This is a genomic window from Thioclava kandeliae, assembly GCF_040297545.1.
GTDB classification, from domain to species: domain Bacteria; phylum Pseudomonadota; class Alphaproteobacteria; order Rhodobacterales; family Rhodobacteraceae; genus Thioclava; species Thioclava kandeliae.
Genome location: NZ_JAYWLC010000011.1, coordinates 1 through 56516, shown reverse-complemented (window position 1 = coordinate 56516; position 56516 = coordinate 1). Strand labels below are relative to the sequence as shown.

The following is a 56516-nucleotide window of genomic DNA, read 5'->3' as shown; positions in this document are numbered from 1 at the left end:
CGCTCTCGCTTTATGGCTACACCACCAAACGCGACCTGTCGCCGATGGGCTCGTTCCTGATGATGGGTCTGATCGGCCTGATCGTGGCGTCGATCGTCAATATCTTCATCGCGAGCTCGGCTCTGGCCTTCGCCGTGTCCGTTCTTGGTGTGCTGATCTTCGCGGGTCTGACCGCCTATGACACGCAGAAGATCAAGACTACCTATCTCGAGATGGCACATTCGGGCGAGGACTTCCTTGGCAAGGCTGCCATCATGGGCGCGCTGAGCCTCTATCTGGACTTCCTCAACCTGTTCATGCTGCTCCTGAACTTCATGGGGAACCGCGAATAATCGCCTCTCTCCTATACTACGCAAACAGCCGCCGGTTTCCGGCGGCTGTTTCATGTCAGCCCCTTCCCTTTCCTCTCCGAGCCGCTAGTTTCCGATCATGGATATCGTCATTATTGTCGCGATTATCGCGTCACTCTTTTTCGTGATCGGCGTGGCCGAGCCTCTCGCCGCCCGCCTGCGGCTACCCTATTCGGTGATCATCGCCGCATTGGGCATGTTGATCGGCTCGGCGGCGATCTTCTTTTTACAGACCACGCTGACCGATGCGCTCAATCCCGTGGCCGAGGCGATCCTCGGCCTGCCGATCCGTGCCAATGTCTTCCTCTATATCTTCCTGCCACTCCTGCTGTTCCAGGTAACATTGGGCATGAACCTGCGCCGGATGATGGATGACTGGGTGCCGATCCTCGTGATGGCGGTTGTGGCCGTCGTGGTGGCCACTCTTTCGGTGGGATACGCGCTTTCCTATATCTCCTCGCTGCCGCTCGCTGCCTGTCTACTGGTCGGCGCGATTGTCTCCACGACCGATCCTTCGGCCGTGGTCAGCATCTTCCGCTCGCTCTCGGCCCCGCAGCGGCTGGCGCGGATCATCGAGGGCGAAAGCCTTCTGAACGACGCCGCCGCCATCGCGCTCTTCGGCCTCTTCATCGGTTATGTGATGCTGGGCGTGCCGGACCCCGAACTGGGCGAGGCCTTGGGCCGCTTCCCGATGCTGATCGCGGGCGGCGCCGCCACCGGCTGGGTGCTGTCGCAGATCGGCCTGCGCATCATGGGGCTCTTTCCCCGTTACGAGCTGGCGCAGATGTCGGTTTCGGTCGCCCTCCCCTATCTGTCCTATATTATCGCCGAACAGCTGATCGGGGCCTCCGGTGTGATCGCCGTGGTGGCCGCAGGTCTGACGCTCAACCTCGCGGGGCCCGGCCGGATCGAGCCGCAGACATGGACCAACATGCGCGAGACCTGGGATCTGGTGGCCCATTGGGCCGGCGCATTGATCTTTATTCTGGCCGCGCTCCTGATCCCGCGGCTTCTCGAAGGCACTACTGTCACCGACTTCCTGTTGATCGGTGTGGTCGTCGTGGCGGCCATCGCCGCGCGCGCGGTGATCCTCTGGGGACTGCTGCCGGTGCTAACGCTTCTGCGCCTCTCGCCGCCGGTCGAGCGGCCCTATCGCGTGGCCATTCTCTGGGGCGGGTTGCGCGGCGCAGTAACGCTGGCGCTCGCACTGGCCGTGACCGAGAACGCTCTGGTGCCCGTCGAGATCAAGCGCGTTGTCGGCATCCTTGCCACGGGCTTCACCCTGTTCACCCTGATCGTGCAGGGGACGACCCTGCGCAGCGTGATCGGCAAGCTGGGCCTCGACAAGCTCTCGCCGCTCGATCAGGCGCTAGCCAATCAGGTCATCGCCGTCTCGCTACAGACCGTGCGCGAGGATGTCGCCAAATCCAGCGAGAACTACAACCTCAACCACGAGATCATCCGCGCCGAGGCGAAGCGCTTCGGCGAGAGGCTGGATTCTGTCGTGCGGGCCGCCGAAGCCGGTGCCAATATTCTGGATCGCGACCGGATCACATTGGGTCTGATCGCGCTGGCAGGGTTCGAGCGCGAACAGGTGCTAAGCCGCCTGCGCGACCGCTCGATCTCGTCGCGTATCGGCGAGGCCGCACTCAGCCAGACCGACCATCTGATCGAAGGCGCACGCGCTCAAGGCCGGACCGGTTACCAGCGCGCGGCCCGCAGCGCCATTGATTACGGGCGCGCCTTCCGGATCGCCAATTTCCTGCACAACCGCTTGCGCTTCTCGATGCCGCTTGCCCTGCTGACCGCCGACCGGTTCGAAAGGCTCCTGTCACAGCGCATGATCCTGCGCGATCTGGATGCGTTCATCGATGCCCGCATCCGCCGCATCCATGGCCGCCGCGTGGCCGACCTGCTCCACGAGCTGCTCGCGCGCCGTGTGGAGGCGCTGGAAACCGCGCTCTACGGTCTGCGCCTGCAATATCCGGGCTATGCCGAAGAGCTCGAGCGCCGCCTGATCCGCCGCACAGCCCTGCGGATGGAAGAGCGCGAATACAACACGATGCACGAGGACGGACTGATCTCCGAGGAGGTCTTCACCTCGCTCATGCAGGATATCTCTGCACGCCGCCTGAAGGCCGAGGAACGCCCGATGCTGGACCTGCAGGTGCAGCGGGCCGACATCCTGCGCCGGATGCGGCTGTTCGAGGATTTGGACGAACGTATCCGCAAACCTCTGGGCCGCAGCCTGCGCACGCGCTATTTCGATCCGGGTGACAAGATCATGCGCAAGGAAAGCCATGCCCGCTCGGTCTTTTTCATCGCCTCGGGAGCGGTCGAGCTGGAAACGGCAGGGCAGATCTCGCGTCTCGGGCGGGGCGATATGTTCGGCGAACTGGCCTTGCTGACCGGCAAGCCGCGGCGCACCGATGTGCGTGCCATCGCGCCCTCGACGATTCTGGAGCTGGATGAAAAACGGTTCCGCAAGCTCTTGCGCCGTAGCCCCGCCATCCGCGAGGCCGCCCGCGAGGCCGCCGAAAAGCGTGGTATCTCGATCGACGATCTTCTGGAGGAGACCGCGCCGGAGACTGCGAAATAATGGAAGTGGCGGCCCCTGAAGGATTCGAACCCTCGGCCGTCCGCTTAGAAGGCGGATGCTCTATCCAGCTGAGCTAAGGGGCCATTGTCGCCTTGATAACGCGACAATCGCGAAGCTGCAATCCGCTCCGTGCATCTTGGCCCGCCAATTTCGAGGTGCGGCAAGCGGTTAGGTTTTCACCGCGACCGGCAGGCTCAGCGCCATATAGACGCTCATCGGATCAAGGGTATAGTCGGCGAAAGGTGCACATCGCGTGAAGCCTTCCGTCTCGTAGAGGCTGCGCGCAACCTGGAAGCTGGCCTGCGCACCGGTTTCCAGCCGCACCTCGCGGATCCCTGCCTCCGCCACATCGGCCAGAAGGTGGCGCAGCATCATCCGCGCCAGCCCGCGGCCGCGCTCCTCATAAAGCACATGCATGGATTTCAGCTCGGCCAGATCGGGTCCATGGCGGTTCCACGCCCCCATGCCGATGGCACGGCCTTCCTCGCGCATCACGAAAAACCGGATCTGCGGCGCGGCCAGCGCATCGGGCGGCAGCATATGGATGGAGCCGGGCGGCGTGTCGGCATGCATCGCATCGAAATGGCGCTTGTGCAGAAGCGCCAGATTTTCCTGAACAGGATGTTCGCGCAGAATGGTAATCATGAAAGACCTCCCCTGATGCCGACAGCTTAGCCCAAAGCCCAAAACGCGAAAAGGCGCACCCTCGGGCACGCCTCTTGATTTGAAAACCGGTGAACTTAACGGCGCAGTTGGCGCTGGAGCTTCGTCGGTGCATCGGCACGGACGCGCACCGGTTGCAACTGCAGATCCTGCGCGCGCATCCCGTGACCGGACCGGCCATCATGCCGGAATAACCCAGTCAGGCCCGAAACGAGCTCTGTTGCAGAAGAAACGAGGGTGTTGAGCAGAACAAGCATGGGCGCGTCCTCTAGTTGTTACATTCAATGTAACGCATCGTTTCCAAAAACCAAGAGGCGATTCTCAAATTGCTTATTATTCGGACAACACTTCCCGCATGCAGGCATGAAAAAAGGGGCCGCAGCCCCTTCTTGCAGCCCGTCCTGCAACGGCTCAGGCCATATCGTCGCGCAGCTGGCGGGCCATATTGTCGATGACGGCATTCACGAATTTCGGTTCGCGGCCATCGGGGAAGAAGGCGCGAGCCACTTCCACGAATTCGTTGATCACTACTTTCGGCGGAGTCGCCGGATTGACCAGCTCGGCCCCTGCCGCACGGAAGAGCGCACGCAAAACCGAATCAATCCGGTTCAGCGGCCAGCTCTCCAGCAGCGCCTTATCGGTGGCCTTGTCGATCTTGCCCTGCCACATTACCGCGTCATCCAAGATCCGGCGGAACAGATCCACATTTCCTTCCGACATCTCGACATCGTCGATCACCGCCCCAAAGCGGAAATTCTCGAACTCTGCCCGCACCTTATCCGCAGACTGACCGCCTGCTTCCATCTGGAACAGGGCCTGCACGGCATAGAGCCGTGCTGCGGATTTCATCCGGCGCTTTTCCTCGAGCGAGGGTTTGCGCGGTTTTTCGGCGGGCATATCTTCGGTCATGCGGTCTTGGTTCCTTCGGCTTCACCGGCAATGCGGACCGACTCGCCCTGCGGGCGGAAGCCAATCCCTTTTGTCCGGTTCGCCCATTTGCGCGATAGAGCGAGCAAATGCAAGGCCGCAGCAGCAGCTCCGCCACCTTTGTTCGCCTTGGCGGTATTGGCGCGCACCTCGGCCTGATCGTAATTCTCGACCGTCAGGATGCCGTTGCCGATCAAGATACCCTCGAGCCCCATCAGCTGGATCGCGCGCGAGCTGTCATTGCAGACCGTGTCATAATGCGTGGTCTCGCCGCGGATCACGCAACCCAGAGCGGTGAAACAGTCGTAATCGGCCATACGCGCGGCCAGTTTGATCGCGGTCGGGATCTCCAGCGCACCGGGCACCTCGACGATATCGACCACCGCGCCACAGCTTTCCGCCATCTCGCGCGCACCCTTCACCATGTGATCCGCGATCTCCTTGTAATAGGGCGCCACCACGATCAGCATCCGCACGGGCTTGTCGAAGCTCGGCGCCGGAAGGGTGTAATGGGTCTCAGATTCGGCCATCGTCTTGTCCTATCAGTATTTACGCGTCGCGCAGATTTCGAGCCCGTAGCCATCGATCCCGACGACTTTGGGAAGAGGGGAATTGGTCAGCAGCTCGACCTTCGACAGGCCCAGTGCCGCGAGGATCTGCGCACCCAGACCGTATTGGCGCAGCGTGTTGGGGCTGCCCTCATCGACCAGCGGCAGCTTCATGCCCGGATCGCGCAGCGCCACGAACACGCCACGACCCTCGGCGGCAATCGCATCGAGCGCACGCCCGATATCGCCCTCGCGGCCCGGCACGAGACCCAGCGCATCGCCCAGCGGATCGAGCGCATGCATACGCACCAGAACCGGCGCCTCGCCCGTCAGATCGCCCTTCGACAGCACGATATGTTCGGCGCCCTCCAGATCGTCGGTGAACACGCGCATCGCCCAATCGCCGCCATGGACCGAGGTCACGGGCTTCTGGGCGGTTTCGGTCACGAGGTTGTCGTAGCGGCGGCGATAGGCGATCAGATCGGAGATCGTGCCGATCTTGATACCGTATTTCTGGCCGAAGGCGATCAGGTCGGGGAGACGCGCCATGGTGCCGTCTTCCTTCATGACCTCGCAGATCACACCGGCAGGGTTCATGCCCGCCAGACGCGAGACATCGACCACGGCTTCGGTATGGCCGGCCCGCACCAGCACACCGCCATCGCGGGCACGCAGCGGGAAGACATGGCCCGGCGAAGCGAGATCATCGCCCGTCTTCATCGGGTCGATGGCCACCGATACGGTGCGCGCGCGGTCATGTGCCGAGATACCGGTCGAAATCCCCTCACGGGCCTCGATCGAGACGGTAAAGGCGGTTTCCTGACGCGAACTGTTGGAGGCCGCCATGGACGGCAGCCCCAGCGCATCAACGCGGTCCGAGGTCAGCGCAAGGCAGACAAGCCCGCGCCCATGGGTCGCCATGAAATTGATCGCATCGGGGGTCGCCATCTGGGCGGGGATGCACAGATCGCCCTCGTTCTCGCGGTCCTCGTGGTCGACAAGGATATACATCCGACCGTTACGGGCATCCTCGATGATTTCCTCGATGGAGGAGATCGCATCGCGATAGCTTTCCTCGACGGGGCCCGGAACATCATGGGTGCCGGATTTGTCCACGGGTTTAATCTCGCTCATGCGTTCCACTCCTGCAGGCGCGCGACGTAACGCGCCATCGTATCGATCTCGATATTGATCGGGTCGCCGGCTTTGGCCGTGCCCCATGTTGTCACTTCTTTGGTATGCGGAATGATATTCACACCGAATTCCGCCCCCGACACTTCGTTCACGGTAAGCGACGTGCCATTAAGCGTCACCGAGCCTTTGGGCGCGATGAACTTGGCCAGATCATCGGGTGCGCGGAAGGTGAAACGCGAGCTGTCGCCCTCGTCACGGATCGACACGATCTCGGCCACGCCATCGACATGGCCCGCCACGATATGGCCGCCGAGTTCGTCGCCCACCTTGAGCGCGCGCTCGAGGTTCAGGCGGCGGCCCACATGCCATGAATTCCGTCCGATATTGGTCTTGGCGACGCTTTCCGCCGAGATCTGCACATCGAACCAGTCCTGCGGGTCCTTACCCTTGGAAATCACGGTCAGGCAGACCCCGTCGCAGGCGATGGAGGCCCCGATATCCACCGTATCCACATCGTAAGAGGTGCCGATCCGCGCCCAGAGGTCACCCTGCTGTTCCAGCGCAAGAACTTCGCCCATATCGGTAATGATCCCGGTGAACATCCGTCTCTCCTTTTCAGTCCCCCTTCCCCTAGCCCGAGGGGCAGAGCGGTGCAAGAACTGGGGTCGCTACATATACGCACATATTCTCAGCATCCCCGTGGCCCTATATGATTTGTCTAAATATTGATCTATTCTTGGCCAGAATTGTGACACAAATTCACCTTACCCAAGGGAATTCGTGCGATTCCTCGTCGCACCACTTCGTCATCAGTCCCGGATCACTCCGCCTATGCCCCTGTTCGACAATCGCCATTTCCTGCTGCTGCAAGGCCCTCACGGGCCCTTCTTCCGTCAGCTGGCCCAGATGCTGGGCCGTGCGGGGGCCAAGGTGTGGCGTGTGGGGTTCAATGGCGGGGATGCGGCCTTCTGGCATGACCCCGAGACCTTTATCCCATGGCAGGGCACACCCGAGGCATGGCTCGAGGCCGTGACCGATCTCTTCCTCGAGAAACAGATCACCGATATCGTGCTCTATGGCGACACCCGCGCGATCCATGCACAAGCCATCATCGCCGCGCGGGCCGCAGGTATCCGCGTGCATGTCTTCGAGGAGGGCTATCTGCGCCCCTACTGGATCACCTATGAACGCGGCGGCTCCAACGGGCATTCGCGGCTGATGGAGATGAGCGTGGAGCAGATGCGCGCGGCGCTCGACCAATCCGATATCGACTTCCCCGATGCGCCGCCGCGCTGGGGCGATATGCGCCATCATGTCTTCTACGGCGCGCTCTACCATTTCCGCGTCATGCGCGGGGCCAGTCGCTGGCCCAATTTCCGCTCGCATCGCGGGGTCACGGTGATGGAGGAGTTCCGCTTCTATCTGCGCCGTATGCTACGGATGCCCCTTCATATGCTCCAACGCTGGCTCGCGACCTCGCGCGTGAAATATGGCGGTTTTCCCTATCATCTTGTGCTGATGCAGCTTGAACATGACAGTAGCTTCGTCATGCACTCCCCCTTTGCCAGCCAGACCGACTTCCTCGATCTGGTGATGAAGGACTTTGCCGCAGGCGCGCCCAGCCATCACCATCTGGTGCTGAAAGCCCATCCGCTTGAAGATGGCCGTGCGCCCATTGAAGCGGCGATCCGCAACGGTGTGGCCCGCTACGGGCTCAAGGGGCGGGTCCATTTCGTGCGCGGCGGCAAACTGGCCGGTCTGCTGGCACAGGCCCGCTCCGCCGTTACGGTCAACTCCACCGCCGCCCAACAGGTGCTCTGGCGCGGGCTACCAATCAAGGCTTTCGGCGCGGCGGTCTATGACAAGCCCGAATTCGTCTCGCAGCAGTCGCTGCCCGATTTCTTCACTGCGCCTGCGCGCCCGGACACCCGCGCCTATCGCGATTACCGCCATTATCTGCTGGAAACCAGCCAGGTCCCTGGCGGTTTCTACTCGGCCAAGGGTCGGCGAACGCTTCTGCGGCAGGTCGTCGACATGATGCTCTCGACCGAAGATCCCTATGATGCGCTGACCTCCGGAACAGCGGCACCTCGGCAACAGTTGCGCGTAATAAAGTGACGTAACTGGATTTTACTTAGGCTTTCTGCGACGCTGCCCCACAAAATGCATATCGCATATCTATTGAGAAGCATCCCGAAAGAGGAGCTCGAGCAGTGAATACGACTATCTCCAGAGCCACGCGCGTGCTGGTCCTTTCGACGCTGGTCTTCAGCGTGGCCGCCTGCGCGCTCCCGCGCTCCGGCCCCAACAAGCGCGAGATCTTCGCAGGCTCCGTCATGCGTCAGGGCGATGCCTTTGTCGTCTCGGTCAATGACCATGTGGCCCGCGCCACCGCCGTGCAGCCCGCGTTCGGCTTCTCGTCAAGCTTCCGCAATGCCGGAGTGCTCGGGTCCGATACCATCAATCCCGGCGATACGCTGGCGCTGACCGTGTGGGAAAACGTCGATGACGGTCTCCTCGTGCAGCAGGGTACCAGCGCGACCCAGCTCACCGATGTGCAGGTGGACGGACAGGGCTATATCTTCGTGCCCTATGCAGGCCGCATCAAGGCTGCGGGCAATACCCCCGAAGGGCTGCGCCGCCTGATCACCGACAAGCTCGACGCCCAGACGCCCGATCCGCAGGTCGCCGTCTCGCGCGTGGCGGGCGACGGCTCCACCGTCTCGCTGACCGGCACGATCGGCGGTCAGGGCGTCTACGCGATCGAACGTCCGACCCGCACCCTCTCGGCGATGATCGCCCGTGCAGGTGGCGTCTCCATCGATCCCGCGATTGCACGGGTCACGGTGACCCGCAAGACCGGCCAGACCGGCACCGTCTGGCTCTCGGATCTCTATTCCAATCCGCAGATGGATATCGCCCTGCGCAATGGCGACAAAATCCTGATCGAGAAAGATACCCGCGCCTTCACCGCCCTCGGCGCGACCGGCACGCAGGCGCGTGTGCCCTTCGAGACGAAGACCCTCTCGGCCCTCGAGGCCATCGCCACCGTGGGCGGCTTGCAGACCAGCACCGCCGATCCGACCGGCGTCTTCGTCTTCCGCAACGAGCCGCAGGAGATCGCCCGCGCCGTCCTTGGCCGCGACGATCTCGTGGGCGACCAGCGCATGGTCTATGTCCTCAACCTGACCGAGCCCAACGGGATGTTCATGGCCCGCGACTTCGCCATCCGCGATGGTGATACGGTTTATGTGACCGAAGCACCCTATGTCCAATGGTCGAAGACGCTCTCGGCGCTGACCGGCTCGCTGGGCACGGTCAATACGCTGAACAATCTGGCCAATTAATGCCTCTGGCCGAAGATGACGATATGGCCGCCGGGGTTCCCCGGCGGCTTTTCTTCTATAATGGCGGTTTTTTGCGCCAGCCCCGTTTGCGCCGGATCCTCAAGGCCGCAGGCCATAGCCTGCATCTGGGCCTCCCGTCAACGGGGGATGGCGTGGCCGTCTGGGGCCGCTCGCCCTATGCAAAGCGCGGTGAGGCCATCGCGGCCCGCACAGGTGCGACGCTGGTCCGGCTGGAGGATGCCTTTCTCCGATCGGTGCGGACAGGGCGCGAGGGGGACCCGCCGCTTGGGCTGATGATTGACCCGCTGGGGGTGCATTTCGATGGCACCCGCCCCTCGCGGATCGAGATGCTGCTGGCAAAGGCCCCGTTGGATGATGCGGCCCTCCTAACCCGCGCACGCCAAGGGATCGACCGCCTCAAGGCGCTTGATCTTTCCAAATACAACGCCTTCGATCCCTCCCTGCAGCCCCCCGCTCCAGGTTATGTGCTGGTCATCGACCAGATTCAGGGCGATGCCTCTATCACCTATGGCGCGGCGTCCGCGCGGACCTTCCGCGAGATGCTGGCCGTGGCGCGGATCGAGAACCCTAAGGCGCGCATCCTGATCAAGACCCATCCCGAGACCCGTGCGGGGTTGCGCGCAGGCCATTACGGCCCCGAGAATTGCGATGCGCTGACCGAGCTGGTCAGCGCGCCCCATTCGCCATGGGCGCTTCTGGAGGGAGCGATCGCGGTCTATACCGTCTCCTCGCTGATGGGCTACGAGGCAATCCTTGCGGGACACAAACCACGGGTCTTCGGCCAGCCTTTCTATGCCGGATGGGGGTTAAGCCTTGACGAGAACGCCCCCCCGCGTCGCGCGCGCCGCCTGACCCGCGCACAGATCTTCGCCGTCTCGCACCTCATGGCACCGACTTGGTTCGACCCGTGCCACAACCGGATCTGCAGCTTCGAGGAAGCCACCAACCAGCTCGCCGCCCAGACCCGCGCCTACCGCGAGGACCAGCACGGCTATAGAATGACCGGCATGAGCCGCTGGAAGCACAAACATCTGCGGCAGGTCTATGGCGACTACGGGAAGGTCGGCTTCGGGCAAGCCACGGGGGCGGGCCAGCCCGTCCATTGGGCATCCAAACCCGGCAGGCCCGCGGGCGCGTGGCGGATGGAGGACGGCTTCCTGCGCTCCCGTGGCCTCGGCGCAAAACTGACGCCGCCCCTGTCGCTGGTGACCGACCGGCAGGGGATCTATTACGACCCGTCCGCCCCCTCGGATCTGGAAAAGCTGATCGCCCGTCCGATTTCGGAGCCCGAGCGTCGGCGCATCGAGGCGCTGCTGGACCGGATCGTGAAGGCGGGTCTGTCGAAATACAACCTCACCGGCGCACGGCCTACCCTGCCCGAGGGCCATCGGATCCTCGTGCCCGGACAGGTGGAGGATGACGCCTCGATCCTGAAGGGTAGCCCGAGCACGCAGAGCAATCTGGCGCTTCTCGAGCGGGTGCGCAGCGAGAACCCGCAAGCGGTGGTGATCTACAAGCCCCATCCCGATGTCGAGGCAGGGCTGCGTAAAGGCGCGGTCGCGCCACAGGATCTGGCGCGTCTGGCCAATCAGGTCTGCGCGGATGCCGACGGGGTTGCGCTGATCGAGGCCTGTGACGAGGTCTGGACGATGACTTCGCTCATGGGGTTCGAGGCGCTGATCCGCGGCAAGCCGGTGACGTGCCTCGGCACACCTTTCTATGCCGGCTGGGGGCTGACGCGCGATCTGCAGCCATCGCCCGCGCGCCGATTGGCGCGGCCCGATCTGTGGCAGCTGGCCCATGCCACGCTGATCGCCTATCCGCGCTATCGCGATCCGGTCAGCGGGCTGCCCTGCCCGCCCGAAGTGGCCGTGGACAGGCTGGCGGCATCGCTCCCCGCGCCTATCGGGCTTCGGATCTTATCGAAACTTCAGGATCTACTGAAACCGCCCAGAGGTTAGGTCCGCCGCCAGCGGTGGAGCACATCGCCACCGATCTCGCGCTGGCTGACAAGCTGGTAGTGCGGGGCCTGATCCAGCGCCTCCAGCCCCATCGGGCCAAGAGCCGCGCGGCCATCTCCGCCCAGAACCTTGCCTGCGGTAAAGCCGATCAGCTCATCGACCAGCCCCGCCTGCATCAGGGCCGCCGCAAACCGCCCGCCGCCCTCGCAGAAGACCCGCGTGAGCCCAGCCGCCCCAAGCGCCGCCATCAGCGCCTTTGGGTCGAGCCCGCCCGCGCCAAGTGGCACCTGCGTAAGATCCGCCCCCTGCCCGTGCCAATAGGCCCGCGCCTCCGCCGGCGCATCGGGGCCATGGACCAGCCAGAGCGGCGCATCGGAAACAGAGCCCGCCAAGCGGGCGCGCGGCAGATCGAGCCGTGAGGCCGCCACCACCCGCACCGGCTGCCGGATCGGGGTAAAATTACGCACTGTCAGCAGAGGATCATCGGCGCGCGCCGTCTCCCCGCCCACCATGACCGCATCGAACTCGGCGCGCAGTGCATGCACATGCGCGCGGGCTTGCGCGGAGGTGATCCATTGACTCTGGCCGTTGGAGAGGGCGATCCGGCCATCGAAAGAAGTGGCGAGTTTCAGCGCCAGCCAGGGACGCCCATGTTCGATCCGTGACAGAAAACCGGCCTGAAGCGCGCGTGCCTCGGCCTCGAGCGTGCCTTCCGTGACAGTGATCCCCGCCTCGCGCAGCATGGCATGACCGCGCCCGGCTACCCGCGGATCGGGGTCGGTCTGCGCCGAGACCACCCGCGCGACCCCGGCCTCGATCAGCCCCAGCGAACAGGGCGGCGTATGACCATAATGCGAACAGGGTTCGAGCGTGACATAGGCCGTAGCACCGTGCGCGGCCTCGCCCGCCTGCGCCAGCGCATGGCGTTCGGCATGGGGACGCCCGCCCGGCTGGGTCCAGCCGCGCCCCACGATCACGCCATCCTTCACCAGCACGCAGCCCACCGCAGGGTTGGGCCATGTATTGCCAAGACCCCGCCGCGCAAGCGACAGGGCCAACCGCATGAACCGTTCGTCCGCCTGCATCAGTCAGGCGTGCCCGGACGCAGCTCGGAGACGAATTTGTCGAAATCGTCCGCTTCTTGGAAGTTTTTGTAAACGCTGGCAAAGCGCACATACCCGACCGTATCGATACGGGCCAGCGCCTCCATGACGATCTCGCCGATCGTCTTCGAGGGGATATCCGTGTCGCCCATGCTTTCCAGCCGCCGCACGATGCCGGAGATCATCTGGTCGATGCGCTCGGGGTCTACGGGACGCTTCTGCATGGCGATCCGGATAGACCGCTCCAGCTTGGTGCGCTCGAAATCCTCACGCTTGCCATTGGTTTTCACCACGACAAGATCGCGCAACTGGACCCGCTCATAGGTCGTGAACCGTCCACCACAGGCGGGGCAAAAACGCCTGCGCCGGATCGCGACATGATCTTCGGCCGGACGCGAGTCCTTTACCTGCGTATCAACATTTCCGCAAAACGGGCAGCGCATCGCGTCCCCCTTTTCCTGTAAAAACCGCCTCTATGGGGTCTGATGCCCCACTTATCCACAAGACTATAGGGGAGACGCGAATCATTGGGTAGCCATAAAGTGACGCTACCAAATCATGTAGATACGGACCTGTGGCCGATCAGACTCAGCGCAGCATTGCGGTGATATGACGGCTATGGGGATTATCGCGATGCTCGAAGAGATAGACCCCCTGCCATGTGCCCAGAGCCATGCGCCCGTCGAGAACCGGGATCTGCAGCGAGACCGGCAGAAGTGCCGCCTTCACATGGGCGGGCATATCGTCGGGGCCCTCATAGGTATGCACCATCCACGACTGGCTCGGGTCCGTCGTGGGTGGCACAAGCCGGTGGAAAAAACCCTTCAGATCTGTCTGCACATCGGGGTCGGCATTTTCCTGAATGAGGAGACTGGCCGAGGTATGGCGGATAAACAGCGTCAGCAGTGCCTCGGAAGGGGCCACCTCCGCCACCCATGCGGCCAGCTCGCGTGTGACCTCGTAAAGCCCTTGCCCGCGGGTCTGCACCCGAAAGTCCCGATGCGCCATGGAGGTTACTCCGAAACGGGGCGCGGATCGCTACGGTCGCTGGCGAGGATCGCCAAGCATTCGGGATTAACATCCATGATACGCCGTTCCTTGGCCCATGCCGCGTCAAGCGCCGCCGCATCCAGATCGCGTTTGCGCGTGGCCCAGGGGCGCATCGTGCCGTTACCGATCCCGCTTACAAGATTATAAGTGCCGTCCTTCGGGTCTTCGACATAGAGGAAGCAGGTCCCCGGCTGATCCATCGACGGACCGCTATTATGCATCATGAAGGCCGGACGGCCATTGGCATCCAGCGTGCAGCCCGCCAGAAGCGGCAGGCACAACAGGGACAGGAATCTACGCGTCATTTTCACCTCTGGGCTGCAACTTGTTAAGGCATAGCAAGCAAGAGGCAAGTTGAAAAGATTAGCTGGCAAATGCCGTTCGGGCATCTGCGATCTGTGGCCCATTCGCCTTGGCCCAGTCGATGAGCCCGATCAGCGGCGGCAGAAGCGAATGCCCCATCGCGGTCAGGCTGTATTCGACGCTGGGGGGCTTGGTGGCAAAGACCGCGCGCGAGATCAGCCCGTCGCGCTCCAGATCACGCAGGCTCTGGGTCAGCATCCGCTTGGAAATATCGGGCAGCGCTTTCGAGAGTTGCGAGAACCGGCGCGGCCCTTCGGCCAGCTCCAGCACGATCAGCGTCGTCCATTTGGCGGCCAAATGGTCGAGCACATGGCGCACCGGACAATCGGCCAGATCGCGCCCTCTGGCATCCAGCAATATCTCTGCCTGCGTCATGATGGTTCCCTCTGTGTTACCTTGTTCACGAAACCTGCCTCCTTCACACGGGGGCCTTTGGTCTCTAAACGAGACCTATACTAGATTCGTAACCGAAGGAACAGACAATGCGTTACATGGTCACCGGAGCGTCCGGTCAGCTCGGCTCTGCCGTTCTCGAACAGCTTTCCACCCGCGTCGCGAAATCCGACATCACCGCACTCGTGCGCCGTGAAGCGGCCGCAACTGCTCTGGCCGCCCAGAGCTATGGCACGGCTGTAGCCTCCTATGACGATGTCGAGGCGCTGACTGCCGCCTTCAAGGGCGTCGACCGCCTTCTGTTGATCTCGGGCTCCGAGGTCGGCCAGCGCGCGCGCCAGCATGGCAATGTGGTGGCTGCGGCCAAGGCGGCGGGCGTGGGTTTTATCGCCTATACCTCGCTCCTGCAGGCAACCGTGTCCCCGATGATCCTTGCGGTCGAGCATAAAGCCACCGAAGAGGCGCTGGCCGCCTCGGGCATCCCCTATGCGCTGCTGCGCAATGGCTGGTATTCGGAAAACATGCTGGGAGGGCTCGATTATGCCGTGGAGCATGGCGCGATGATCGGTGCTTCGGGCGAGGGCCGTTATGCCTCGGCCCCGCGTGCAGATTATGCCGAAGCCGCAGCGATCGTGCTGGCGGGGGGCGATCACGCGGGCAAGGTCTACGAACTGGCGGGCGATGCGGGCTATACGGGCGCCGAGCTGGCGGCGATGGTCGCCATAGCCTCGGGCAAGCCGGTGGCCTATGCCGATCTGCCGCCTGCCGAGTACAAGGCCGCGCTCGTTGGCGCAGGCATCCCCGACGGCTTTGCCGATGTTCTGGTCGACAGCTCGGTGCGCGCGGGCGAAGGCTGGCTGGATGACCAATCGAAGACCCTCTCGGGCCTTCTGGGCCGCCCGACCGAGCCGATGGCAGAAACGGTCCGAAAGGCACTCTGATCCACGCATATCGGGGCCGGTCATCCGGTCCCGATATCTCCAGAATCAAAGATACATTTCAATCACACGTTGAATTCATCACCCTCCTCATCAATAGTCGGATTACGCGTTTTGATGACGTTCCATTTCGGGCCGCCTCTCGTGGCGGATGTGGAGGTGCGATTGTGAAACCAGCCCTGACTGCCGAGAAAGCTGCTGCCCTCATCCCCGACGGAGCCACTGTGATGATCGGTGGATTTATGGGCGTGGGCTCGCCCCACCGCCTGATCGATGCGCTGGTGGCCGCGGGTGTGAGAGACCTCACCGTAATCGCCAATGATACATGCCGCCCCAATGAGGGGATCGGCAAGCTGGTTGCCGCGCGGGCCGTCCGCCATGTCATCGCCTCGCATATCGGGCTCAACCCCGAGACACAGGCCCAGATGATTGCGGGCGAGATCGAGGTCGAGCTGGTTGCGCAGGGCACGCTGGCCGAGCGGATCCGCGCCGCCGGCATGGGCCTTGGCGGTGTGCTGACGCCCACCGGCGTGGGCACACGGATCGCCGAGGGCAAGGAGGTGCTGACGATTGATGGCAAGGCGTTCCTGCTTGAAAAGCCGCTCCGCGCCGATTTCGCCCTGATTGCCGCGCATGAGGCCGATTATGTTGGCAATCTCACCTATTCGATGACCGCCCATAACTTCAATCCGGTGATGGCGCTGGCCGCAACCACTGTCATCGCCGAACCCGGCCTGATCGTGCCGGTGGGGGCGATCCCGCCGGACGGCGTAAAGACCCCCGGTGTGCTGGTCGATCACCTGCTGGAAAGGGCACATTGATGGAGCCGAAAGAACTCATCGCTCGACGTGTTGCGCAAGAGATCCAGCCGGCAACACTGGTCAATCTGGGGATCGGCCTGCCCTCGCTGGTGGCGGCCTATGTCCCGCCCGAGAGGAATGTCTTCTTTCAGGCCGAAAACGGCGTGATCGGGCTGGGCACGCGCCCGCCGGACGGGATGGAAGACCCCGATCTGACCGATGCGGGCGGCACGTTTGTGACTGCCGTGCCGGGAGCGGCGTCCATTGATAGCGCGATGAGCTTCGGGCTGATCCGTGGCGGGCATCTGGATGTGACGGTGCTGGGCGGGTTGCAGGTGGATGCGCGCGGCTATCTGGCCAACTGGATGGTGCCCGGCAAGCGCATCCCCGGAATGGGCGGCGCGATGGATCTGGTGGCGGGGGCCAAACGGGTTATCGTGGCGATGCAGCATGCTGCCAATGGCGCGCCGAAAATCGTCACGCGATGCACCCTGCCGCTCACGGCCGAGCGCCGCGTGAGCCTGATCGTCACTGATCTGGCCGTGATCGAGCCGCGCGAGAACGGGCTGCATCTGATCGAGCGGGCGCCGGAAGTGAGCGTAGCCGAAATCGAGGCACTAACCGAAGCCCCTCTGATCCATGTAGGAGATGTGCCCGAAATGCGGTTCGGCTAGCCCCTATCCGGTAATGTTGAAACCGCCGTCGATGTAATGCAGTCCGCCGGTGATATTGGCAGCCTCGGCGCTCGCCAGAAAGGCCGCATAGGCCCCGCAATCCTCGATCGTGGCAAGCTGATGGGTGGGCGCACGGGCGCTGGCGGCATCCATCATCTCGTCGAAATGCGCAATTCCGCTGGCGGCACGCGTCTTGAGCGGACCGGGCGAGAGCGCGTGTACGCGAATACCCTTGGGCCCGAGTTCCGCCGCCATATAGCGCGAGACCGATTCCAGCGCGGCCTTGACCGGCCCCATGATATTGTAATCCTTCACGACCTTCTCGGCGCCGTAGAAGCTGACAGTCATACAGGTGCCACCCTGCCCCATCAGCGGCTCGGCGCGGCGGACCAGTTCGATAAAACTCCCGACCGAGATATCCATCGCCTGCGTGAACCCCGTGCGCGAGCAATCGGTTACGCGGCCATGCAGATCCTCCTTCGGGCAAAAGGCGATGGAATGCAAAAGCGTATCGAGCCGCCCCCATTTGGCGGTGATCTGCACAAAGAGATCCGTCAGCTGGTCTGGATCGGACACATCGAGCGGAGCAAAGATCTCTGCCCCCAGCTCCTCTGCCAGCGGGCGCACATATTTCTCGGCCTTTTCATCGAGATAGGTGATCGCCAGATCCGCCCCTTGGGCCTTCAGCGCCTTGGCGCAGCCATAGGCGATGGAGCTCTCGTTGGCGATCCCAACGATCAGGGCTTTCTGACCGGCAAGCGAGAACATGGGCTGGCTCCTTCGATGTCCGTAGAGGGTGAAGGCCGGAAAACCTGGCCGAAACGCATACATGGAACACGGCCCATCATGCCGAGCCTGCGCCGGATTTCCAGCTTTTTCCGCACCGCAGCGTCAGGCGAAGGCCGGACGCATTTCCTCGACCATTGCCGAACGGATCAGGTCCAGCACTGGCGGGTCCACATCATAGCGACGCAGGTGGATGCGGTAGGGGCGCGGGGTATACCACCAGCTGAGTTTCAGCGCGGGGGTGGCGGCGGTGACCGACATCACATGCTGGCGCAGCGCGCCGCGCAGATTACGGCTGCAGGCCCCCACATGCAGCACCTGTGACCCGCTGCCGGTGGGCTGCAAGATCTTCAGCCGGTGGCGGTTCTGCGGTGTCAGGTTCTGGCGATAGAGCGTAAAAGCCTCCGCCGTCTCCGCCGGATCGCCCAGATCCTCGATCAGATAGATCGCGCCACATTCCCACGGGAAGCGGGCGTCCAGATCCTCGCCCCAATGGGCATTCTCGAGCGTTACCGCCTCGCTGAAATGCGCAGCGCGCGCGGTTTCCACCACGCGCGCGATACGATCCAGCGGGCCTTCAATCGTTTCTGGCCACATAGGTTATTGGTCGAGGAACGACCGCAGCTTGCGCGAGCGCGAGGGGTGCTTCAGCTTGCGCAGCGCCTTCGCCTCGATCTGACGGATCCGCTCGCGCGTCACCGAGAACTGCTGACCCACTTCTTCGAGCGTATGGTCGGTATTCATGCCGATGCCGAAACGCATCCGCAGAACCCGTTCCTCGCGCGGGGTGAGCGAGGCCAGAACCCGCGTGGTGGTTTCCTTGAGGTTTTCCTGAATCGCGCTGTCGAGCGGCAGCACGGCATTCTTGTCCTCGATGAAATCGCCCAGCTGGCTGTCTTCCTCGTCCCCGATCGGGGTTTCGAGCGAGATCGGCTCCTTGGCGATCTTCATCACCTTGCGGACCTTCTCGAGCGGCATCTGCAGCTTTTCGGCCAGTTCTTCCGGCGTCGGCTCCCGGCCGATCTCGTGCAGCATCTGACGACCGGTGCGGACCAGCTTGTTGATCGTTTCGATCATGTGCACCGGAATACGGATGGTGCGCGCCTGATCGGCGATCGAGCGGGTGATCGCCTGACGGATCCACCAGGTCGCATAGGTCGAGAACTTGTAGCCGCGGCGATATTCGAACTTATCCACAGCCTTCATCAGGCCGATATTCCCTTCCTGGATAAGATCGAGGAATTGCAGACCGCGGTTGGTGTATTTCTTGGCGATCGAGATCACCAGACGGAGGTTGGCCTCGACCATCTCCTTCTTGGCGGCGCGCGCCTCTTTCTCGCCCTTCTGGACCTGATTCACGATGCGGCGGAACTCGGTGATATCCACACCGATATAGGTCCCGATCTGGGCCATATCGCCACGCAGCTCTTCCACCTTGTCGCGATATTTCTCCATCAGGACCTGCCAGCCACGGCCGGGTTTGGCAGCCATTGCATCGACCCAGGTCGGGTCCAGCTCGTAGCCACGATAGGATTCCACGAATTCGCGGCGGTTGATACGGGCCTGATCAGCCAGTTTCACCATCGCCGAATCGGTCGACATGATACGGCGGTTAATCCCGTAAAGCTGATCGATCAGCGCCTCGATCCGGTTGTTATGCAGATGAAGCGAGTTCACCAGCTCGACGATCTCGGAGCGCTTCTTCTGATAGGCCGCCTCATCGGAGACCGAGAAGGTGCCATCCTCGTTCAGGGTGGCCGACATCCGCATATCCTGCATTTCGGCCAGATCGTCATAAAGCAGCGCGATGGATTCGAGCGTCTCGAGAACACGCGGCTTCAGCGCGGCTTCCATCGCAGCGAGCGACATGTTGGGCGCGTCGTCCTCATCCTCGTCATCCGAATCGATCGGATTGCCGTCGGCGTCGAATTCCTGCGTCTTTTCGGCAGGGCGCACCTGCGCATCACCACCGCCGACGCCACCAACGACATGCTCGTCATCCTCGCCCTCTTCATCGAGCGAGCGGCCGAAGGTCGCATCGAGGTCGATCACGTCGCGCAGCAGAATGTCTTCTTCCAGAAGTTCGTCACGCCAGATCGTGATCGCCTGGAAGGTCAGCGGGCTTTCGCACAGCCCGGCGATCATGGTGTTCCGGCCCGCCTCGATCCGCTTGGCGATGGCGATCTCGCCCTCGCGCGACAGCAGTTCCACCGAGCCCATCTCGCGCAGATACATCCGAACGGGGTCATCGGTGCGGTCCAACGTCTCGCCGGAGCCCGACGAAAGCGCGACCTCGCGCGAACCGCCGCCAACAGTGGCCAGCGCACCGCCGGAAGAGGAGCCGTCATTCTCGGACGCATCCTCGTCTGCTTCCTCGTCCTCGATCACATTGATGCCCATCTCTGAGAGCATCGACATGACGTCCTCGATCTGGTCGCCCGACACCTGATCGGGCGGCATGACCGCGTTCAGCTGGTCATAGGTGATGTAACCTTTTTCCTTGGCCTCGGCGATCATGCGTTTGACCGCCGTCTTCGACATGTCGAAGGACGTACCATCGTCATTGGCGGTATTAGGCTTGTTATCGTCGATGTCTTTGGCGGCCATGGGCGCTCCTTGATCGGCTTGGGCTGTAGCACGGCTAGGGCGGGTACGAATCATATCCCGCTGTATTATCGAATCATTCGACCGAATCACAGGGGGGTGAATCGATCATATTCAGGGCGTTGCATCACCGCGTCATTTTTTCTTCCGCCATATCTCTTGATCGATGACCGATTGCAAATACGCCGAAAGCGCGGCCCGGTCTTCCCCCATATCACTCGTATCATCCAGTTTTGAACGCGACGCCTTCTGTTTTTGTCGCGTTGCTTGGCTCAGGCGCCATGTCAGCCCTTCATCGGCGACGCCTTCCAAGTCTTCCATCGCATCTTCCACTTCGGCCCGCACGGCCCGTTCGGCGTCGAGTTTTGCCAGTTCTTCGGCCAGACACATACGCGCAAGCGCCGTATCCGTAACCTTCACCACGGGCGGCGCGCTACGGAGATGGGGCAAACTCATCATATTTTCAAGATAGTCCCCCATCTGATTTTGCAAGAGCCGCGTCAATTCTTCCGGCTCAAGCCCCAGATTCCGGAGCATCAGATTGCGTAACCGGTCGTGATCGGGATTGGCAAAGGGTGCATTTTCCAGCTGCGCCTCGAACTCGGCCACCAGCCGTGGATGCGAAACAAAGATCGCCAGCACCATCGCCGCGCGCAGATTTTCGGCCACCGCCGCATCCTGCGCCACGGCCAGCATGGAGTTGCGGGTCTGCTCGAGCGGCAGCGCGGGCAGCTTGCCCCAACCGCCCCGCCCGCCATTGCGGCCCTGTGGATAATTACGGCGGAAATTACCACCGCCTTGTTGATAATCCTGTTGATAGCTCTGTGAGTAAGCCCCACGACCCGAGAGATCCCGCTCGGGCTCGCGGCCCAGCCCGAACAGTTCGCGGCGCTTCTGGCGGATTTCCTCACCATAATGCGCTCGAATCGAGGGATCCTTGATCTGCGAGATTGCCGCGCGCAGTTCCTTGTCGAGCGCGGCTTTGCGCTCGGGGCTGTCGAACACACGCCCCTCGATGGCACGGCTCCACATCAGCTCGATCATCGGACGCGCGGTCTTCAGCACCTCGGCCATCGCCTCGCGGCCCTTGGCCTTGATCAGATCGTCGGGGTCCTGTCCTTCGGGCATGATCGCGATGCGCAGCCCCTTGCCCGCCTCCATCAGCGGCAGTGCAAGATCGATCACCCGATGGGCAGCGCGGATACCGGCCGTATCACCATCAAGCGCGATGACCGGCTCGTCATGGATACGCCACAAAAGCTGTAACTGGGTCTCGGTGACAGCGGTGCCCAGAGGCGCTACCGCGCCACCGAACCCCGCCTCCACGAGCGCGATCACATCCATATAGCCTTCACAGACCACAAGCTGCGCCCCCTTGCCGCACGCCTCGCGGGCGGGCCCGTGATTATAGAGCGAGCGGCCCTTGTCAAAGAGTTCGGTCTCGGGCGAATTCAGATACTTGGCGTTATCATTGGGGTCCATCGCCCGCCCGCCAAAGCCGATACAGCGCCCGCGGGGATCCCGGATCGGATAGATGATGCGGTTGCGGAAGACATCATAGGGCTGCTTTCCCTTGGTCGAGGCCTTGGCGAGCCCCGCACCGATGATCAGGTCCTCGGCGATTCCCTTGGCGCGCAGCGTATCCCACAGGCCCTGCCAGCCATCGGGGGCAAAGCCTATCTCGAAACGCGCCTGCGCCTCGGGGCCCAACTTGCGCCGTGCGAGATAGTCGCGCGCACCCTGCCCCGCCTGCGTGTTGAGCATCAGACGGTAGAATTTCAGCGCCTCTTCCATGACCTTGGCAAGCTCGGTCCGGCGGTCGGATTTCTCCTGCGCCCGCGGATCGCGGGCGGGCATCTGCATCCCCGCCTCGGTGGCGAGGATCTCGACCGCTTCCATGAACCCGACATTCTCGGTCTCGCGCACGAAGGTCAGCGCGTCACCTTTGGCATGGCAGCCAAAACAGTAATAGTAGCCCTTGCGATCATCCACATGGAAAGACGCGGATTTTTCCTGGTGGAACGGGCACGGTGCCCACATATCGCCCTTGGCCTGATTGGACTTGCGATTATCCCACATGACTTTCCGCCCGATCACCTGCGAGATCGAGAGGCGGTTGCGTAGTTCGTCGAGGAATCCTGGCGGCAAGCTCATAGGGAGTATATCGGCGCAGTTCGCGCCCCTGTCCAGAGGGTGCGGGATCAAGTTGACGCAAAATTCTCCGGCCTGCCGCCGGATCCGATCCGACATGTTTTGGCCGCAAAGCATCAAGAAAGTGCCGAGATAGCTAAAATACGCGCTAGATTCAGGCCGCTTTGCCTACCGTGATTGATCCAATCTGAACAGTTCGCTGCAATCCTCCCTGAATGCTCAACACAAACACCATTCCTGCCCGAGAATTGCCCCAATTCTGCCCCATGCAAAAGATTAAGAAGACATGAAGAAGTAGCCTCGTTCCACGTCCCCCTCTGCCCGCCCGGAGTTCGTCCAATGGTCCATAGCCGCACCCGCCTGCCCGATATGGCCTGCCGGAGCCTACGGCCTGCCATGCGGATGCGCGACGAGGAAACCGGCGCGATCCTTCCGCTAGTGATCATCCTGCTGACGGTGCTGCTGGTCCTCTCGGGCGTGGCGCTCGACTTCATGCATTTCGAAGCCCGCCGGACCCAGATCCTTGCGGTCCTTGACCGTGCCTCCCTTGCCGCCGCCTCGCTAAGCCAGGAACTCGAACCCGAGCTTGTCGTGGATGACTATCTCAAGAAAGCGGGGCTCGAGGATGTCGACCGGACCGTGACCGTCACCGAAGGTAGCTACGGGGAATGGCGCAGGGTCCGCATCGAGGCGACCGATACCATGACGACGAGCTTCATGGGACAACTCGCGCAGATCGGCATCAAGACGCTCTCCACCAAGATCGTCAGCGAGGCCTATGAGGCCATCGGCAATGTCGAGGTCTCGCTGGTGCTCGACGTGTCGGGCTCGATGGCGACCGATGTCGGTGACGGCGTGACCCGCCTCGCGGCCCTGCAGAAGGGCGCGGATACATTCGTGGACCAAATGTTTACCAAAGTGCAGCCCGAAAACGCACCCGATGGACGGCTGTCGATCTCGGTCATCCCCTATAACCAGCAGGTCGTTCTGGGCGATGATCTGGCGGCACAGTTCAACCTGTCCACCGAACAGACGGACACGACCTGTGGTGATGTCTTCCTGCTGCCGACCGATACCATCGCCATCAGCCCGACCACTGCGATCCAGCGCACGATGTCGGGCGACAGCCTCGATTACTATGTGCGCTTCGGCTATAATGCCGACAACTATAACGGATGGCAGTTCCCCTATCACACCTGGGTGTCGAACTGCGACGAGCAAAGCTACTCCCCGGTCCTGCCCTTCAGCAATTCACAGACCGACATCGAGAAAAAGATCGGCAGCCTGAAGGCCAGTGGCGATACGGCCATCGATATCGGTGCGCGCTGGGGTCTGGCACTGCTTGATCCTGCGGCCCAGCCGGTCGTCGACAATCTGATCAGCGAAGGGGACGTGGACTCCTCCCTCGACGCCCGCCCCTATGAGTACGACCTTGATGGCACGGCAGATATCGACGACCGTTCGATCAAGGTAATGGTCCTGATGACGGATGGCGAGAATACCGGGTCGTTCAGCATCAAACAGAAATATCAAAGCGGACCCTCCGAACTCTACTCGACCAAAAGCGCGGATTCGCTGAACCCTGCCGATTCCGGCTCCACCAACAGCTCCACGACCAGCGAATGGGACTCGCTCTACTGGCACGACGATAGCTACAGCACCACCAAATGGTATCGTCTGACCAACAAGAAGTGGTATTACCGCGACAGCAATGGCTTCTACACGACCTCCACATCCCGTTATGGCGGCACACAGAAGAATTATGTCTCCGACACGGGCAAGCTCTACCAAATCGACTGGTCGACGGTCTGGGGCAAACTCAATTTCCGGCACGAATACGTTGCCTATACCTATTTCGATGCAGTCTATAAGACCATCAAACGCAGCACATCTTTCCCGGGCACCTACGCCGTTTTTTCCGATGGCAACACCTTCACCAAAAAGGACACGGCGCTTAAGGCGATCTGCACCACCGCGAAAGCCAATGACATCCTGATCTATACGCTCGCGGTCGATGCCCCCGATAACGGTGCCGCTATATTGAAATCCTGTTCGTCGGGCGATGGCTATTACTATGACATCACCTCAGACGAACTGACCGATGCCTTCGCCGAGATCGCTGCCTCGATCAACTCGCTACGCCTGACGAATTGAGGGAAGACGATGCGACGAAGCCTACTCGGACGTTTCCACCACGACCAATCCGGCGCCAGCACGGTGGCCGCGGCCATCGTCCTGCCCTTTTTCTTGATGTTCGTCTTTGCGGGTGTGCAGATCTTTGTGCTCCAGAGCAAACAGACCATGCTCGATCGCGGTCTCGAGATCACCGCGCGCAACCTGCGACTGCAGACCTATGGCAGCACTTTCCCCTCCCAGGAAAAGATCAAGAGCAATATGTGCCGCAATATCGGCCTAATCAAGCACTGCACAGACCAGCTGACCATCGAGCTTGTCGCCGTCGACCGGAGCACATGGACCGCTCCCGACTGGAGCACGACGGCCATCTGTCATGATTATAGCGACGGCAAGGCACTAGATGCGAAACCCGTCCTCCAGCAGGGCACCGAGAACCAGATCATGCTGATGCGGGCCTGTCTCAAAGTGCCTTCCCTGCTGACAGACACGCTGATGAATATCTCTGCCGCGAGCATTCTGAAATGGGCGATGCTTGCCAAGGATGATGACGGAGAGATGAACCTCGTATCGATCACTGTCTTTGCCAACGAACCGATCCAGCAATGATACGCCTCCGCCTCTCCCGCTTGCGCCACAATGAAGACGGCTCGATCCCGATCGAGGCGGTCTTCGGCTATCTGATCCTGACCGTCTGGGTCTTTCTGGCCTTCCAGTTCTACGATGCGTTCCGCACCAAAGGCGAGGTCGCTCGCGCGTCCTATGATGTGGCCGATATCCTCTCGCGCGAGCGTTCGGCCATCGGCCCCGCCTATATCGCGGGGATGAAGAAGGTCTTCGACTTTGCGTCGCGGTCCAGCTTCGACGGGCAGACCTCACTGCGGGTCACCCTCATCACATGCGGCGCGAAGAACAATACCAATGTCTGCGACGGGGTGGACAAGTTTGTCGGTGTGGACGAATCCTATTCGCCTGACGGGCTGACACCGCAAACGAAGAAATCCCTGAAAACACAGGCGGACCGTATTCCGATCCTCGGTGCGGGCGATACAGCGGTCATTGTCGAGACGATCTATCGCTACCGCCCGCCCTTCAATCTCAGCAATCTCGTGCTTCTCCTGCCGGGCAGTGGCGGCACCCAGAGCACGTTCAATGTCGGCATGGAACAGAGCGCCGACGGGATACCTATCGGGAACTTCATCGTGACCCGTCGGCGTGGCACCGCCATCACTTGGGATGACGCATCCTGATCGTGTCAATGGACCCCGATCGGGCTGGTCAAGACCTGCGGCCCTGCCTATGGTCGGCCCTGCCCCGTCGGAAGGAGAATCGATGCGACATCTGCCCTGCCTCGCCCTGATCCCGCTGCTCTGTGCCGCGCTTTCGGCCTGTGGCGGAGGGCCGATGATGGACGGCGGCTATCCCGAGCTTCTTCCCCTCGACCAGATTCTCACCCCCACGCCCGAGCCCGATTACACCGCAAGCCGGGCGCTCGAAGCACGGGCCGACGCGCTCAGGGCCGAGGCCGAGGCGCTGCGCAATGCCCCGACCGGCGAGAACTGAGCTTCACCTCGCTGTCGCCACCTGATGGATCTCTGCCGTGCCTTGCCGACGATGCGCGTTGCACGGACAGGGTTTTCCGGCTAACAGACCCCAACTCTGACCAATTCCGATGAGGTATCTCATGTCCACACAGCCCGCGACCGGCCCCGCTCTTCGTCTCGGCATTGCCGGCCTTGGCACAGTGGGGATCGGCGTCGTCAAGATTGTCCAGCGCCATGCCGAGCTGCTGGCCGCCCGCACGGGCCGTCGCGTGGAAATCACCGCCGTTTGCGCCCGTGACCGGACCAAGAACCGCGATGCCGATCTGTCGGGCTACGCTTGGGAAACCGACGCGGTCAGCCTTGCCAAGCGCGACGACATTGATGTTTTCGTCGAGCTGATGGGCGGCCATGAAGGTGCCGCGAAGGACGCGACCGAAGCCGCTCTGAAAACCGGCAAGGATGTGGTCACCGCCAATAAGGCGCTGCTGGCCCATCACGGGCAGTCGCTGGCAGAACTGGCCGAGAGCCTTGGCCGCGTGATCCGTTTCGAGGCGGCGGTTGCCGGTGGCATCCCCGTGATCAAGACCTTGACCGAAGGCATGGCCGGCAACCAGATCCGCCGCGTCATGGGCGTGATGAACGGCACCTGCAACTACATCCTGACGCGGATGGAGGATGCGGGCCTGCCCTATGCGACCGTATTCGAGGAAGCCCGCCAGCTGGGCTATCTGGAAGCCGACCCCAATCTCGATGTGGGCGGCATCGATGCCGGTCACAAGCTCTCGCTTCTGGCCTCCATCGCCTTCGGCACCAAGGTGGCCTTCGATGATGTGGTCCTCGAAGGTATCGGGCGCATCTCGATCGACGATATCCGTCGTGCGGGCGATATGGGCTACAAGATCAAGCTGCTGGGCGTGGCGCAGATGACGGGCCGTGGCCTCGAGCAGCGTATGACCCCCTGCCTCGTGCCTGCCACCTCGGCCTTGGGCCAGCTTTCGGGCGGCACGAATATGGTGGTCATCGAAGGCGATAGCGTGGGCCAGATCGTGCTGAGGGGCGCAGGCGCGGGCGAGGGCCCGACCGCCAGCGCCGTGATGGGCGATGTCTCCGATATCGCGCGCGGTTTGCGCCTGCCGACCTTCGGCATTCCGGCCGCCCAGCTGAGCGATGCGACCCATGCCTCGGCCACGGCCCCCGCGCCCTATTACCTGCGCATCAATCTGGCCGACAAACCGGGGGCGCTGGCCAAGGTGGCACAGGCGCTCGGTAATGCGGGCATCTCGATCTCGCGGATGCGTCAATATGGCCATGCCGATAGCGCCGCCCCCGTGCTGATCGTCACCCATAAGACGACCACTGATGCAATCGACCACGCAATCGCCAGCTTCCCGCAGACCGGCGTGGTGCAAGGCGACCCCGTCGCCCTGCGTATCGAGGAAGTGTAAGGAGAAGGCGGGGCCAGTCCCCGCCTTCTTCATGACGCGTCCCCCGCTCTGTGCCTGCGGGACAGCCCACCGCAGCATGCCTTCCCCTGCCCCGCTCCGCGCGCAGAAATCCGCCCGCCAAAAGCACTAACTTCAGGCTGTTAGCGGTCACGGGGGTTGCCCTGCCCTGGCAAACGGGTTTTCTTGGCGTTGGCCCATTTGCACTGCGCGCAAGCGCATTAAACAGGACAAGACATGAACACTCCCGTAGATTTCAATGACCGCATGCTCTCGCTGGGCCTGGCCCGCGTATCGGAGGCCGCAGCCCATGCCAGCGCCGATCTGATCGGGCGCGGTGACGAGAAGGCCGCGGATCAGGCGGCCGTGAACGCCATGCGCGAGCAGTTGAACATGCTCGACATTCAGGGCGTGGTCGTGATCGGCGAGGGGGAGCGCGACGAAGCCCCCATGCTCTATATCGGCGAGGAAGTCGGCACCGGCACCGGCCCTGCCGTGGATATCGCGCTCGACCCGCTCGAAGGCACCACGCTGACCGCGCTCGACATGCCCAATGCGCTGACCGTGATCGCCATGGCACCGCGCGGCACGCTGCTGCATGCGCCCGATGTCTATATGGAAAAGCTCGCCATCGGTCCGGGCTACGAGAAAGACGTCGTCACCCTCGATATGTCGCCCGCCGAACGCGTGAACGCGCTCGCCAAGGCCCAAGGTGTGGCACCGCGTGACATCACCGTGTGCATCCTCGACCGCGAGCGCCATCAGGACATGATCAAGGAAGTCCGCTCGACCGGCGCCGCGATCCGCCTGATCACCGATGGCGATGTCGCCGGCATCATCCATTGCGCCGAGGCAGAGGCCACCGGTATCGATATGTATATGGGTTCGGGCGGCGCGCCCGAGGGCGTTCTGGCAGCCTCCGCGCTCAAATGCATGGGCGGCCAGATGTGGGGCAAGCTGCTGTTCCGCAATGATGACGAGAAGGGCCGCGCGGCAAAGGCAGGCATTACCGATCTCGACAAGATCTATGCGCGCGACGAGCTGGTGACCTCGGATGTGATCGTGGCGATGACGGGCGTGACCAATGGCTCGATCATGAAGGGCGTGAAGCGCACCCCCGATTACATCGAGACCGAGACGGTGCTGATGCGCTCGAAAACCGGCTCGGTGCGCCGGATGCTCTATCGCAACCCCACCACCCGCAAGTAAGCGGCTTTTCCCAGCGCGCTCTGTCGGCTAGGACAGGGCCTATGGCCACCGGATACAGGTCCGGTGGCCTTTCCTTTTGCCGCAATCCGAGGATGCGCCCTATGGCCAGCAAACCCCTGCTCCACCCCCGCAACCAGCATCGGGACGGCTATGATTTTGCGCGCCTTCTGGCGGACAGCCCCGATCTGGCCGGTTTCACCACGCTCAACCCCTCGGGCGGCACCACCATCGATTTCAAGGATGCCAAAGCGGTCCGCGCCCTCAACCGCGCATTACTGAAGACGCATTACGGCATCGACGACTGGGACATCCCCGAAACCTATCTCTGCCCGCCCATTCCCGGTCGTGTCGATTACATCCATTATCTGGCTGATCTTCTGGCAGAGGCCGATCGGGGCCGCATCCCGCGCGGGCCGGGTATCCGTGCGCTCGATATCGGGACGGGCGCGAGCCTCGTCTACCCGCTGACAGGGCTGCGCGAATATGGCTGGAGCTTCACGGGCGCCGATATCGACCCCGTCTCCATCGCCTCGGCGCAGGCAATCTGCGAGCGGAACGCGCTGCCGATCGAGCTGAGACAGCAGCCCGACGCCGAAAATATCTTCAAGGGCCTCCTCACTGCCGATGATCTTTTCCACGTCACACTCTGCAACCCCCCCTTCCATGCCTCGATGGAGGAGGCGCAAAAGGGCACCGAGCGCAAATGGCGCAATCTCGGCCACGGAAAGTCGAAGGCGCTGAATTTTGGCGGGCAGAATGCCGAGCTATGGTGCGAGGGCGGCGAGATCGGGTTTCTCTCGACGATGATCACCCAAAGCCGGATCTATGCCGAGCAATGCCTGTGGTTCACCTCGCTCGTCTCCAAGAAGTACAATCTGCGCGTGCTCGAGCGGCTGCTGCGTGACGCGAGGGTGGACGAGATGCGCATGGTCGAAATGGCGCAGGGCCAGAAGACCAGCCGCTTCATCGCATGGACCTATTATCCCCGACGCCAGCGCAGCCTGTAACCCGCGCTGCTTTTCCCCAGTTGCCTCTGGCGGCACCGCCCTCTTTTGGGCTAGGACTGCGCCATGAGTGCCTTTCTGAATGTCGAACAATCGCTGACCAATCGCCATTGGGTGGGCCCCGGCCCCGAATCCGATCGGTTGACCGAAGCCATGGTGCAGGAAACCCGCCTGCCCCATCCCCTCGCCCGCATCCTCGTGGCGCGCGGCGTGCCGCCGATGGAGGCGGCAAGCTTCCTCGAGCCGACCTTACGCGACCTGCTGCCCGATCCGCGCGAGATGCTGGATATGGAGAAAGCCTCGACCCGGTTTCTGGCCGCGGTCAAACGCCGCGAGCGGATCGCGATCTTTGCCGATTACGATGTTGATGGCGGGTCTTCTGCCGCGCTCCTGATGGTCTGGCTCAAGCAGATGGGGGTAACCCCCACGCTCTATATCCCCGACCGGATCGACGAGGGCTATGGCCCCAATGTCCCCGCGATGGAGGCCCTTGCACGGGATCACGACCTGATCGTCTGCGTCGATTGCGGCACGCTCTCGCACGAGCCGGTGGCGGCGGCCAGGGGCGCGGATGTAATTATCCTCGATCACCATCTGGGCGGCGAGACCCTGCCCGATTGCGTGGCCTGCGTAAACCCCAACCGGCAGGACGAGACAAAGGACCTCGCGCATCTCTGCGCCGCCTCCGTGGTCTTCCTGATGCTGGTCGATGTGAACCGCCTGATGCGGAGCGAGAGCCTCAAGGGCCCGGACCTCATCGCCATGCTGGATCTGGTGGCGCTGGCCACGGTGGCCGATGTGGCTCCGCTCATTGGTTGCAATCGCGCGCTGGTGCGCCAAGGCCTGAAGGTCATGGGGCGGCGCGACCGCGTGGGGCTGCGCGCGCTGGCCGATGTGGCACGGATGGATCAGGCCCCCAATGCCTATCATCTGGGCTTCCTTCTGGGGCCGCGGATCAATGCGGGCGGACGGATCGGCGCCGCCGATCTGGGCGCGCGGCTTCTATCAACCGATGATACCGCCGAGGCGGAGGCGCTGGCCGCCCGCCTTGACCAGCTTAATACCGACCGCCGCGATATCGAGAACCGCGTGCGCGAAGCCGCCCTGAAACAGGCCGAGGAACGCGGCCTCGATGCGCCTCTGGTCTGGGCTGCGGGCGAAGGCTGGCATCCGGGTGTGGTGGGGATCGTCGCCGCCCGCCTCAAGGAGGCCACCAACCGCCCCGCCGTGGTGATCGGGCTCGATCAGGGGATCGGCAAGGGCTCGGCGCGCTCGGTCAATGGTGTGGATCTGGGGGCTTCGATCCAACGTTTGGCCGCCGAGGGGCTTTTGCTGAAAGGGGGTGGCCACAAGATGGCTGCCGGCCTGACGGTCGAGGAAGGCAAGCTGGAGGCCGCGATGGAGCGTCTGGCGGAATTGCTGGCCAAACAGGGCGCAGGCACCGGTGGTCCGCGCGATCTGCGCATCGACACGCTCCTGATGCCGGGCGCGGCCACCACCGATCTGATCGAGCAGATCGAACAGGCCGGCCCCTTTGGTCAGGGCGCGCCCGCGCCACGCTTCGCCTTCCCGGCAATGGAGATCACGGGCGCGCGTCAGGTGGGCGAGTCGCATCTGCGATTCTCCTTTGGTGACGGGCTCGGCCAGAAACGCGATGCCATCGCCTTCGGGGCCTTCGACAGCGCCATCGGTCCGGCCCTCGCCAAACCGGGGGCCACGCGATTCCACTTGGCAGGACGATTGGAAATCAACTCGTGGGGCGGCCGCAACAAGGTCCAATTGCGGCTCGAGGATGCGTCTCCGGCTGTCGAAACCCTTTGAAACGCCTTATTTTCATAGCTCTTTCCACCATGCGTTACGACAGGTGAGAATATCGTGAAAAAACCTCTTGCGCGGCGGATAAACCTCGACTATCTACCGCCCCACGCCGCAAGCATGGCCCGTTCGTCTATCGGTTAGGACGCCAGGTTTTCAACCTGGAAAGAGGGGTTCGATTCCCCTACGGGCTGCCACTTGCAACGCAGGCGTGTCAGAAATGGCCCGTTCGTCTATCGGTTAGGACGCCAGGTTTTCAACCTGGAAAGAGGGGTTCGATTCCCCTACGGGCTGCCACTTGCAACGCAGGCGTGTCAGAAATGGCCCGTTCGTCTATCGGTTAGGACGCCAGGTTTTCAACCTGGAAAGAGGGGTTCGATTCCCCTACGGGCTGCCAGCGCATCCATCTACACTCTCACATATCTACCTGATTAGGCTCGGTTTTCGCCTATTTTCTACGTTGTGAAGCGGTATGGCGGATGGGGTCGTCCCTCACGAAAAAGGGGCGGCGCAAGCCACCCCTTCCGGATCGGTCCTGATTTTCGGGACGCGCTCAGGCGTTGAACAGGAAGTGCAGGACGTCGCCGTCTTTGACCTCGTAGGTCTTGCCTTCCACGCGGAACTTGCCCGCTTCCTTGGCACCGGCCTCGCCGTTGCCCGCGACATAGTCGTTATAGGCGACGGTCTCGGCACGGATGAAACCACGCTCGAAATCACCATGGATGACACCTGCGGCCTGCGGGGCCAGAGTGCCCTGCGGGATGGTCCACGCACGCGCCTCTTTGGGGCCCACTGTGAAATAGGTCTGCAGACCCAAAAGCTCGTAGCCCGCACGGATCAGACGGTCGAGACCGGCCTCCTCGAGCCCCATCTCGCCAAGGAACATTTCGGCTTCCTCGGCGTCGAGCTGGCTGATCTCTTCCTCGATTTTGGCCGAGATCACCACCGTGCCCGCGCCCTGTGCCGCGGCCATCTCGGCCACTTTGGCCGAGAGCGAATTGCCGGTCGAGGCCGAGCTTTCCTCGACATTGCAGACATAGAGGATCGGCTTCGAGGTCAGCAGTTGCAGCATGCGCCACGCTTTCTGGTCCTCGTCCGAGATCTGCACGGTGCGGGCCGGACGGCCCGCTTCCAGCGCCTCTTTCGCGGCCAGTAGCAGCCTCTCCTGCTCTTTGGCGTCCTTGTCACCACCACGGATCTTGCGCACGAGATTGGCCAGACGCTTCTCGACCGATTCCAGATCAGCGATCATCAGCTCGGTCTCGATCGTCTCGGCATCGGCCACCGGATCGATACGGCCATCGACATGGGTGACGTCATCATCCTCGAAGCAGCGCAGCACCTGCGCGATGGCATCGGTCTCGCGGATATTGGCGAGGAACTGGTTGCCCAGACCTTCACCCTTAGACGCGCCCTTCACCAGACCGGCAATATCGACGAAGGTCATGCGGGTCGGGATGATCTCCTTGGACCCTGCGATGCTGGCCAGTTTTTCCAGACGCGGGTCGGGCACGGCCACATCCCCCACATTCGGTTCGATCGTGCAAAACGGGAAGTTTGCAGCCTGCGCCGCTGCCGTTTTGGTCAGCGCGTTGAACAGGGTCGACTTGCCGACATTCGGCAGACCCACGATACCCATCTTAAAGCCCATCACGCTCTCCTTGGCAAAACGGTCCTGAATTTCTGGCCCGTTCCTAAAGCGCCCGGGCATTTCATGCAAGATTGCGCGGCGTGGCGAGAGCTTGTGATGCAGGCTTTGCTAGACAATAGCGGCGGCTTACGCGAAAAGAGGCGCAAAGATCAGGGAGCATGTCATGGAAACCACCCGCATCGACGCGAAATTCGCAGCGCTCAAGGCCGAAGGTAAAAAGGCCTTTGTCGCCTATATCATGGGTGGCGATCCCGATGTGGAACGCTCGCTCGATGTGATGAAGGCGCTGCCGGGTGCGGGCGTGGATATCATCGAACTGGGCATGCCCTTCACCGATCCGATGGCCGATGGCTCGACCATCCAGCTGGCCGGCCAGCGCGCGCTCGATGGCGGCATGACACTGCAGAAGACACTGGATATGGCCGCCGAGTTCCGCAAGACCGACACTGTGACCCCGATCGTGATGATGGGCTATTACAACCCGATCTATTCGCGCGGTGTGGACAGGTTCCTGGCGGATGCGAAAGCCGCCGGGATCGACGGGCTGATCGTGGTGGATCTGCCACCCGAGGAAGATAGCGAGCTGTGCCTTCCGGCGCAGGCGGCCGGGATCAACTTTATCCGGCTGGCAACCCCCACCACCGATGCGAAACGCCTGCCCAAAGTCCTGCAGAACACCTCCGGTTTCGTCTATTATGTCTCGGTGACGGGCATCACCGGAGGCGCTGCCGCGCAGGCCGCGGATGTGGCGCCCGAAGTGGCACGGATCAAGGCATCGACCGATCTGCCAGTGATCGTTGGCTTCGGGATCAACACTCCGGAGGCCGCGCGCGAGATCGCCGCGATTGCCGATGGCTGTGTCGTGGGCTCGGCCATCGTGAAACAGGTCGCCGAGGGCAAGCCCGCAGCCGAGGTTGCGGAATTTGTGGCCTCTCTGGCGGGCGGCGCGCATTCGGCCTGATCTATGGCGCGTGGCGCACGGGTGCGGGGGCTCTGCCCCCGGCGCCTGAGCGGCGCCTCCCCCGGGATATTTGAGGACGCTGGAAAACCAGAGGCACCCGGGCATATCGACCGTCATCTGCTGTCCCCGACGGAGCAGTCCCGGATGCCTCTTCTTCCATCGTCACGGTCATCGGCGTCCCCGCCTGTGCCGCCCGATCAGATTGGGACATTCGCCTTAAAATTGCATTACTGTTTCTATCAAGGAAACGAAATCCGGGGCCGAATACGCCTGATCGCACGACAGCCATGCAGAAATGGCTGATTGCCCTGCACGAGCTGCATTGCTAAGCCTCCTACAAACTTATCGGGAGTGCATTTTCATGGCCGTTATCACCTGCATCGACGATCTCAAGCGCCTTCATAAGCGCCGCACGCCGAAGATGTTCTATGATTATGCCGAGAGTGGCTCCTATACGGAACAGACCTTCCGCGAGAATACCAGCGATTTCGAGAAGATCCGTCTGCGCCAGAAAGTGGCCGTGGATATGGAGGGGCGCTCGAGCGCGACCAAGATGATCGGGCGCGATGTGACCATGCCGGTGGCGCTGGCGCCCGTGGGCCTGACAGGGATGCAGCGCGCCGATGGCGAGATCAAGGCGGCGCGGGCGGCCGAGAAGGCCGGTGTGCCCTTCACGCTCTCGACCATGTCGATCTGTTCGATCGAGGATGTGGCCGCCCATACGACCGATCCGTTCTGGTTCCAGCTCTATGTGATGAAGGACGAGGAGTTCGTCGATGCCACGTTGGAACGTGCGAAGAAGGCGGGATGCTCGGCACTGGTGCTGACGCTCGATCTGCAAATCCTCGGCCAGCGGCATAAGGATCTCAAGAACGGGCTGACCGCCCCGCCCAAGCTAACCCTGCCGGTGTTGATGGATATGGCGACCAAATGGCAATGGGGGATGGAGATGCTACAGACCAAGCGGCGCTTCTTCGGCAATATCGTGGGTCACGCGAAGGGCGTGGGCGATGCTTCGAGCCTGAGCAGCTGGACCGCCGAGCAATTCGACCCCAAGCTCGACTGGTCGAAGATCGCCCGTATCCGCGACCAATGGGGCGGCAAGCTGATCCTGAAGGGGATACTCGACGAGGATGATGCGCGTCTGGCCCGTGACTTCGGTGCCGATGCGATGATCGTGTCGAACCATGGCGGACGACAGCTTGACGGGGCGCTGAGCGCCATCCGCATGCTGCCGCGCATCCGCGAGGCAGTTGGACCCGGAATGGAGATTTTCATGGATAGCGGGATCCGCTCGGGGCAGGATGTGCTCAAGGCCCTGGCACTCGGGGCAGATGCGACCTTTATCGGGCGCGCTTTCATCCATGGCCTGGGGGCTCTGGGCGAGGAAGGCGTGACCAAAGCACTCGACATCATCCGCAAGGAGCTGGATATCACCATGGCGCTCTGCGGCGAGAAAGACGTGCACGATCTGGGCCGTCACAATCTTCTGCTGCCCCGCGGGTTCATGGAAGAATACGTCTGAGCGGGTGTTTTGGGCTTGCCATAAAGGGGATTCTCGCCTAATGGCAGGCGCTCATGGGTCGCACCCTTGGAGGCGGCCCTTTTACATTCCATATCGGAGATAGCAAAATGGCAAAAGAGATCGAAACGATCGAAGCCGTCGTGCGTTCGGGGACGGGCAAGGGGGCCGCTCGCGCAGCACGTCGTGAGGGCAAAGTACCTGCAATCGTTTATGGCGACGGCAAAGAACCGCTGGCACTGAACCTCGAGTTCAACCCGCTTCTGACCCGTCTGCGCAAAGGCCGCTTCCTGTCGACGCTGTTCAACCTGAAGGTCGAAGGTCAGGAAGACGTCCGCGTGATCTGCCGCGGCGTTCAAAAAGACGTCGTCAAGGACCTGCCGACCCACGTCGACTTCATGCGTACCCACCGCAACTCGCGCATCGCACTCTTCGTGCATGTCGAGTTCGAGAACCACGAAGCCGCACCGGGCCTCAAGCGCGGTGGCGTTCTGACCGTCGTGCGTCAGGAAGTCGAGCTGGAAGTTCTGGCGGGTGACATTCCGGAGCAGATCGTTGTCGACCTGACCGGTCGCAAGATCGGCGACGTGATCCACATCTCCGACGTGACGCTGCCAAATGGCGCGAAACCGACCATCGAGCGTGACTTCGTTATCGCGAACATCGCAGCGCCCAAGGGCCTTGCCGGTGGCGACGACGAGGAAGCCGAAGGCGAAGCAGCAGCCGAATAAGCTGCTGGAAGACATCTGTCTTACGGAACGCGGGGCCAATGGCCCCGCGTTTTGCATTGGGTATCAGGGGGTATCAGGCCAGAGCCGCCTCGCCCGCGAGGGCGAACCCCTCATACTCCCAGCCCATCAGCCCGCCCAGCATGATCTTCACCGGCCGACCGAGCCGTGCGAAGGCGAGCGCCGCCTGCTCGGCCGCGTTGCAATGGGGGCCGGAGCAATAGACCACAAAGAGCGTATCCTGCGGATAGGCGGTCAGGGCGTCGGCCGAGATGGTCCGGTGCGGCATGAACACGGCATCAGGGATATGGCGACGCGCATAGGTGGCGGGCGTGCCCATCGCATGGATCAGCACAAACCCCGCATCCCCGCCGGACATGGCGGCATGGACATCCGAACAATCGGTATGCAGGGCGCATTGGGGCTCGAGGAGGGTCACGATATCGGCGGACGCGACGGGCGGGCGGGACAGGACTGCGTTCATTTGAAATCTCCTTGTAACGATAACGCCAGATTGCCAGACGGTTCCGGTTGCCGTAAGGTGGCAAAATGACAACGCCCGAAAACATCCTGCCATTCCTTTCGCTCCGCCCGATCCCCAACAATCTGGTGGTTGCCCTGATCTATGACGGACTCTGCACGTTCGAATTCGGCGTCACCGCCGAGATCTTCGGCCTGCCGCGCCCCGAGATGGGGCCGGACTGGTACCGGTTCCGCACGGCTGCGGTCGAGCCGGGCCCGTTGCGGGCCCATGGCGGATTGATGGTCAGCACGGATGGCGGGATGGAGCTGCTGGACGAGGCGGGGCTTATCGTCATTCCCGGCTGGAAAGGGGTCAACACCCCTGCCCCGCCTGATCTGGTCGCAGCGCTCATCGCGGCCCATGCGCGGGGAGCGCGGATCGCCACGATCTGCTCGGGCGCCTATGTCCTGGCCCAGACAGGGTTGCTCGATGGCCATAGCGCCACCACCCATTGGCGCTATGCCGAGGATTTTGCGGCGCGTTTTCCGCAAGTGACCATGCGGGCCGACAATCTCTATACCGATGATGCGCCGCTCTATACCTCGGCAGGCTCGGCGGCGGGGCTGGATCTGGGCCTGCATATCGTGCGGCAGGATTTCGGGCCGGAGGCGGCCAATTCGGTGGCCCGCCGTCTGGTGATCGCCTCGCATCGCGACGGCGGGCAGAACCAGTTCCTGCCCCGCCCCGTGCCACGCGCCACCGAGGCCGACAAGATCGCGCCACTCCTCGACCGCTTGCGCCAGAACCTGCGCCACACCCCCACGATCTCCGCGCTTGCCAAAAGCTGCGCGATGAGCGAACGCACCTTCCTGCGCCGGTTCGAGGAAGCCACCGGCACCACGCCCATCCGCTTCCTGATCGAGGAACGTCTGCAACTCGCCGCCCAGCTTCTGGAGCGCCCCGAGGCCGGCATGGAAGAGATCGCCGAAAGCTGCGGCTTTGCATCGGGCGCGCTGCTGCGCCACCATTTCCGCAAGCGCTATGGCCTGCCGCCCGCCGCCTGGCGGCAGCGTTTCGGGCAGGCGTAGGGCGGTTAGGGGTTTTCTCCGCAGGCGCGCTGGCCTATCTCCTAGGGCAACTCGACCGAAGGAAGACGACATGCAACTCTGGGTGGGCCTCGGCAATCCGGGCGCGAAATATGCGGCAACGCGGCACAATATCGGTTTCATGGCGCTGGACCGGATCGCAGATGATCACGGCTTCGGCCCGTGGAAAGCGAAGTTCCAGGGCCAGATCAGCGAAGGGCGGCTGGGCTCGGAACGCATCGTGCTCCTCAAGCCAGAGACCTTCATGAACAATTCCGGCCAATCGGTGCGGGCGGCGGCGGATTTCTACAAATTCACCGTGGCGGATCTGACCGTCTTCCATGACGAGCTGGATCTGGCGCCGGGCAAGTGCCGCCTGAAACAGGGCGGCGGCCATGCGGGCCATAACGGGCTGCGCTCGATCCATGCGCATCTGGCGCCCGAGTATCAACGTGTGCGGCTCGGCATAGGCCATCCGGGTCATAAGGACCGCGTGGCGGGCTATGTGCTGGCCGATTTTGCCAAGGCCGAGCAGGAGATGCTGGATGATCTGATGCGCGGTCTCTCGGACGGGGCGGCGGCACTGGCGGCGGGCGACCGGCAGAAATTCCTCAATGCCGTCAGCCTGCGCACGGCCCCGCCGCGCAGCTCGACCGGAAATCACCCCGAAAAGGCCCAGACCGCAAAGACCCAGACCGCAAAGACCCAGACCGAACATCCTACCAAACCAGCGCCGGATCCGGAAGACTCCCGCTCGCCGCTGGAGAAGCTGAAAGACAAGTTCGGGAAATGAGATCGGGCGCCCCTTTCGCGTAGAGAGAGCGCCCGTTTCGATGAGGCGTAAGTTGCTTACCAGTGGCCGGTATTTTCCATGCTGGCCCAAGGCTCGGCCGGCGCCAGCGCATCCCCCATCTGCAACAGCTCGATCGACACATTGTCAGGAGAGCGGACAAAGGCCATATGGCCGTCGCGCGGGGGACGGTTGATCGTGATGCCCGCCTCCTGCAGCTTGGCGCACATGTCGTAGATATTCTCGACCTTATAGGCCAGATGCCCGAAATGGCGGCTATCGGAGGGCAGCCCCGTATCGCCATCCCAATTCCATGTCAGCTCCACATCGGCACGGCCATCAGCCTGATCGGGCGGGCACATGAACACCAGCGTGAAACGGCCCTTCTCGTTTTCCACGCGGCGCCGCTCGACCAGACCCAGCAGCTCGAAAAATGCCTTGGTCTTCTCCAGATCCAGAACGCGGACCATCGTGTGTAGATATTCGACCTTCATGAGGGCCTCCTTTCGTTGAGAGGCAAGGTAATCCACAGGTTTGAAAGAGCAAGCAGTTGCCCCGCGTTGCATTTACCGCGATACAAAGGACCTAACGAATCCGAGCCAGACATCACGGAGACCGCCATGACGCTTACCCCCGAACAGCATGCCGAAATCGAGGAACAGCGTTCGCTGTCACAGCCGACCCGCCGTGCTGTCTCCCCCGGCATGGAAGAGCGTCTCTATACCGCGCATCCGGTGCTCGATCACGGACTGGTCCGCGTCATCGACTACATGGGCGACGACAGTGCCATCACGCAGGCCGCGCGTGTCAGCTATGGCCGCGGCACCAAGAAGGTCTCCGATGACCGCGGGTTGATCCGCTATCTGATGCGCCACTGGCACTCCACGCCATTCGAGATGTGCGAAGTGAAGTTCCATGTGAAACTTCCGGTCTTCGTTGCGCGCCAATGGATCCGCCACCGCACCGCGAACGTTAATGAATACTCGGCGCGCTATTCGATTCTGGACCGCGAGTTCTACATTCCCGAACCCGACAAACTGGCGGCACAATCCACGGTGAACCATCAGGGGCGTGGCGCGGTCCTGCAGGGCGAGGAAGCCGCCCGCGTGCTCGATATCCTGCGCGAGGACGCGATGCGCTCCTATGACCATTACGAGGACATGCTGACGCCCGATGCGGAGGCTGGCAAACAGGGTCTGGCCCGTGAGCTGGCACGGATGAACCTGCCAATGAACACCTATACCCAATGGTACTGGAAGGTCGATCTGCACAACCTCTTCCATTTCCTGCGCCTGCGCGCCGATGCCCATGCGCAATACGAGATCCGCGCCTATGCCGATACGATGTGCGAGATCGTCAAGGACTGGGTGCCCGCGGCCTATGAGGCGTTCGAGGATTACCGTCTGGGCGGGGTCAACCTGTCGGGCCGCGCGGTCGAGGTGCTCAAACGCCGCCTGGCGGGCGAGACGGTAACCGCCGAGACCTCGGGCATGTCCAAGGGCGAATGGCGCGAATTCGAAGCCGTCTGGGGCTGATGCCGGGCCTTGCTCGATTTCTGAAAGAACAGGAGCGCGACTATCCGGTCGCGCTCTCCGAATTGCGGGCGGGCCGCAAACGCGGCCATTGGATGTGGTGGATCTTCCCGCAGCTCGCCGCCCTCGGCGTCTCGCCAAGATCGAAGGATTTCGGGCTTGAGGATATGGCCGAAGCCACCGCCTATCTCGACAACATGACTTTGCAAACCCGGTTAACAGAAGCCTGCGAGGCGGTTCTGTCTCATCGGGATCAGGAGATAGAACAGATCCTGGGCACAATCGATGCACGCAAATTGCGCTCGTCGATGACCCTTTTCGAAGCCGCGGAAACACTCTCCAGCTCGGACAGCAGCGCCATTTTTACTCGTGTGCTTGTCACCTTTTACAATGGCAGCCGCTGCCCTCGCACGCTCGAGCGGCTTTAACATCCGAAGCCGGAACCAGAGCTTCGGGGCACTCATAACAAGAAACAGACCAGCTTACTGATTACGCACAAACCACAGAACTTGTTAAGTGCGACGGGGGAATGACTGGTGAACAAGAGACGCGATACACCCCCGCCGCAACCTCGCGCGTTTCAGCTGAGGCAAGGACTTTCTAGCAGACCGATAGACATTTTGTAAAATTGAAATTAAATATGTGCTTAATTTTCAGTTACTTAGCTTAATCACCATGAGCCAGCTTGCCAACCCATGTTGATAATGCCTGCAAGGCTTCGGGTTCGTCCAGGAACGGAATATGCGCCCGATCCGGCACATCGGCAAAGATCATAGCGGGTTTGAGCTGCTGCATTCTGGCCGCGGTATCGGCGCTCAACAGGCGGGAATTTGACCCGCGAATCAATAAAAGCGGAAGCTCTCCAAAGGCTTCGAAGAAGGGCCACGCTTCAGGCAGGTCTCCCTTGAAGTCTTTCAGGAAGGGGTCGCGCAATGCGGGGTCATAGCGCAGCTGCAGCCCGCTGCCGGTTTCGATATACTGGTTGCGGACCTCCTGTGCCCAGCGCCGCGCTGGCACATTTGCAAAGCCTGTCATCAGCTCGGGCAGACGGGCGGCCAGCGCATCATAGGTCTTGGGTGCGGGATTGCGCCCGAGATAGTCGAAGATCGCGTTCAGCCCCTCCATCTCCAGCTTGGGGCCGACATCATTGAGCGCCGCGCCCAGAAGCCTGTCAGGCGCCACGGCTGCCAGATACATCGCAATCAGCCCGCCGCGCGACGTGCCCAGCACTGCTGCTTTCGCGATCCCGAGATGTGCCAGAAGCCCCAGCGCATCCGCGCCTTCCTGTGGCACGGTATAAGTTTCGGCACCGCTGAAGTCCGACTGCCCCCGCCCGCGATAGTCCATGCGGATCAGACGCGCGCCCATCGCCAGAAGATGCGGGGCGACATAGTCGAAATCGGCCATATTGCGGGTCAGGCCGGTGAGCGCCAGTATCGGCACCCCCTGCCCCTCATCGCGATAGGCGAGCCTCGCGCCATCAGATGCCGTGAAGAAATGCGTCGTCATGAAACCCTCCGTGTTGGCTGTGCACAGGATAGGCCGCCGCCGGCAAAGCGCCACGAAAAAGGGGCGGTCTCCCGCCCCCCTCGCTTCACGACCCGGTCAACCGCTCAATCGCCCCGCGGGAAGCGCTTGTTGGATTCCAGCACATTGAGGTCCATGTGATTGCGCATATAGGCCTCCGACGCATCCTTCAGCGGCTGGTAATCCCACGGGTAATAGCCGCCCTGACGCAGCGCGTCGTAAACCACCCAGCGCCGCGCCTGGGACGCGCGCACATCGCCATCATAGCGCTCCAGATCCCACCGCGCCGCGGCCTCGGCCTTCATCGCCTCATAGGCCTCAGCATGGGCAGGATCGCCCGCGAGGTTGACCAGCTCGTGCGGGTCGGCCCCCAGATGGAAGAACTGGTCGGGATCGAGCTTGCACAGGTTCAGCTTGTAATCACCCTTACGCAGGGAAACGAGCGGCGCATAGGAGCCTTCGGCGGCATATTCCATCTTCACCGCCGATTCGCGCGTGCCGCCATTGGCCAGAGTCACGAGAGATTCGCCATCGAGCCACGGCGCGATCTCCTCCAGATCGATCCCCGCCAGATCACAGAGCGTCGGCGTCACGTCGATGGTCGAGACGGGCGTCTCGACGAGCTTCGGCTCCACCCCGCTGGCCGCCATCATCAAAGGCACCCGCGCCGAGCCCTCGTAGAAGTTCATCTTGAACCACAGCCCGCGCTCGCCCAGCATATCGCCATGATCCGACACGAAGAGGATGATCGCCTCTTGGCCGGTGCTCTCCAGCGCCTCCATGATCTCGCCGATCTTGTCGTCGCAATAGGAGATATTGGCGAAATAGGCGCGGCGGGATTCGCGGATATTGTCTTCCGTAATATTGAAGTTGCGCCAGTCATTGGCATCAAAGATACGCTTGGAATGGTTGTCCTGATTGTCGTAGCCCATATCCGGCACGGCGGGCAGCAGATGCTCGCAATCCTCGTAGAGATCCCAGTATTTCTTGCGGGCCACATAGGGATCATGCGGGTGGGTCATGCTGACGGTCAGCATCCACGGACGTGCGTCCAGACCACGCGCCAGATCATAGACCTTCATCTTGGCTTCATGGGCAACATTATCGTCATATTCCAGCTGGTTGGAAATCTCCCCTACGCCTGCGCCTGTGACCGATCCCATGTTGTGATACCACCAGTCGATCCGCTCGCCAGGCTTGCGGTAATCCGGCGTCCAGCCGAAATCGGCAGGGTAGATGTCGGTGGTCAGACGTTGTTCGAACCCGTGCAGCTGGTCGGGACCTACAAAGTGCATCTTTCCCGAAAGGCAGGTCTGATAGCCCGCGCGGCGCAGATGGTGCGCAAAGGTCGGGATATCCGATCGGAACTCGGCCGCGTTGTCATAGACACCCGTCGAGCTGGGCAATTGCCCCGACATAAATGCCGCACGCCCCGGTGCGCAGAGCGGCGAGCCGGTATAGGCATTGGCAAAGCGCACCGACCGCGCCGCGAGCTTTTTGAGATTCGGCGCGTGCAGCCACTCTGCCGGACCATCGGGGAACAGGGTACCGTTGAGCTGATCCACCATGAAGATCAGGATATTCGGTTGCGACATTTAAAAGGGCTCTCTTTGTTAGAGTGAAAGATCGGCGCCTGCCCAGAAAGCGGGCGCAAAGCGGTCCTGTGAGGTCAATCTGGAAACTCTCCACCGGAACCATGACAAAAACTGATTGCCATGCTAACGTAGGAATGCACTAATTGACTCGTCAATCAAAAAAACACGAAGACAACGGGAGTACAAATGAAAGCCAAGTTTCTGGGCGGCCTCACCGCCTCTGTCATCGCCCTCAACGCCGCTGCCGCTTTTGCCGATTGCGGCACCGTGCGTTTCTCGGATGTCGGCTGGACGGATATCACCGCCACCACCGAGACCGCCAATGAAATCCTGACCGCGCTCGGCTATGACGTGGAAGTCAATGTGCTCGGCGTGCCGGTCACCTTCTCGTCGCTGGCCTCGAACGATATCGATGTCTTCCTCGGCAACTGGATGCCCGCACAGCAGGCCGCCATCGGCCCCTATCTCGACAAGGGCGAAATCGATGTGGTCGCGACCAACCTGACCGGCACCAACTATACGCTGGCCGTGCCGACCTATCTCTATGACAAGGGCCTGCATACTTATGCCGACATCCAGAAATTCGGCGACGAGCTGGATCACAAGATCTATGGCATCGAGCCGGGTAACGAAGGCAATGGCTATCTGATGGACCTGACCGAAAAGGGCGGTGTCCTCGAGGGCTTCCAGATCGTCGAGAGCTCCGAACAGGGTATGCTCGCGCAGGTTGGCCGCCTCTACCCCAAGAAGGAAGCCGTGGTCTTCCTTGGCTGGGCGCCCCACCCGATGAACTCTACCTATGACCTCAAGTATCTGACTGGCGGCGAAGATTTCTTCGGCGGCGAAGGCACCGTGCAGACTGTCACCCGCAAGGGCTATGTGGAAGAATGCCCCAATGTCGGCAAGCTTCTGCAGAACATGAAGTTCACCCTGCCGATGGAAAACGAGATCATGGGCGCGATCCTCAATGACGGTCAGGACCCCGACGAAGCGGTTCCGGCATGGCTCAAGGCGCATCCCGATGTCGTCACCCCGTGGCTCGAAGGTGTCACCACCAAGGATGGCAAAGAGGGTCTTCCGGTCGTGAAAGAGGCGCTGGGGCTCTGATCCCCGTCTGAGTCGTATTTGAACAAGCACGCCGCGCAAGTCCGCCTTGCGCGGCGTCTCCATTCGGGATTCCTGACCGCTAAAAATATATTAGAAACACAGATTTCCTCCAATTCCGCAGCCATGGCCCGGCGCCGAATTTTTTACGACAAGTTTACGCCTATGTCGCAAATCCCCGCGGGAGGAGTCGCAAACGCGCCGTCGTTTCCTGCCATTCCTGAGTAGTCTCATCTTATTGAAACCCACAGCCGCGCAGCACTAGCGTGCCATGGAGACAAGGCCATGCAACCCTCCGCTTCCCTCACCGAGCTTCTCGCCCGCCGTAAACCCGGCCATGCGCTCGAACAGGCCTTCTACACCTCCCCCGAGATCTACCAGACCGATCTCGAAGAGATCTGGTACAAGAACTGGCTCTTTACCACCTCCCGCGCCGAACTGCCGAAAAAAGGCGCCTATGTCACCCATAAGGTCGGCGCCTATACGGTGATGATCGTGCGCGGCCAGGATGATGTCATCCGCGCCTTCCACAATACCTGCCGCCACCGTGGCTCGGTCATCTGCCAGCATAAGAAAGGCACCGCTGCCAAGCTGGTCTGCCCCTATCACCAATGGACCTACGAGCTGGATGGGCGCCTTCTGTGGGCGCGCGACATGGGGCCGGATTTCGACGCCTCCAAACACGGGCTCAAGCCCGTTAACTGCCGTGAAGTGGCAGGGCTCATCTATATCTGCCTCGCAGAGACCGCCCCCGATTTCGACGCCTTTGCCGAGACCGTGACGCCCTATCTGGAGGTCCACGACCTCTCCAATGCCAAGGTCGCTTTCCAGTCCACGATCATCGAGAACGGCAACTGGAAACTCGTCTGGGAAAATAACCGCGAGTGCTACCACTGCGCGGGCAACCACCCCGATCTGTGCCGCACCTATCCCGAGGATCCGACCATTACCGGCGTCAGCGCCGATGGCACCTTCCCCGAAAAGGTCGAGAACCACTTCAACCGTCTCGAGGGTATGGGCGCACCCTCGCGCTTCAAGATGGCCGATAACGGCGAATACCGCGTGGCGCGTATGCCTCTGCTGGACGGGGCCGAAAGCTACACGATGAACGGCAAGATCGCCGTGCAGAAACGTCTGGGCCGCGTGCCGGTTCTGGATGCGGGCACACTCTTGCTGTTCAACTACCCCACGACCTGGAACCACTTCCTGTCGGATCACTCGATCACCTTCCGCGTGACCCCGATCAGCCCGACCGAAACCGAGGTCACCACCACCTGGCTCGTGCACAAGGATGCGGTCGAGGGCGTGGATTACGATCTCAAGAACCTCACGACGGTCTGGGAACATACCAATGACGAGGACCGTCAGGTCGTCGAGGACAACCAGCAGGGGATCAACTCGCCCGCCTACGAGCCCGGCCCCTATTCGGCCACCCATGAGGACGGGGTGATCCAGTTCGTGAACTGGTATTGTGACACCATGGCTTCGCGGCTGGATCCCGTGAAGCTGGCAGCGGAGTAAATTGATGACCCTCATTCCCGGCGAAACCGCGATCAAGATCTGGAACGATTCGGAAGAGCTTGAATGCGTCTCGGTGCTTTCCGAGGTGCCCAATGTCATGACCTTCTGTTTTCAGGCACCTTCACGGGCAATCTTCGACTACATGCCCGGCCAGTTCCTGACCTTGGAAATTCCGGTGCCGGGCGGGCCTTTGTATCGCACCTATACGATCTCGTCCTCGCCCTCGCGGCCGATGTCGATCACGGTGACGGTCAAGGCGCAGAAGGAGTCGATCGGCACCCGCTGGATGTTCGACAATCTCAAACCGGGGATGAGGATCCGCGCTATCGGCCCTGCCGGTAGCTTCACCAATGCCAATTACCCTGCCGAGAAATATCTCTTTATCTCGGCAGGCTCCGGCATCACGCCGATGATGTCGATGACGACGCAGATGTATGACCTTGGCCGCGAATGCGACATCGTCTTCGTCAATTGCGCCCGTCGTCCCTCGGAGATCATCTTCCGCGAACGGCTCGAGCATATGGCCTCGCGCGTCAGCGGCATCGATCTGAAATGGGTCGTGGAAGGCTCGGACAAATATGACCCATGGACCGGCTATCAGGGCTATTTCAACCAGTTGATGCTGGGTCTGATGGCCCCCGACTATCTGGAACGCGAAGTGTTCTGCTGTGGCCCCGAGCCGTTCATGACCGCCGTGCGCGAGGCACTGGCGGGCCTCGGCTTCGATATGGACCACTACCATCAGGAAAGCTTCGGTGCGCCCATCGAAGAGGTCCGCATCATTCCCGAGGACGAGCTGCCCGAGGAAGGCGCCGTGGCGGAGGTGGAATTCGCCGACTCGGGCGTCACCCAGAAATGCGCCGAAACCGATACCGTTCTGGCCGTGGCCCGTCAGGCAGGGCTCAACATTCCCTCGGGCTGCACGTTCGGGGTCTGCGGCACCTGCAAGATTAAGAAGGTCTCGGGCGAGGTGCATATGGTCCATAATGGCGGCATCACCGATGACGATATCGAAGAGGGTTATATCCTCGCCTGCTGCTCGAACCCGCGCGGCCACCTCGTCGTGGAAGCCTGACAGACCCGCCTCTACCGGATTGCGGGCCGCGCAGGTATCCTGCGCGGCCTTTTCTTATGGCGCAGCGCCGCTGTTCCGCTGCCCCTGCCTGAAACATCATCGTTTCTGATCACATTTCACATATCCGACCGGCAATAACTTGCCAGTGCCCCTGCGCATTTGTTACTTTTGTCCCATACCAAAAGAAAACAGACGGGCCGTCGGCCCTGCCGGAACCATGGCCGCCCAGACGGGGTGGACGGGGTCAACCGCTACGCCGACAAACCCGCCATCAGGCACGACGTAACCAGCGAGGCGTTCTATGAACAGACGGGCGCTACAGCGGGGCACCCTCCCCGCGATCATGACGGTTTTTCTTTGCGCATCCCTGTCGATGCCTCAGGCCGCCGCCGCGAGCGAGGCCGATTTCCCGACCGCACGCGAAACCTCCGTTGCGCTTGCCGGATTGCAGAAAATGCGGCAGGACCGCCTGCTGGCCCGCCAGCCCAACGTGCTGGATTTCATGTTCGAGAACAGCAAGGAGCGTGTTTTTGACGCGCATCTGACCGACGAGCTGGGCGATCTGAGCTTCAACACCGCGAAGGGCCGCCAGAGCTGGGCGGTGGTGGAATCGAACTGGACCCGCAGCGAGAGCAGCTCGCTGCAATACAGTTTCGCGTCGCTGGGCGCACATAAGAAACTGAACAATCGTTTCTATATCGGCGCAATGGCGGAGCTGGACGCCGCAGACCGCAAGGTGGATGCTGATGCCTCGGGCGATGGCGTAGGTTTCCTGGTCGGCCCTTATCTGGCGGGCAGGCTGCCCAAAACCGAACTCGACTGGTCGATGCGCCTTCTACACGGACGCACCAATAACCAGTTCGCCCCCGATGGCTCGATCCGCCGTGATGCCGAATCCCAACGCACCTTGTTTCAGGCGCGGATGGAGGGGAGGTTCGAGATGGGCACGACCGAGCTGACCCCCAATATCATCGCCAGCCATGTCAACGAGCTGACCGATCATTTCCGCATCGCTGATGGCACAAGGATTGATGGCGAAGAGCTGTCGCTATCGCAATTCTCGGCAGGGGTCGAATTCGCGCATCCGCTGGAAAGCAGCTGGGCGAAGATGGGGCTGACGGGGCAATTCGCGCTTGTGGCGCAGCATAGCATGGGCACAGGCCTGCTGGACGAGGCCTATCCCGCGACCGACTGGTTCACCTCGCGCGTCGAGGTCGGTGTGGACATGGACCGCAAGGGGCTGGGCACGCTCAGCACCCGTTTCGGGGTCGATGGGGTCGAGGGGGATCTGACCGACCAGATCCATCTCTCGTTGATGTTCGAGCGCAAGCTCTGATCAGACCCCGATCGGGATCAGGTGGTTATCCCATGCCACGTCCGAGCGTTTGAACGGTGTGATACCGTCTCGGGTGATCTGCGAGACAAGCCCCGCACCATCGGTGGCAGTGAAGCCACCCTGCGCACAGACACCCAGACCACAGACATCGGCACGGCGCACCGACCAGAGCGCCTCGCCCTCGGCAGAATAGGCCTGCACCATGCCACCACGCGGGCTGGTGATGGCCACCTCGCGGCCCGCGCGGCCAAAGGCCACCGATCCGGCATAGCCCTTCATGGCGAATTCCTCACCGGGCAGCGGCTCGGCAAGCACCGCCTTCCGCCCGCGGTCATGCAGGCCCAGGAGCGACACGGGCTCCATCAGATCGCCCTGCCATTGCATGCAGAACGCCACCCGCCCGTCACTGCGCACCGACAGGTGACGGATCGAGTTTTTCCACAGATCGGGCTCCAGCTCGACCACCTCCAGCACTTCGCCCTCGGGCGAGAGGTAGCTCAGGTTCGGGCGCATGGTCTCGATGTTCAGCGGCGTGCGATCCGTCGGATCGGTCTGGATCCCGCCATTGGCCACTACCAGAACCTCTTGCCCCGGCAGGCGCAGGATCTCGTGCGGGCCGATCCCGTTCGAGGCAAACTCGCCCACCCGCTGATAGCCGCGCGCCACATCCCAGATCCCGATCCGGCCCTCGGAGCCTTCGGCCACCACCTCGGAGGTATAAAGCCGTGTGCCATCGCCCGAAAACGCACCATGACCGTTGAACTGCCGCCCCTCCGGCGGGGTCAGCCGCGCGACCAGCCCGCCGGTCACACAGTCAATCACCAACGCAAACACACCGGGACGGCGAGCAAAGGCCACCGCCTCGGGGCGCTCGGGATGGGCGGTCGCGGCATGGCCACGTCCGGGGAGTGGCTGCGAAAAGATCTGCGTCCCATCCGCCGCAAGCCCCCAGATCGCATAGCTCCCGTCGGGCGCTTTGGCTGCCGCGAGAAAGGCAGGGCTGCCCGCATCGGCCCAGCTGAGCCGCGGCACGGTGGCGGCGGCGGCAAGGCTGGCGAGGAAGTGGCGTCGTTTCATATCAGTCTCCATCCGCTGCGTTGAAGCCCACGCTGACGCCCAGCAAAGGCCCCAGCTCGGCCTGCATGGCCTCGACCGTCAGCCCGATCTGCTGCTGCACGATCTCCACCTTCAACCGGCCCATCGGATCGGCCACACCGGCAAAGACCGGATCATCGAGATCCTGTGCCAGCTCGATCGCGCGGTCAAACGCGGCGTCGGTCTTGGGGATCTCGCCCATGCCCTGCGCCAGCCTGTCGGCAAAGCCTCGCAGCGCAACCAGCGACAGCGTCACGTTGCGCGCGGAGCGGCCCGCCTCCAGCATCTCGGCCCGTTCGGGGCGCGGACGCTCGAATGTGCCCAGCGGGCGGCCCAGCCGCGTGTCCTTGTTGAACTCGAGCCCCGTGACCAGCTGCGTATAAAGCGCCTGCCGCGCCTCGGATTCAGTCAGATAAAGGGTACGGCCTTCGGTGCCGGGGCTCAGGAGTTCATCGGCAAAACCGTTCTGCCAGCCGACCTCGACATCAATGGCCATCTGCGCCAGATCTCCGGCCATCGCCGCGCGCAGCTTGCAGGTATACTCATCATCCGTGGCCAGCTCGCCATAAAGAAGATGCTCCAGCCCGAAAAAGCCGCGCACCCCGATAGAGGCTTTCGCCAGCTCTGCCGGATCGGTGAATTGCTGGTTTTTCTGCTCGATCAGACCCGAGAGCTGGCGCCGCCCCGTGGCCTTGGCATCGGGCCAGAAGGCAAAGGCCAGCGCCCGCCCCTGATCCTCCACCGGCCCGAGCCGCAAAAACGCCACGCCCAGCCATGCGTCAAAGGCTTCGTTCCACAGGGGCTGCATGGCCGCGATGGAACAGTCCGCCTCGGCGCCCGTCTGCAATGCGGTCGCGGCATTGGTCAGCGCGGTATAACCGGGCAGGATGTCCTCGGTGACGGCGGCGCGGGTATCGGCCAGAGCTTGCCCGGAGAAGACCGGCAAAGACATCGCCATCAGAGGCAAAGAGAACAGCAGGTTACGCATCACAAGGTCTCCAGAAAGCGAATAAGATCGGCGCGCGTTTTGGCGGGCAGTGCCAGATATCTATCACGGGCGGGCCCCGCTTCGCCACCATGCCAGCGAATCGCCTCGTCCAATGTGGCCGCGCGGCCATCATGCAGATAGCGCGGCGCATGGCCCGAATTTTCGCCGGTCAACCCGATCCCCCAGAGCGGCGCCGTGCGCCATTCCGCCGCCGTAGCCACGCCTTCGGGACGGTGATCGGCCAGCCCCTCGCCCATGTCATGCAGCAAAAGGTCGGTATAGGGCCAGACCAGCTGGCGCGAGGTGACCGGATTATCGCTGGTTGCGGTAATGAATTTCGGCATGTGGCAGGCGGTGCATTGCGCCTCATAGAAAGCCTGCTTGCCGGCCAGCACATCCGGCGCCCCCACATCACGGCGCTTTGGCACGCCCAGCCCCGTCACATAGGCGGTGACCGCCTCCAGCGCCTCGGTCGAGACCTCGGCATTGTCGCGCAGCCCCTCGTCAATCCCGTCAGGAAGCGAAAGACAATCCGTCTGCGCCAAGGTGCAATCGCCCGCGCCTGCGGGGAACAGCACACTCGAGAGCCCCATATCCTGACTGAAAGCCTGCGCCGTCATATCAACGAGCCGCCCCATGCCCGCCTTATGGCCGAACCGGCCCAGCCGCACCACACCATCGGGGCCGATCGCATATTGCGCCCGCCCCGAGATCCCGTCGCCATCGGCATCCCCGGGGTCCGCATGTGCCAGAATATCGGCCTCGGGGATCGCCTCCAGAAGCCCCAGCCCTATGATCTGCGGCGCGACCCGCAGCGAGACCAGTGCCTCGGGCGCAAAGCCGTGACGGGCCTCGGGATGGCGCAGATCGCCCTCCTCAATCCAGTCCAGCACCAGCTGTCCCTCCGGTTCCAGCGACGGCAGCGCCCGATCCTGCAACTGCCAGCCGAACTCGGGATCGGCGATCATACCACGCCAGCCGTCGATGCCCTCTGCGCCATCGCCGGGCGGAAAGCGCCGCGAGAGCTTCAGCACCATCCCCGAGATGCCCTGGCCATTCTCGGGCCGCCCCCGCGCATTTCCGGGATGGCAATTGGCGCAGGCCCGCGCATTGAACAAGGGCCCCAGCCCGTCCGAGGCCCGCGTGCTCGAGGGCGCTGGCACCCAGAGTTTGTCGAACAACGCCTCGCCCAAGGTGAACCCCATCCGCAGGGATGGGGGCAGATTGGCCGCAGGCGCGCGGAACCCCGTGCCCGCCACCGTGGCCGCCCCTGCCGGATTGGCCTCGTAGCGCTCGGGTTGCACGAACTCGGTGGCCGGCGCTGTCACCTCGGCGGCCTGCACCGCCACTGGCACAGCAAGGCAGAAAGCAAGAAGAGCGCGCATCACATCACCATGCAAAACCCCGCGGCATCGCTGCCACGGGGAAGTGTCGGGCATAAGCCCCTATTTTGAATAGTCTTACTGGAAGACTGCATCAGGGTTGTCGAGGCTGTCGGACCCCTCGATCTCGACCTCGGAGCCCAGAAGCGTGACCGCGCGCTCGATCGAACGGGTCTGGGTGACCAGCGCATCGACCAGACCGTTGACGAGCTTTGCCCCCTCGTCATTGCCAAGCGCCAGCATCTGGTCATAGGCCATACCGCCTTCGGCCTTCTGGTAGATCGCATCGGCTGCAGCGACCGATGCATCCAGATCCTTGGTCAGCTGCGCATCCACATCGGCATCCTTGGCCGCCACCAGTTGCGACAGCGAGGCGCCTTCCACGACCGAGCCGTCCACACGGGTGTATTTGCCGGTATAGACGTTCTGGATCCCCAACGCGTCATAATAATGCGAGACATGGGTCATATCGGAGAAGCAATCATGCTCTTCTTCCGGATCATGCAGCATGAGGCCCAGCTTCGTGCGCTCGCCCGCCAGCTCGCCATAGGACAGCGACCCCATACCGGTGAGGATCGTGGTGATGCCCGCATCGGCATCATCGGTCAGCGCGGTGCGTGCAGCACCTTCCTCGTCCCAATTGCCGACCATTTCCTGCAGATCCGCAACCAGCAGCTTGGAGGCTGCCTGCAGATATTCGGCACGGCGGTCACAATTGCCACCGGTGCAGCCCTCGCCCTGAATGTAATCGGTATAGGGGCGCGCACCCGCGCCCGCCCCGGTGCCGTTCAGATCCTGCCCCCAGAGCAGGAATTCGATGGCGTGATAGCCGGTTGCCACATTGGCCTCGATGCCTTCGGCCTCCTGCAGGGTCTCTGCGAGGAATTCCGGCGAGATCGTGCTGGCATCCACCTTTTCGCCACCGATCGTGAGCGATTTATTGGCGATGACATTGGCCAGAGCCAGATCATTCTCCTCGTTATTGGCCGCCGAATCCTCGTCGACATAGTCGATCAGACCCTCATCGAGCGGCCAGGCGTTCACACGGCCTTCCCAGTCATCCACCAGCGCATTGCCAAAGCGGAAAGCTTCGGTCTGCTGGTAGGGCTTGCGGGCCGCAACCCACGCATCCTTGGCCGCCTGCAGCGTCTCGGCAGAAGGTTCTTTCACCAGCGCGTCAACCGCCGCCTCCAGCGCCTGCGCGGTGGTCAGGCTGTCCTCGAACCCTGCCTGCGCGATATCGGCATAGGTTTCGATCACGGCTTCGGGCTGCGGCGCCTCGGCAAAGGCTGCCAGCGGCGCAGCAAACAGGGCAGTGCTGGCAAGCAGCGCGGAAAGGGGACGGGTCATGCGGTGCCTCGGATCAGTGTAACTGGAGTTCACGGATAAGTGACACATTTACTCGGGAATGTAAATCCCGATTGTTTTACTCGGTCAATTTTTCCAAGACCGTTTCAAACCGTGCCGCAGGCCAGCCACGCGCCCCATACGATGTAGCACCCCCCAAACCCGCAACACCAATGCACCGCCCAAAGTCGCTCCATATCCCGGCCCGTCCCGGCGCAGCGCGTGATGATATTCCTGCAGCACCACCCGAAGCGCCCCATCAGCCAGTTCGGGCGCGACAACATGTTTGGGATTGAAGTTGCGTAGACTCGCGCCCGCCATCAGAGCAAAACCGCAACAGAGGAAATGGTCAGGCAGCCATTCCACCGCCTTACCCACCACATCAAGCCGCAAAACCCGCCACAGAGGCGCAAGACCTGCCTGCGCATCAGCCACAACCTGCCCCAGGGCTGCAATTGCAGGCGCATAGCGTCCGCGCGCATTCAGAAAAAATGTAGATCCATCGCCACAGCCTAGCTCCGGCAACCGGACCACATAATCTCGCAGCCGGAATCGGTCATCAAAACAGCAAAAAACCGCCCAAGGGCGGCTTTCGCTTCGTCAAAGACGGTCAGATCTTACTTGATCTTGCCTTCTTTGTATTCGACGTGCTTACGCACAACCGGGTCGTATTTCTTCACGACCATTTTCTCGGTCATGGTGCGGGCATTCTTCTTGGTCACATAGAAGTGCCCGGTGCCCGCCGTCGAGTTCAGACGGATCTTTTGCGTCGTCGGCTTCGCCATGTTTCATCTCCTGAGTCAGGCAGCCAACATCCGCGTCACTGCCATCGAAATCCTTGAAGCCCGCCTTTTAGCCAGACTCACCCCAGAGTCAACAGCCAATCGCACCCTTCTCGGTAAATTCCACTATCAGCCGAAGAAATTTTGCGCAGGGGGCCTGTAAGCCGGATTCTGTTCAGGGGTTGCCCCCCTTGATGACCATTCCTCTAGGCCTGCAGTTGCCTGCAGGCTCCAGCTGCCAACCCGGATCACTCGGGGCGAAGCTCCCCTACCGTCAGACAGATGCCCGCGGCACGCGATCCCTATTCGGCGTTGCTCCCGGTGGGGCTTGCCATGCCGGTCCTGTTACCAGTCCCGCGGTGGGCTCTTACCCCACCGTTTCACCCTTACCCGTGCATGATGCAGGGCGGTCTGTTCTCTGTGGCGCTATCCCTGGGGTTACCCCCGCCGGGCGTTACCCGGCACCGTCACTTCATGGAGTCCGGACTTTCCTCGGCGATCCGGCTGTCTGCAAAAGCAGAGCTACGAACCGCCGCGGCCATCCGGCCCCCTGCGCAACCCGAGCCTTAGGCCGGATGGCCGCGTATGGTCAAGCGCGAAACCACCGCCATTTCCAGCGTCCTCAAATATCCTGGGGTGAATTCGACGCAGTCGAAGAGGGGCAAAGCCCCTGCTCCCGCTACCCGTCCCGCCGCGCCGCAAAGAACCCCTTCAGAAGCGCCTCGGCCTCGGCGGCGGCCAAACCGTCATAGATCTCGGGCGCATGATGGCATTGCGGATGCGAGAATACCCGCGCGCCCTGCGCCACACCGCCCGATTTGACATCTGCGGCACCATAATAGAGCCGCCGGATCCGCGCGGCAGAGATCGTGCCCGCGCAGATCGGGCATGGCTCCAGCGTGACGTAGAGATCATGCCCCACCAGCCGCTCCGATCCCGCCTTCCGGCAGGCCTCGCGGATCGCCAGCACCTCGGCATGGGCGGTCGGATCACAAAGCTCGCGGGTGCGGTTGCCGGCCCGTGCCACCACCTCGCCCGAGGGCGCCACGATAACGGCACCCACCGGAACCTCGCCACGCGCAGCGGCCGCCCGCGCCTCGAGGAGCGCCTGATCCATGAAACTTCTGAACATATCTTCTCTTGGCCGCGTTAGTTCTTATATGCAAGGCTCTTCCCACAGGAGAGAAGACACTATAGAGAGGCGCCTTCAAGACCGCCTCGGGAGCCGCCTGCCATGACCAATGATTCCAACAACACGCCGAAACCGGATACGACGCCCTCTTCCGGCGAACGTATCGCCAAGGTTATCGCGCGCTCGGGCGTGGCCTCGCGCCGCGATGCGGAAAAGCTGATCCTCGCAGGCCGCGTGGCGGTCAATGGCAAACAGGCGGCCTCACCCGCTCTTGATGTCACGCCCAAGGACAAGGTTACCATCGACGGCAAACCCATCGACGCGCCGCAGGAAACCCGTGTCTGGCTCTATTACAAACCGCTGGGTCTGGTCACCACCGAGAAAGACGAGCAGGGCCGCCGCACGATCTTCGACGAGATGCCCGAAGGTATGCCGCGTGTGCTCAATGTCGGCCGTCTCGATCTCAATTCCGAGGGTCTTCTGCTTCTGACCAATGATGGCGGCCTCAAGCGCCGCCTCGAGCTGCCCGAAACCGGCTGGCTGCGCAAATACCGCGTGCGCGTGAATGGCCGCCCGACACCCGAGACCTTCAACCCGCTGCGGGCCGGCATCACCATCGATGGCGAGGATTTCCAGCCGATGGAGATCACTCTCGACCGCCAGCAGGGCGCAAATGCCTGGCTGACCGTGGGCCTGCGCGAAGGCAAGAACCGCGAGATCCGCCGCGCCATGACCGAGATCGGCATGACCGTGAACCGCCTGATCCGCGTAAGCTATGGCCCGTTCCGCCTCAACGAGATGCAACCGGGTGATGTGGTGGAAATCAAGCGCCGCGTGCTCCATGACCAGCTGGGAAGCCTTCTGGAAGACACGCCCAACGCCCAACCCGCCGACCGCAGCAAATCTGCGGGTCGTCGCGATGATGGCGAGCGGCCGCGCGGCAGGTTCGGTGATCGGGGGGATCGCGGCGACCGCGGGGGCCGCAGCTTCGGTGACAAGAAATTTGGCGACAAGAAATTCGGGGATCGTGGCCCGAAACGCTTCGACCGCGAGGATGGCGAGGGCCGTGGCAATTCCGAGCGCAGCTTCGGCCGCCAGAAGGATTTCGCAGGCCGTGGCGACCGTCCCGAGCGCGCACCGCGCACCGAGGGAGAGGACCGTCCGCGCAAGGAACGCTGGTCGCCCGAAAAGCGCAGCGCACCGCGCGAAGATCGCAGCGACACCCGTTCCTTCGGTGACAAGAAGTTCGGTGACCGCCCGCGCCGTGAAGGCGGCGAGGGCCGTTCCTTCGGTGACAAGAAGTTCGGCGACCGCCCGCGCCGTGAAGGCGGCGAAGGCCGC

At 62.3% G+C, this 56516-nt stretch carries 55 protein-coding genes, 4 tRNA genes and 1 other RNA gene (1 of these 60 running past the window's edge); 31 read left to right on the top strand and 29 right to left on the bottom strand.

All coding sequences use genetic code 11. The features are described from left to right. Window positions 1-332, top strand: partial view of a Bax inhibitor-1/YccA family protein gene (locus VSX56_RS13525; protein ID WP_350937823.1) — the final stretch only. It extends 442 nt beyond the left edge of the window; the window shows 332 of its 774 coding nt (coding positions 443-774); its start codon lies off the left edge, out of view; it ends in the stop codon at window positions 330-332. 97 nt (window positions 333-429) lie between these two features. Then, on the top strand, window positions 430-2949 hold the full coding sequence (locus tag VSX56_RS13520; protein ID WP_350937821.1) for a cation:proton antiporter: 2520 nt from the start codon (window positions 430-432) through the stop codon (window positions 2947-2949). A gap of 6 nt (window positions 2950-2955) precedes the next feature. Here the strand turns inward: VSX56_RS13520 and VSX56_RS13515 are convergent. The 7 genes from VSX56_RS13515 to VSX56_RS13485 form a co-directional block, all read right to left on the bottom strand. Beyond that, window positions 2956-3032 (bottom strand) — tRNA-Arg (locus VSX56_RS13515). An 85-nt stretch (window positions 3033-3117) separates the two neighbouring features. Continuing rightward, complete coding sequence (locus VSX56_RS13510) at window positions 3118-3594, bottom strand: GNAT family N-acetyltransferase (protein ID WP_339112011.1); 477 nt, start codon at window positions 3592-3594, stop codon at window positions 3118-3120. A gap of 95 nt (window positions 3595-3689) precedes the next feature. Then, the gene (locus VSX56_RS13505) at window positions 3690-3869 is read right to left on the bottom strand and encodes a hypothetical protein (protein WP_339112010.1); all 180 of its coding nucleotides are present in this window, start codon (window positions 3867-3869) and stop codon (window positions 3690-3692) included. A gap of 154 nt (window positions 3870-4023) precedes the next feature. Then, window positions 4024-4521, bottom strand: coding sequence for a transcription antitermination factor NusB (gene nusB / locus VSX56_RS13500; RefSeq protein WP_339112009.1), 498 nt, complete (start codon window positions 4519-4521; stop codon window positions 4024-4026). Further along, complete coding sequence (locus VSX56_RS13495) at window positions 4518-5069, bottom strand: 6,7-dimethyl-8-ribityllumazine synthase (protein ID WP_339112008.1); 552 nt, start codon at window positions 5067-5069, stop codon at window positions 4518-4520. The genes nusB and VSX56_RS13495 overlap by 4 nt, the downstream gene beginning before the upstream one ends. 12 nt (window positions 5070-5081) lie before the next feature. Beyond that, the gene (gene ribB, locus VSX56_RS13490) at window positions 5082-6221 is read right to left on the bottom strand and encodes a 3,4-dihydroxy-2-butanone-4-phosphate synthase (RefSeq protein WP_339112007.1); all 1140 of its coding nucleotides are present in this window, start codon (window positions 6219-6221) and stop codon (window positions 5082-5084) included. Beyond that, a complete protein-coding gene (locus tag VSX56_RS13485) occupies window positions 6218-6823 on the bottom strand; it encodes a riboflavin synthase (RefSeq protein ID WP_350937818.1) in 606 nt (201 codons plus the stop codon). The genes ribB and VSX56_RS13485 overlap by 4 nt, the downstream gene beginning before the upstream one ends. A 229-nt stretch (window positions 6824-7052) precedes the next feature. Between VSX56_RS13485 and VSX56_RS13480 the strand changes: the two genes are divergently transcribed. From VSX56_RS13480 to VSX56_RS13470, 3 genes are all read left to right on the top strand, one after another. After that, window positions 7053-8339: a capsule polysaccharide biogenesis protein gene (locus VSX56_RS13480; protein WP_350937816.1), complete on the top strand. Its 1287-nt coding sequence runs from the start codon at window positions 7053-7055 to the stop codon at window positions 8337-8339. 107 nt (window positions 8340-8446) lie between these two features. Continuing rightward, window positions 8447-9568 carry a polysaccharide biosynthesis/export family protein gene (locus VSX56_RS13475; RefSeq protein WP_406871165.1) on the top strand — a complete coding sequence of 374 codons (1122 nt, stop codon included), beginning with the start codon at window positions 8447-8449 and terminating at the stop codon, window positions 9566-9568. Then, window positions 9568-11550, top strand: coding sequence for a capsule polysaccharide biogenesis protein (locus VSX56_RS13470; protein WP_434096038.1), 1983 nt, complete (start codon window positions 9568-9570; stop codon window positions 11548-11550). The genes VSX56_RS13475 and VSX56_RS13470 overlap by 1 nt, the downstream gene beginning before the upstream one ends. Here the strand turns inward: VSX56_RS13470 and ribD are convergent. From ribD to VSX56_RS13445, 5 genes are all read right to left on the bottom strand, one after another. Then, window positions 11547-12635, bottom strand: a complete 1089-nt coding sequence (gene ribD, locus VSX56_RS13465; RefSeq protein WP_350937811.1) for a bifunctional diaminohydroxyphosphoribosylaminopyrimidine deaminase/5-amino-6-(5-phosphoribosylamino)uracil reductase RibD — start codon at window positions 12633-12635, stop codon at window positions 11547-11549. The two genes, VSX56_RS13470 and ribD, sit on opposite strands and share 4 nt — an antisense overlap. Continuing rightward, window positions 12635-13096: a transcriptional regulator NrdR gene (gene nrdR / locus VSX56_RS13460; RefSeq protein WP_339112001.1), complete on the bottom strand. Its 462-nt coding sequence runs from the start codon at window positions 13094-13096 to the stop codon at window positions 12635-12637. The genes ribD and nrdR overlap by 1 nt, the downstream gene beginning before the upstream one ends. Before the next feature lie 145 nt (window positions 13097-13241). Continuing rightward, window positions 13242-13661, bottom strand: coding sequence for a secondary thiamine-phosphate synthase enzyme YjbQ (locus VSX56_RS13455; protein ID WP_350937808.1), 420 nt, complete (start codon window positions 13659-13661; stop codon window positions 13242-13244). A 5-nt stretch (window positions 13662-13666) separates the two neighbouring features. Beyond that, window positions 13667-14008, bottom strand: coding sequence for a hypothetical protein (locus VSX56_RS13450; protein ID WP_339111999.1), 342 nt, complete (start codon window positions 14006-14008; stop codon window positions 13667-13669). Window positions 14009-14066: 58 nt separating this feature from the next. Then, window positions 14067-14441, bottom strand: coding sequence for a winged helix-turn-helix transcriptional regulator (locus VSX56_RS13445; protein ID WP_350937805.1), 375 nt, complete (start codon window positions 14439-14441; stop codon window positions 14067-14069). Between the two features lie 107 nt (window positions 14442-14548). On the opposite strand from VSX56_RS13445, the gene VSX56_RS13440 reads away from it, so the two are divergent. From VSX56_RS13440 to VSX56_RS13430, 3 genes are all read left to right on the top strand, one after another. Continuing rightward, complete coding sequence (locus tag VSX56_RS13440) at window positions 14549-15400, top strand: NAD(P)H-binding protein (RefSeq protein WP_350937802.1); 852 nt, start codon at window positions 14549-14551, stop codon at window positions 15398-15400. A 164-nt stretch (window positions 15401-15564) separates the two neighbouring features. After that, entirely contained in the window at window positions 15565-16218 is a 654-nt protein-coding gene (locus tag VSX56_RS13435; protein WP_350937800.1) for a CoA transferase subunit A, read from the top strand. Then, window positions 16218-16871, top strand: coding sequence for a 3-oxoacid CoA-transferase subunit B (locus tag VSX56_RS13430; RefSeq protein ID WP_350937798.1), 654 nt, complete (start codon window positions 16218-16220; stop codon window positions 16869-16871). The genes VSX56_RS13435 and VSX56_RS13430 overlap by 1 nt, the downstream gene beginning before the upstream one ends. Window positions 16872-16874: 3 nt before the next feature. On the opposite strand, the gene fabI is transcribed toward VSX56_RS13430, so the two are convergent. From fabI to dnaG, 4 genes are all read right to left on the bottom strand, one after another. Continuing rightward, on the bottom strand, window positions 16875-17639 hold the full coding sequence (gene fabI / locus VSX56_RS13425) for an enoyl-ACP reductase FabI (protein ID WP_350937795.1): 765 nt from the start codon (window positions 17637-17639) through the stop codon (window positions 16875-16877). A gap of 123 nt (window positions 17640-17762) precedes the next feature. Continuing rightward, window positions 17763-18254, bottom strand: coding sequence for a hypothetical protein (locus VSX56_RS13420; RefSeq protein WP_339111993.1), 492 nt, complete (start codon window positions 18252-18254; stop codon window positions 17763-17765). A 3-nt stretch (window positions 18255-18257) separates the two neighbouring features. Next, a complete protein-coding gene (gene rpoD, locus VSX56_RS13415; RefSeq protein ID WP_350937793.1) occupies window positions 18258-20264 on the bottom strand; it encodes an RNA polymerase sigma factor RpoD in 2007 nt (668 codons plus the stop codon). A 132-nt stretch (window positions 20265-20396) separates the two neighbouring features. Then, window positions 20397-22415 (bottom strand): DNA primase, encoded by a 2019-nt coding sequence (gene dnaG, locus VSX56_RS13410; RefSeq protein WP_350937791.1) that lies wholly within the window; start codon window positions 22413-22415, stop codon window positions 20397-20399. Window positions 22416-22751: 336 nt separating this feature from the next. Here dnaG and VSX56_RS13405 point away from each other — a divergent pair, with 336 nt between their 5' ends. From VSX56_RS13405 to VSX56_RS13355, 11 genes are all read left to right on the top strand, one after another. Then, window positions 22752-24566, top strand: a complete 1815-nt coding sequence (locus VSX56_RS13405; RefSeq protein ID WP_350937788.1) for a pilus assembly protein TadG-related protein — start codon at window positions 22752-22754, stop codon at window positions 24564-24566. Between the two features lie 9 nt (window positions 24567-24575). Then, a complete protein-coding gene (locus VSX56_RS13400) occupies window positions 24576-25154 on the top strand; it encodes a TadE/TadG family type IV pilus assembly protein (protein WP_339111989.1) in 579 nt (192 codons plus the stop codon). Beyond that, on the top strand, window positions 25151-25795 hold the full coding sequence (locus VSX56_RS13395) for a TadE/TadG family type IV pilus assembly protein (RefSeq protein WP_339111988.1): 645 nt from the start codon (window positions 25151-25153) through the stop codon (window positions 25793-25795). Before VSX56_RS13400 ends, VSX56_RS13395 begins: the two co-directional genes overlap by 4 nt. A gap of 82 nt (window positions 25796-25877) precedes the next feature. Further along, window positions 25878-26108, top strand: coding sequence for a hypothetical protein (locus VSX56_RS13390; RefSeq protein WP_339111987.1), 231 nt, complete (start codon window positions 25878-25880; stop codon window positions 26106-26108). A 121-nt stretch (window positions 26109-26229) separates the two neighbouring features. After that, window positions 26230-27534, top strand: coding sequence for a homoserine dehydrogenase (locus VSX56_RS13385; protein WP_350937784.1), 1305 nt, complete (start codon window positions 26230-26232; stop codon window positions 27532-27534). Between the two features lie 234 nt (window positions 27535-27768). Continuing rightward, window positions 27769-28740, top strand: coding sequence for a class II fructose-bisphosphatase (gene glpX / locus VSX56_RS13380; RefSeq protein WP_339111985.1), 972 nt, complete (start codon window positions 27769-27771; stop codon window positions 28738-28740). A 101-nt stretch (window positions 28741-28841) separates the two neighbouring features. Continuing rightward, complete coding sequence (rlmF, locus tag VSX56_RS13375) at window positions 28842-29747, top strand: 23S rRNA (adenine(1618)-N(6))-methyltransferase RlmF (RefSeq protein WP_339111984.1); 906 nt, start codon at window positions 28842-28844, stop codon at window positions 29745-29747. Between the two features lie 63 nt (window positions 29748-29810). Beyond that, entirely contained in the window at window positions 29811-31565 is a 1755-nt protein-coding gene (recJ, locus tag VSX56_RS13370) for a single-stranded-DNA-specific exonuclease RecJ (protein WP_350937781.1), read from the top strand. A 116-nt stretch (window positions 31566-31681) separates the two neighbouring features. Next, window positions 31682-31756 (top strand) — tRNA-Glu (locus tag VSX56_RS13365). 25 nt (window positions 31757-31781) lie between these two features. Further along, a tRNA-Glu gene (locus VSX56_RS13360) sits at window positions 31782-31856 on the top strand. Window positions 31857-31881: 25 nt separating this feature from the next. Beyond that, a tRNA-Glu gene (locus VSX56_RS13355) sits at window positions 31882-31956 on the top strand. A gap of 156 nt (window positions 31957-32112) precedes the next feature. Here the strand turns inward: VSX56_RS13355 and ychF are convergent. Then, a complete protein-coding gene (gene ychF / locus VSX56_RS13350; protein ID WP_350937779.1) occupies window positions 32113-33210 on the bottom strand; it encodes a redox-regulated ATPase YchF in 1098 nt (365 codons plus the stop codon). A 163-nt stretch (window positions 33211-33373) separates the two neighbouring features. Here ychF and trpA point away from each other — a divergent pair, with 163 nt between their 5' ends. The 3 genes from trpA (at window position 33374) to VSX56_RS13335 (ending at window position 36424) form a co-directional block, all read left to right on the top strand. Further along, window positions 33374-34171 carry a tryptophan synthase subunit alpha gene (trpA, locus tag VSX56_RS13345; RefSeq protein ID WP_339111981.1) on the top strand — a complete coding sequence of 266 codons (798 nt, stop codon included), beginning with the start codon at window positions 33374-33376 and terminating at the stop codon, window positions 34169-34171. A gap of 361 nt (window positions 34172-34532) precedes the next feature. After that, window positions 34533-35696, top strand: coding sequence for an alpha-hydroxy acid oxidase (locus VSX56_RS13340; RefSeq protein ID WP_339111980.1), 1164 nt, complete (start codon window positions 34533-34535; stop codon window positions 35694-35696). A 107-nt stretch (window positions 35697-35803) separates the two neighbouring features. Beyond that, window positions 35804-36424 (top strand): 50S ribosomal protein L25/general stress protein Ctc, encoded by a 621-nt coding sequence (locus VSX56_RS13335; RefSeq protein WP_339111979.1) that lies wholly within the window; start codon window positions 35804-35806, stop codon window positions 36422-36424. A gap of 73 nt (window positions 36425-36497) precedes the next feature. On the opposite strand, the gene VSX56_RS13330 is transcribed toward VSX56_RS13335, so the two are convergent. Beyond that, the gene (locus VSX56_RS13330; protein WP_350937776.1) at window positions 36498-36905 is read right to left on the bottom strand and encodes a rhodanese-like domain-containing protein; all 408 of its coding nucleotides are present in this window, start codon (window positions 36903-36905) and stop codon (window positions 36498-36500) included. Window positions 36906-36970: 65 nt separating this feature from the next. Between VSX56_RS13330 and ftrA the strand changes: the two genes are divergently transcribed. Then, window positions 36971-37972 carry a transcriptional regulator FtrA gene (gene ftrA, locus VSX56_RS13325; protein WP_350937774.1) on the top strand — a complete coding sequence of 334 codons (1002 nt, stop codon included), beginning with the start codon at window positions 36971-36973 and terminating at the stop codon, window positions 37970-37972. A 70-nt stretch (window positions 37973-38042) separates the two neighbouring features. Next, window positions 38043-38762: an aminoacyl-tRNA hydrolase gene (gene pth / locus VSX56_RS13320; protein WP_350937771.1), complete on the top strand. Its 720-nt coding sequence runs from the start codon at window positions 38043-38045 to the stop codon at window positions 38760-38762. A 56-nt stretch (window positions 38763-38818) separates the two neighbouring features. Here the strand turns inward: pth and VSX56_RS13315 are convergent, their stop codons facing one another. Then, a complete protein-coding gene (locus VSX56_RS13315) occupies window positions 38819-39253 on the bottom strand; it encodes a VOC family protein (RefSeq protein ID WP_339111975.1) in 435 nt (144 codons plus the stop codon). A gap of 126 nt (window positions 39254-39379) precedes the next feature. Here VSX56_RS13315 and thyX point away from each other — a divergent pair, with 126 nt between their 5' ends. Continuing rightward, window positions 39380-40294, top strand: coding sequence for an FAD-dependent thymidylate synthase (gene thyX / locus VSX56_RS13310; RefSeq protein ID WP_339111974.1), 915 nt, complete (start codon window positions 39380-39382; stop codon window positions 40292-40294). Continuing rightward, on the top strand, window positions 40294-40719 hold the full coding sequence (locus VSX56_RS13305; RefSeq protein ID WP_339111973.1) for a DUF1810 domain-containing protein: 426 nt from the start codon (window positions 40294-40296) through the stop codon (window positions 40717-40719). Before thyX ends, VSX56_RS13305 begins: the two co-directional genes overlap by 1 nt. A gap of 238 nt (window positions 40720-40957) precedes the next feature. Here the strand turns inward: VSX56_RS13305 and VSX56_RS13300 are convergent, their stop codons facing one another. Beyond that, window positions 40958-41800 carry an alpha/beta fold hydrolase gene (locus tag VSX56_RS13300; protein WP_350937768.1) on the bottom strand — a complete coding sequence of 281 codons (843 nt, stop codon included), beginning with the start codon at window positions 41798-41800 and terminating at the stop codon, window positions 40958-40960. A gap of 104 nt (window positions 41801-41904) precedes the next feature. Beyond that, the gene (betC, locus tag VSX56_RS13295) at window positions 41905-43413 is read right to left on the bottom strand and encodes a choline-sulfatase (RefSeq protein WP_350937766.1); all 1509 of its coding nucleotides are present in this window, start codon (window positions 43411-43413) and stop codon (window positions 41905-41907) included. A 186-nt stretch (window positions 43414-43599) separates the two neighbouring features. On the opposite strand from betC, the gene choX reads away from it, so the two are divergent. From choX to VSX56_RS13275, 4 genes are all read left to right on the top strand, one after another. Beyond that, window positions 43600-44520 carry a choline ABC transporter substrate-binding protein gene (choX, locus tag VSX56_RS13290; RefSeq protein ID WP_339111970.1) on the top strand — a complete coding sequence of 307 codons (921 nt, stop codon included), beginning with the start codon at window positions 43600-43602 and terminating at the stop codon, window positions 44518-44520. A gap of 282 nt (window positions 44521-44802) precedes the next feature. After that, on the top strand, window positions 44803-46038 hold the full coding sequence (locus VSX56_RS13285; protein ID WP_350937763.1) for an aromatic ring-hydroxylating oxygenase subunit alpha: 1236 nt from the start codon (window positions 44803-44805) through the stop codon (window positions 46036-46038). Window positions 46039-46042: 4 nt separating this feature from the next. Further along, complete coding sequence (locus VSX56_RS13280; protein ID WP_339111968.1) at window positions 46043-47113, top strand: FAD-binding oxidoreductase; 1071 nt, start codon at window positions 46043-46045, stop codon at window positions 47111-47113. A gap of 301 nt (window positions 47114-47414) precedes the next feature. Beyond that, on the top strand, window positions 47415-48449 hold the full coding sequence (locus tag VSX56_RS13275; RefSeq protein WP_350937761.1) for an autotransporter domain-containing protein: 1035 nt from the start codon (window positions 47415-47417) through the stop codon (window positions 48447-48449). Here the strand turns inward: VSX56_RS13275 and VSX56_RS13270 are convergent, their stop codons facing one another. From VSX56_RS13270 to VSX56_RS13235, 8 genes are all read right to left on the bottom strand, one after another. Then, window positions 48450-49526, bottom strand: coding sequence for a DUF1513 domain-containing protein (locus VSX56_RS13270; protein WP_434096034.1), 1077 nt, complete (start codon window positions 49524-49526; stop codon window positions 48450-48452). Between the two features lies 1 nt (window position 49527). Next, on the bottom strand, window positions 49528-50532 hold the full coding sequence (locus VSX56_RS13265; RefSeq protein ID WP_350937757.1) for an imelysin family protein: 1005 nt from the start codon (window positions 50530-50532) through the stop codon (window positions 49528-49530). Beyond that, entirely contained in the window at window positions 50532-51917 is a 1386-nt protein-coding gene (locus tag VSX56_RS13260; RefSeq protein ID WP_350937754.1) for a di-heme oxidoreductase family protein, read from the bottom strand. Before VSX56_RS13260 ends, VSX56_RS13265 begins: the two co-directional genes overlap by 1 nt. Before the next feature lie 75 nt (window positions 51918-51992). Beyond that, window positions 51993-53264, bottom strand: a complete 1272-nt coding sequence (locus VSX56_RS13255; RefSeq protein ID WP_339111963.1) for an imelysin family protein — start codon at window positions 53262-53264, stop codon at window positions 51993-51995. 84 nt (window positions 53265-53348) lie between these two features. Continuing rightward, entirely contained in the window at window positions 53349-53696 is a 348-nt protein-coding gene (locus VSX56_RS13250) for a hypothetical protein (protein WP_339111962.1), read from the bottom strand. Between the two features lie 182 nt (window positions 53697-53878). After that, complete coding sequence (gene rpmG / locus VSX56_RS13245; protein WP_339111961.1) at window positions 53879-54046, bottom strand: 50S ribosomal protein L33; 168 nt, start codon at window positions 54044-54046, stop codon at window positions 53879-53881. A gap of 141 nt (window positions 54047-54187) precedes the next feature. Next, an RNA gene (gene rnpB, locus VSX56_RS13240) (RNase P RNA component class A) lies at window positions 54188-54597 on the bottom strand. 125 nt (window positions 54598-54722) lie between these two features. Continuing rightward, entirely contained in the window at window positions 54723-55175 is a 453-nt protein-coding gene (locus VSX56_RS13235) for a nucleoside deaminase (protein ID WP_350937751.1), read from the bottom strand. Between the two features lie 102 nt (window positions 55176-55277). Here VSX56_RS13235 and VSX56_RS13230 point away from each other — a divergent pair. After that, window positions 55278-56516 (top strand): pseudouridine synthase (locus tag VSX56_RS13230; RefSeq protein ID WP_350937749.1); only part of this gene is annotated, 1239 nt, incomplete at its 3' end.

Coding starts and splice junctions, on each gene's coding strand:
- VSX56_RS13305 (WP_339111973.1), top strand. CDS start 40,294: ATGCCGGGCCTTGCTCGATTTCTGAAAGAACAGGAGCGCGACTATCCG.
- VSX56_RS13280 (WP_339111968.1), top strand. CDS start 46,043: ATGACCCTCATTCCCGGCGAAACCGCGATCAAGATCTGGAACGATTCG.
- VSX56_RS13400 (WP_339111989.1), top strand. CDS start 24,576: ATGCGACGAAGCCTACTCGGACGTTTCCACCACGACCAATCCGGCGCC.
- VSX56_RS13420 (WP_339111993.1), bottom strand. CDS start 18,254: ATGTGGCCAGAAACGATTGAAGGCCCGCTGGATCGTATCGCGCGCGTG.
- ribB (WP_339112007.1), bottom strand. CDS start 6,221: ATGAGCGAGATTAAACCCGTGGACAAATCCGGCACCCATGATGTTCCG.
- ribD (WP_350937811.1), bottom strand. CDS start 12,635: ATGCAGGCGGACGAACGGTTCATGCGGTTGGCCCTGTCGCTTGCGCGG.
- VSX56_RS13440 (WP_350937802.1), top strand. CDS start 14,549: ATGCGTTACATGGTCACCGGAGCGTCCGGTCAGCTCGGCTCTGCCGTT.
- VSX56_RS13455 (WP_350937808.1), bottom strand. CDS start 13,661: ATGGCGCATCGGGACTTTCGGGTGCAGACCCGCGGGCAAGGGCTTTAC.
- VSX56_RS13340 (WP_339111980.1), top strand. CDS start 34,533: ATGGCCGTTATCACCTGCATCGACGATCTCAAGCGCCTTCATAAGCGC.
- VSX56_RS13450 (WP_339111999.1), bottom strand. CDS start 14,008: ATGACGCGTAGATTCCTGTCCCTGTTGTGCCTGCCGCTTCTGGCGGGC.
- VSX56_RS13495 (WP_339112008.1), bottom strand. CDS start 5,069: ATGGCCGAATCTGAGACCCATTACACCCTTCCGGCGCCGAGCTTCGAC.
- nrdR (WP_339112001.1), bottom strand. CDS start 13,096: ATGCGCTGCCCGTTTTGCGGAAATGTTGATACGCAGGTAAAGGACTCG.
- fabI (WP_350937795.1), bottom strand. CDS start 17,639: ATGTTCTCGCTTGCCGGTCAGAAAGCCCTGATCGTTGGGATCGCCAAC.
- dnaG (WP_350937791.1), bottom strand. CDS start 22,415: ATGAGCTTGCCGCCAGGATTCCTCGACGAACTACGCAACCGCCTCTCG.
- VSX56_RS13510 (WP_339112011.1), bottom strand. CDS start 3,594: ATGATTACCATTCTGCGCGAACATCCTGTTCAGGAAAATCTGGCGCTT.
- VSX56_RS13300 (WP_350937768.1), bottom strand. CDS start 41,800: ATGACGACGCATTTCTTCACGGCATCTGATGGCGCGAGGCTCGCCTAT.
- VSX56_RS13255 (WP_339111963.1), bottom strand. CDS start 53,264: ATGACCCGTCCCCTTTCCGCGCTGCTTGCCAGCACTGCCCTGTTTGCT.
- VSX56_RS13260 (WP_350937754.1), bottom strand. CDS start 51,917: ATGCGCGCTCTTCTTGCTTTCTGCCTTGCTGTGCCAGTGGCGGTGCAG.
- VSX56_RS13480 (WP_350937816.1), top strand. CDS start 7,053: ATGCCCCTGTTCGACAATCGCCATTTCCTGCTGCTGCAAGGCCCTCAC.
- betC (WP_350937766.1), bottom strand. CDS start 43,413: ATGTCGCAACCGAATATCCTGATCTTCATGGTGGATCAGCTCAACGGT.
- VSX56_RS13275 (WP_350937761.1), top strand. CDS start 47,415: ATGAACAGACGGGCGCTACAGCGGGGCACCCTCCCCGCGATCATGACG.
- VSX56_RS13470 (WP_434096038.1), top strand. CDS start 9,568: ATGCCTCTGGCCGAAGATGACGATATGGCCGCCGGGGTTCCCCGGCGG.
- VSX56_RS13235 (WP_350937751.1), bottom strand. CDS start 55,175: ATGTTCAGAAGTTTCATGGATCAGGCGCTCCTCGAGGCGCGGGCGGCC.
- rpmG (WP_339111961.1), bottom strand. CDS start 54,046: ATGGCGAAGCCGACGACGCAAAAGATCCGTCTGAACTCGACGGCGGGC.
- thyX (WP_339111974.1), top strand. CDS start 39,380: ATGACGCTTACCCCCGAACAGCATGCCGAAATCGAGGAACAGCGTTCG.
- VSX56_RS13315 (WP_339111975.1), bottom strand. CDS start 39,253: ATGAAGGTCGAATATCTACACACGATGGTCCGCGTTCTGGATCTGGAG.
- nusB (WP_339112009.1), bottom strand. CDS start 4,521: ATGACCGAAGATATGCCCGCCGAAAAACCGCGCAAACCCTCGCTCGAG.
- VSX56_RS13395 (WP_339111988.1), top strand. CDS start 25,151: ATGATACGCCTCCGCCTCTCCCGCTTGCGCCACAATGAAGACGGCTCG.
- pth (WP_350937771.1), top strand. CDS start 38,043: ATGCAACTCTGGGTGGGCCTCGGCAATCCGGGCGCGAAATATGCGGCA.
- ftrA (WP_350937774.1), top strand. CDS start 36,971: ATGACAACGCCCGAAAACATCCTGCCATTCCTTTCGCTCCGCCCGATC.
- VSX56_RS13405 (WP_350937788.1), top strand. CDS start 22,752: ATGGTCCATAGCCGCACCCGCCTGCCCGATATGGCCTGCCGGAGCCTA.
- VSX56_RS13445 (WP_350937805.1), bottom strand. CDS start 14,441: ATGACGCAGGCAGAGATATTGCTGGATGCCAGAGGGCGCGATCTGGCC.
- VSX56_RS13390 (WP_339111987.1), top strand. CDS start 25,878: ATGCGACATCTGCCCTGCCTCGCCCTGATCCCGCTGCTCTGTGCCGCG.
- VSX56_RS13265 (WP_350937757.1), bottom strand. CDS start 50,532: ATGCGTAACCTGCTGTTCTCTTTGCCTCTGATGGCGATGTCTTTGCCG.
- VSX56_RS13330 (WP_350937776.1), bottom strand. CDS start 36,905: ATGAACGCAGTCCTGTCCCGCCCGCCCGTCGCGTCCGCCGATATCGTG.
- recJ (WP_350937781.1), top strand. CDS start 29,811: ATGAGTGCCTTTCTGAATGTCGAACAATCGCTGACCAATCGCCATTGG.
- VSX56_RS13270 (WP_434096034.1), bottom strand. CDS start 49,526: ATGAAACGACGCCACTTCCTCGCCAGCCTTGCCGCCGCCGCCACCGTG.
- choX (WP_339111970.1), top strand. CDS start 43,600: ATGAAAGCCAAGTTTCTGGGCGGCCTCACCGCCTCTGTCATCGCCCTC.
- ychF (WP_350937779.1), bottom strand. CDS start 33,210: ATGGGCTTTAAGATGGGTATCGTGGGTCTGCCGAATGTCGGCAAGTCG.
- rlmF (WP_339111984.1), top strand. CDS start 28,842: ATGGCCAGCAAACCCCTGCTCCACCCCCGCAACCAGCATCGGGACGGC.
- VSX56_RS13485 (WP_350937818.1), bottom strand. CDS start 6,823: ATGTTCACCGGGATCATTACCGATATGGGCGAAGTTCTTGCGCTGGAA.
- VSX56_RS13335 (WP_339111979.1), top strand. CDS start 35,804: ATGGCAAAAGAGATCGAAACGATCGAAGCCGTCGTGCGTTCGGGGACG.
- VSX56_RS13385 (WP_350937784.1), top strand. CDS start 26,230: ATGTCCACACAGCCCGCGACCGGCCCCGCTCTTCGTCTCGGCATTGCC.
- trpA (WP_339111981.1), top strand. CDS start 33,374: ATGGAAACCACCCGCATCGACGCGAAATTCGCAGCGCTCAAGGCCGAA.
- VSX56_RS13285 (WP_350937763.1), top strand. CDS start 44,803: ATGCAACCCTCCGCTTCCCTCACCGAGCTTCTCGCCCGCCGTAAACCC.
- VSX56_RS13520 (WP_350937821.1), top strand. CDS start 430: ATGGATATCGTCATTATTGTCGCGATTATCGCGTCACTCTTTTTCGTG.
- VSX56_RS13505 (WP_339112010.1), bottom strand. CDS start 3,869: ATGCTTGTTCTGCTCAACACCCTCGTTTCTTCTGCAACAGAGCTCGTT.
- VSX56_RS13430 (WP_350937798.1), top strand. CDS start 16,218: ATGGAGCCGAAAGAACTCATCGCTCGACGTGTTGCGCAAGAGATCCAG.
- rpoD (WP_350937793.1), bottom strand. CDS start 20,264: ATGGCCGCCAAAGACATCGACGATAACAAGCCTAATACCGCCAATGAC.
- glpX (WP_339111985.1), top strand. CDS start 27,769: ATGAACACTCCCGTAGATTTCAATGACCGCATGCTCTCGCTGGGCCTG.